Origin of the sequence: Enterobacillus tribolii, assembly GCF_003363015.1 — a bacterium.
GTDB classification, from domain to species: Bacteria; Pseudomonadota; Gammaproteobacteria; order Enterobacterales; family Enterobacteriaceae; genus Enterobacillus; species Enterobacillus tribolii.
Genome location: NZ_QRAP01000003.1, coordinates 1 through 56,301, shown reverse-complemented (window position 1 = coordinate 56,301; position 56,301 = coordinate 1). Strand labels below are relative to the sequence as shown.

Annotated in this window: 55 protein-coding genes (1 of these 55 only partly in view); 33 read left to right on the top strand and 22 right to left on the bottom strand. The window is 57.2% G+C overall.

The features are described from left to right. Window positions 1-1,714: the 5' portion of an IgaA/UmoB family intracellular growth attenuator gene (locus C8D90_RS07690; RefSeq protein ID WP_115457864.1), read on the bottom strand. 410 nt of this gene lie to the left of the window's left edge; 1,714 of the gene's 2,124 nt are visible here — the first part of the coding sequence; the start codon lies at window positions 1,712-1,714; its stop codon lies off the left edge, out of view. A gap of 164 nt (window positions 1,715-1,878) precedes the next feature. Further along, the gene (locus C8D90_RS21960) at window positions 1,879-2,139 is read right to left on the bottom strand and encodes a hypothetical protein (protein WP_147291341.1); all 261 of its coding nucleotides are present in this window, start codon (window positions 2,137-2,139) and stop codon (window positions 1,879-1,881) included. 74 nt (window positions 2,140-2,213) lie between these two features. Here C8D90_RS21960 and nudE point away from each other — a divergent pair, with 74 nt between their 5' ends. Then, window positions 2,214-2,765 carry an ADP compounds hydrolase NudE gene (gene nudE / locus C8D90_RS07685; RefSeq protein WP_115457863.1) on the top strand — a complete coding sequence of 184 codons (552 nt, stop codon included), beginning with the start codon at window positions 2,214-2,216 and terminating at the stop codon, window positions 2,763-2,765. Window positions 2,766-2,866: 101 nt separating this feature from the next. On the opposite strand, the gene mrcA is transcribed toward nudE, so the two are convergent. Then, entirely contained in the window at window positions 2,867-5,434 is a 2,568-nt protein-coding gene (mrcA, locus tag C8D90_RS07680) for a peptidoglycan glycosyltransferase/peptidoglycan DD-transpeptidase MrcA (RefSeq protein ID WP_115457862.1), read from the bottom strand. Window positions 5,435-5,555: 121 nt separating this feature from the next. Between mrcA and pilM the strand changes: the two genes are divergently transcribed. The 12 genes from pilM (at window position 5,556) to trpS (ending at window position 15,608) form a co-directional block, all read left to right on the top strand. Continuing rightward, window positions 5,556-6,380: a type IV pilus biogenesis protein PilM gene (gene pilM / locus C8D90_RS07675; protein ID WP_162844379.1), complete on the top strand. Its 825-nt coding sequence runs from the start codon at window positions 5,556-5,558 to the stop codon at window positions 6,378-6,380. Continuing rightward, window positions 6,371-6,919: a PilN domain-containing protein gene (locus C8D90_RS07670; RefSeq protein WP_115457860.1), complete on the top strand. Its 549-nt coding sequence runs from the start codon at window positions 6,371-6,373 to the stop codon at window positions 6,917-6,919. Before pilM ends, C8D90_RS07670 begins: the two co-directional genes overlap by 10 nt. Continuing rightward, on the top strand, window positions 6,916-7,410 hold the full coding sequence (locus C8D90_RS07665) for a hypothetical protein (protein WP_115457859.1): 495 nt from the start codon (window positions 6,916-6,918) through the stop codon (window positions 7,408-7,410). The genes C8D90_RS07670 and C8D90_RS07665 overlap by 4 nt, the downstream gene beginning before the upstream one ends. Beyond that, a complete protein-coding gene (locus tag C8D90_RS21955) occupies window positions 7,410-7,739 on the top strand; it encodes a hypothetical protein (RefSeq protein ID WP_147291340.1) in 330 nt (109 codons plus the stop codon). Before C8D90_RS07665 ends, C8D90_RS21955 begins: the two co-directional genes overlap by 1 nt. A 61-nt stretch (window positions 7,740-7,800) precedes the next feature. After that, complete coding sequence (gene pilQ, locus C8D90_RS07660) at window positions 7,801-9,087, top strand: type IV pilus secretin PilQ (protein WP_115457858.1); 1,287 nt, start codon at window positions 7,801-7,803, stop codon at window positions 9,085-9,087. 335 nt (window positions 9,088-9,422) lie between these two features. Then, on the top strand, window positions 9,423-9,941 hold the full coding sequence (gene aroK, locus C8D90_RS07655; RefSeq protein ID WP_115457857.1) for a shikimate kinase AroK: 519 nt from the start codon (window positions 9,423-9,425) through the stop codon (window positions 9,939-9,941). 43 nt (window positions 9,942-9,984) lie between these two features. Then, entirely contained in the window at window positions 9,985-11,070 is a 1,086-nt protein-coding gene (gene aroB, locus C8D90_RS07650) for a 3-dehydroquinate synthase (RefSeq protein ID WP_115457856.1), read from the top strand. A 159-nt stretch (window positions 11,071-11,229) separates the two neighbouring features. Then, window positions 11,230-12,297, top strand: coding sequence for a cell division protein DamX (gene damX, locus C8D90_RS07645; protein WP_115458179.1), 1,068 nt, complete (start codon window positions 11,230-11,232; stop codon window positions 12,295-12,297). A gap of 84 nt (window positions 12,298-12,381) precedes the next feature. Further along, a complete protein-coding gene (gene dam, locus C8D90_RS07640) occupies window positions 12,382-13,197 on the top strand; it encodes an adenine-specific DNA-methyltransferase (protein ID WP_115457855.1) in 816 nt (271 codons plus the stop codon). 35 nt (window positions 13,198-13,232) lie between these two features. After that, the gene (rpe, locus tag C8D90_RS07635; protein WP_115457854.1) at window positions 13,233-13,910 is read left to right on the top strand and encodes a ribulose-phosphate 3-epimerase; all 678 of its coding nucleotides are present in this window, start codon (window positions 13,233-13,235) and stop codon (window positions 13,908-13,910) included. After that, complete coding sequence (locus tag C8D90_RS07630; RefSeq protein ID WP_115457853.1) at window positions 13,903-14,601, top strand: phosphoglycolate phosphatase; 699 nt, start codon at window positions 13,903-13,905, stop codon at window positions 14,599-14,601. Before rpe ends, C8D90_RS07630 begins: the two co-directional genes overlap by 8 nt. Window positions 14,602-14,603: 2 nt before the next feature. Continuing rightward, window positions 14,604-15,608: a tryptophan--tRNA ligase gene (gene trpS, locus C8D90_RS07625; protein ID WP_115457852.1), complete on the top strand. Its 1,005-nt coding sequence runs from the start codon at window positions 14,604-14,606 to the stop codon at window positions 15,606-15,608. Between the two features lie 86 nt (window positions 15,609-15,694). Here trpS and C8D90_RS07620 read toward each other — a convergent pair whose 3' ends face one another. Beyond that, window positions 15,695-16,579 carry a LysR substrate-binding domain-containing protein gene (locus tag C8D90_RS07620; protein ID WP_115457851.1) on the bottom strand — a complete coding sequence of 295 codons (885 nt, stop codon included), beginning with the start codon at window positions 16,577-16,579 and terminating at the stop codon, window positions 15,695-15,697. 107 nt (window positions 16,580-16,686) lie between these two features. Here C8D90_RS07620 and C8D90_RS07615 point away from each other — a divergent pair, with 107 nt between their 5' ends. Next, window positions 16,687-18,207 (top strand): UbiD family decarboxylase, encoded by a 1,521-nt coding sequence (locus C8D90_RS07615; protein ID WP_115457850.1) that lies wholly within the window; start codon window positions 16,687-16,689, stop codon window positions 18,205-18,207. Window positions 18,208-18,211: 4 nt separating this feature from the next. Here C8D90_RS07615 and C8D90_RS07610 read toward each other — a convergent pair whose 3' ends face one another. The 6 genes from C8D90_RS07610 to nirB all read right to left on the bottom strand — a co-directional run bounded on the left by C8D90_RS07610 (window position 18,212) and on the right by nirB (window position 26,672). Further along, window positions 18,212-19,927, bottom strand: coding sequence for a ShlB/FhaC/HecB family hemolysin secretion/activation protein (locus tag C8D90_RS07610; RefSeq protein ID WP_115457849.1), 1,716 nt, complete (start codon window positions 19,925-19,927; stop codon window positions 18,212-18,214). 103 nt (window positions 19,928-20,030) lie between these two features. Further along, window positions 20,031-21,242: a collagen-like triple helix repeat-containing protein gene (locus tag C8D90_RS07605; RefSeq protein ID WP_115457848.1), complete on the bottom strand. Its 1,212-nt coding sequence runs from the start codon at window positions 21,240-21,242 to the stop codon at window positions 20,031-20,033. A 222-nt stretch (window positions 21,243-21,464) separates the two neighbouring features. Further along, on the bottom strand, window positions 21,465-22,856 hold the full coding sequence (cysG, locus tag C8D90_RS07600) for a siroheme synthase CysG (RefSeq protein WP_115457847.1): 1,392 nt from the start codon (window positions 22,854-22,856) through the stop codon (window positions 21,465-21,467). Window positions 22,857-22,884: 28 nt separating this feature from the next. Beyond that, window positions 22,885-23,688 (bottom strand): nitrite transporter NirC, encoded by an 804-nt coding sequence (gene nirC, locus C8D90_RS07595; RefSeq protein WP_115457846.1) that lies wholly within the window; start codon window positions 23,686-23,688, stop codon window positions 22,885-22,887. An 87-nt stretch (window positions 23,689-23,775) separates the two neighbouring features. Beyond that, a complete protein-coding gene (gene nirD, locus C8D90_RS07590) occupies window positions 23,776-24,123 on the bottom strand; it encodes a nitrite reductase small subunit NirD (RefSeq protein WP_115457845.1) in 348 nt (115 codons plus the stop codon). Next, window positions 24,120-26,672 carry a nitrite reductase large subunit NirB gene (nirB, locus tag C8D90_RS07585; protein ID WP_115457844.1) on the bottom strand — a complete coding sequence of 851 codons (2,553 nt, stop codon included), beginning with the start codon at window positions 26,670-26,672 and terminating at the stop codon, window positions 24,120-24,122. Before nirB ends, nirD begins: the two co-directional genes overlap by 4 nt. Before the next feature lie 361 nt (window positions 26,673-27,033). Between nirB and C8D90_RS07580 the strand changes: the two genes are divergently transcribed. Then, complete coding sequence (locus C8D90_RS07580; RefSeq protein WP_115457843.1) at window positions 27,034-27,378, top strand: hypothetical protein; 345 nt, start codon at window positions 27,034-27,036, stop codon at window positions 27,376-27,378. Window positions 27,379-27,396: 18 nt separating this feature from the next. Here the strand turns inward: C8D90_RS07580 and C8D90_RS07575 are convergent, their stop codons facing one another. Then, entirely contained in the window at window positions 27,397-28,191 is a 795-nt protein-coding gene (locus tag C8D90_RS07575) for a DUF4225 domain-containing protein (protein ID WP_115457842.1), read from the bottom strand. A 238-nt stretch (window positions 28,192-28,429) separates the two neighbouring features. Between C8D90_RS07575 and C8D90_RS07570 the strand changes: the two genes are divergently transcribed. Beyond that, window positions 28,430-29,713 (top strand): cytosine deaminase, encoded by a 1,284-nt coding sequence (locus C8D90_RS07570; RefSeq protein WP_115457841.1) that lies wholly within the window; start codon window positions 28,430-28,432, stop codon window positions 29,711-29,713. A 297-nt stretch (window positions 29,714-30,010) separates the two neighbouring features. Here C8D90_RS07570 and tsgA read toward each other — a convergent pair whose 3' ends face one another. Further along, window positions 30,011-31,204, bottom strand: a complete 1,194-nt coding sequence (tsgA, locus tag C8D90_RS07565; RefSeq protein ID WP_115457840.1) for an MFS transporter TsgA — start codon at window positions 31,202-31,204, stop codon at window positions 30,011-30,013. Between the two features lie 166 nt (window positions 31,205-31,370). After that, window positions 31,371-32,342 carry a LacI family DNA-binding transcriptional regulator gene (locus C8D90_RS07560; protein WP_115457839.1) on the bottom strand — a complete coding sequence of 324 codons (972 nt, stop codon included), beginning with the start codon at window positions 32,340-32,342 and terminating at the stop codon, window positions 31,371-31,373. Window positions 32,343-32,840: 498 nt separating this feature from the next. Here C8D90_RS07560 and ppiA point away from each other — a divergent pair, with 498 nt between their 5' ends. Further along, window positions 32,841-33,401 (top strand): peptidylprolyl isomerase A, encoded by a 561-nt coding sequence (gene ppiA / locus C8D90_RS07555; protein WP_115457838.1) that lies wholly within the window; start codon window positions 32,841-32,843, stop codon window positions 33,399-33,401. A gap of 46 nt (window positions 33,402-33,447) precedes the next feature. Here the strand turns inward: ppiA and C8D90_RS07550 are convergent, their stop codons facing one another. Continuing rightward, window positions 33,448-34,023: an aminodeoxychorismate synthase component II gene (locus C8D90_RS07550; protein WP_115457837.1), complete on the bottom strand. Its 576-nt coding sequence runs from the start codon at window positions 34,021-34,023 to the stop codon at window positions 33,448-33,450. A gap of 76 nt (window positions 34,024-34,099) precedes the next feature. Then, on the bottom strand, window positions 34,100-35,626 hold the full coding sequence (locus tag C8D90_RS07545) for a helicase HerA-like C-terminal domain-containing protein (RefSeq protein ID WP_115457836.1): 1,527 nt from the start codon (window positions 35,624-35,626) through the stop codon (window positions 34,100-34,102). Window positions 35,627-35,845: 219 nt separating this feature from the next. On the opposite strand from C8D90_RS07545, the gene argD reads away from it, so the two are divergent. Next, window positions 35,846-37,060 carry a bifunctional acetylornithine/succinyldiaminopimelate transaminase gene (gene argD, locus C8D90_RS07540; protein WP_115457835.1) on the top strand — a complete coding sequence of 405 codons (1,215 nt, stop codon included), beginning with the start codon at window positions 35,846-35,848 and terminating at the stop codon, window positions 37,058-37,060. Window positions 37,061-37,140: 80 nt separating this feature from the next. On the opposite strand, the gene C8D90_RS07535 is transcribed toward argD, so the two are convergent. Together C8D90_RS07535 and crp are read right to left on the bottom strand one after the other, a co-directional pair. Continuing rightward, window positions 37,141-39,213, bottom strand: coding sequence for a YccS/YhfK family putative transporter (locus C8D90_RS07535; protein WP_115457834.1), 2,073 nt, complete (start codon window positions 39,211-39,213; stop codon window positions 37,141-37,143). A gap of 44 nt (window positions 39,214-39,257) precedes the next feature. Beyond that, window positions 39,258-39,890 (bottom strand): cAMP-activated global transcriptional regulator CRP, encoded by a 633-nt coding sequence (gene crp, locus C8D90_RS07530; protein WP_000242758.1) that lies wholly within the window; start codon window positions 39,888-39,890, stop codon window positions 39,258-39,260. A gap of 328 nt (window positions 39,891-40,218) precedes the next feature. Here crp and C8D90_RS07525 point away from each other — a divergent pair, with 328 nt between their 5' ends. Next, on the top strand, window positions 40,219-40,626 hold the full coding sequence (locus C8D90_RS07525; protein WP_115457833.1) for an OsmC family protein: 408 nt from the start codon (window positions 40,219-40,221) through the stop codon (window positions 40,624-40,626). A gap of 40 nt (window positions 40,627-40,666) precedes the next feature. Here the strand turns inward: C8D90_RS07525 and C8D90_RS07520 are convergent, their stop codons facing one another. From C8D90_RS07520 to C8D90_RS07510, 3 genes are read right to left on the bottom strand one after another with little or no spacing between them, the layout of a single operon-like run. Then, window positions 40,667-41,536, bottom strand: coding sequence for a phosphoribulokinase (locus tag C8D90_RS07520; protein WP_115457832.1), 870 nt, complete (start codon window positions 41,534-41,536; stop codon window positions 40,667-40,669). Between the two features lie 53 nt (window positions 41,537-41,589). Next, complete coding sequence (locus tag C8D90_RS07515; protein WP_115457831.1) at window positions 41,590-41,832, bottom strand: YheU family protein; 243 nt, start codon at window positions 41,830-41,832, stop codon at window positions 41,590-41,592. Beyond that, a complete protein-coding gene (locus C8D90_RS07510) occupies window positions 41,829-42,809 on the bottom strand; it encodes a hydrolase (protein ID WP_115458178.1) in 981 nt (326 codons plus the stop codon). Before C8D90_RS07510 ends, C8D90_RS07515 begins: the two co-directional genes overlap by 4 nt. A 97-nt stretch (window positions 42,810-42,906) precedes the next feature. Here C8D90_RS07510 and C8D90_RS07505 point away from each other — a divergent pair, with 97 nt between their 5' ends. Then, window positions 42,907-43,512, top strand: a complete 606-nt coding sequence (locus tag C8D90_RS07505; RefSeq protein WP_115457830.1) for a LysE family translocator — start codon at window positions 42,907-42,909, stop codon at window positions 43,510-43,512. A 39-nt stretch (window positions 43,513-43,551) separates the two neighbouring features. Here C8D90_RS07505 and C8D90_RS07500 read toward each other — a convergent pair whose 3' ends face one another. Further along, window positions 43,552-45,474: an ABC transporter ATP-binding protein gene (locus tag C8D90_RS07500; RefSeq protein WP_115457829.1), complete on the bottom strand. Its 1,923-nt coding sequence runs from the start codon at window positions 45,472-45,474 to the stop codon at window positions 43,552-43,554. Between the two features lie 204 nt (window positions 45,475-45,678). On the opposite strand from C8D90_RS07500, the gene kefG reads away from it, so the two are divergent. The 4 genes from kefG (at window position 45,679) to slyD (ending at window position 49,031) form a co-directional block, all read left to right on the top strand. Further along, complete coding sequence (gene kefG, locus C8D90_RS07495) at window positions 45,679-46,230, top strand: glutathione-regulated potassium-efflux system ancillary protein KefG (protein WP_115457828.1); 552 nt, start codon at window positions 45,679-45,681, stop codon at window positions 46,228-46,230. Next, window positions 46,227-48,053 (top strand): glutathione-regulated potassium-efflux system protein KefB, encoded by a 1,827-nt coding sequence (kefB, locus tag C8D90_RS07490; RefSeq protein ID WP_115457827.1) that lies wholly within the window; start codon window positions 46,227-46,229, stop codon window positions 48,051-48,053. Before kefG ends, kefB begins: the two co-directional genes overlap by 4 nt. A gap of 10 nt (window positions 48,054-48,063) precedes the next feature. Beyond that, on the top strand, window positions 48,064-48,258 hold the full coding sequence (locus tag C8D90_RS07485; RefSeq protein ID WP_115458177.1) for a YheV family putative zinc ribbon protein: 195 nt from the start codon (window positions 48,064-48,066) through the stop codon (window positions 48,256-48,258). Window positions 48,259-48,386: 128 nt separating this feature from the next. Beyond that, window positions 48,387-49,031 (top strand): peptidylprolyl isomerase, encoded by a 645-nt coding sequence (gene slyD, locus C8D90_RS07480; RefSeq protein ID WP_115457826.1) that lies wholly within the window; start codon window positions 48,387-48,389, stop codon window positions 49,029-49,031. Window positions 49,032-49,095: 64 nt separating this feature from the next. Here slyD and C8D90_RS07475 read toward each other — a convergent pair whose 3' ends face one another. After that, the gene (locus C8D90_RS07475; RefSeq protein WP_115457825.1) at window positions 49,096-49,329 is read right to left on the bottom strand and encodes a protein SlyX; all 234 of its coding nucleotides are present in this window, start codon (window positions 49,327-49,329) and stop codon (window positions 49,096-49,098) included. A gap of 268 nt (window positions 49,330-49,597) precedes the next feature. On the opposite strand from C8D90_RS07475, the gene fkpA reads away from it, so the two are divergent. From fkpA to C8D90_RS07430, 9 genes are all read left to right on the top strand, one after another. Next, a complete protein-coding gene (fkpA, locus tag C8D90_RS07470; protein ID WP_115457824.1) occupies window positions 49,598-50,425 on the top strand; it encodes an FKBP-type peptidyl-prolyl cis-trans isomerase in 828 nt (275 codons plus the stop codon). Window positions 50,426-50,742: 317 nt separating this feature from the next. Further along, a complete protein-coding gene (locus tag C8D90_RS07465; RefSeq protein ID WP_115457823.1) occupies window positions 50,743-51,462 on the top strand; it encodes a helix-turn-helix transcriptional regulator in 720 nt (239 codons plus the stop codon). Beyond that, complete coding sequence (gene tusD / locus C8D90_RS07460; RefSeq protein ID WP_115457822.1) at window positions 51,462-51,851, top strand: sulfurtransferase complex subunit TusD; 390 nt, start codon at window positions 51,462-51,464, stop codon at window positions 51,849-51,851. The genes C8D90_RS07465 and tusD overlap by 1 nt, the downstream gene beginning before the upstream one ends. 9 nt (window positions 51,852-51,860) lie before the next feature. Next, window positions 51,861-52,220, top strand: coding sequence for a sulfurtransferase complex subunit TusC (gene tusC / locus C8D90_RS07455; RefSeq protein ID WP_115457821.1), 360 nt, complete (start codon window positions 51,861-51,863; stop codon window positions 52,218-52,220). Between the two features lie 15 nt (window positions 52,221-52,235). Next, window positions 52,236-52,517, top strand: coding sequence for a sulfurtransferase complex subunit TusB (tusB, locus tag C8D90_RS07450; RefSeq protein WP_115457820.1), 282 nt, complete (start codon window positions 52,236-52,238; stop codon window positions 52,515-52,517). Window positions 52,518-52,668: 151 nt separating this feature from the next. Beyond that, window positions 52,669-53,043: a 30S ribosomal protein S12 gene (rpsL, locus tag C8D90_RS07445; RefSeq protein WP_115457819.1), complete on the top strand. Its 375-nt coding sequence runs from the start codon at window positions 52,669-52,671 to the stop codon at window positions 53,041-53,043. Between the two features lie 96 nt (window positions 53,044-53,139). Continuing rightward, entirely contained in the window at window positions 53,140-53,610 is a 471-nt protein-coding gene (rpsG, locus tag C8D90_RS07440) for a 30S ribosomal protein S7 (protein ID WP_115457818.1), read from the top strand. A gap of 93 nt (window positions 53,611-53,703) precedes the next feature. Continuing rightward, the gene (gene fusA, locus C8D90_RS07435; protein WP_115457817.1) at window positions 53,704-55,812 is read left to right on the top strand and encodes an elongation factor G; all 2,109 of its coding nucleotides are present in this window, start codon (window positions 53,704-53,706) and stop codon (window positions 55,810-55,812) included. Between the two features lie 73 nt (window positions 55,813-55,885). Next, on the top strand, window positions 55,886-56,301 hold a 416-nt coding region (locus C8D90_RS07430; RefSeq protein ID WP_139109697.1), incomplete at its 3' end, for a GTP-binding protein.

Below are 56,301 nucleotides of genomic sequence, written 5' to 3'. Positions count from 1 at the left end.
GCGGCGTTACGGCCAGTGACTGCGCGGCCTGACGGGTTTCCCGGTAATAGAACGAAGACACGGCGCTGTTAACGATGTCTGAAAGCTGCTGGGCGCTGGCGGGGCGCAGCAAAACGTTGACCCCGTCGAGTTTCCCGCTTTCGGCTTTTTTCACCAGCGTATCCCATGACGTGCTGTTGCCCAGGTTAAGCAGGGCATTCTTCAGCCGGCCGCATTCCGCCTGCTGCTGACCGCACAAATCCTCGGCACGCAGCACGATGTCGCCGAAGTCGTCTAATAACAGCATGCCTGATTTCTGGATGGCGCTGGCTAACTGGGGGTTAACCTTCTGTTCGGTGCCGCTGCCAGGATTCATCTGGCGGTTAACGCTTGCCAGCAGGGCGCTGGCGTTGTCGATGACGTCGGATGACGGCACGGCCAGTGGGGCGGCGGTGTTCCAGTAGATTTCGGAACAGTCGAACGGCATGAACGGATAACTTTTGCCTTCCTGATACACGGCCGGAACACGGCACATGCCTGAGCCCTGAATGTCCAGGGTGTCCCCCACCCGCAACGGCAGGGCGGAAAGGGTTTTCACGTCCGTCACGCTGAGGTCATGGGTGCCGTGTATCCATGCGGCACTGAGCTTGAAGGGGATGCTCAGCGGCAGGGTGGTCAGCAACAGGGTCAGAATCAACGTCGCGCCGCAGGCCAGAACCGCGTTATGGCCCCAGCGTTGCAGGGGAAAATGCTTCACTTCGTCATGCAGGGAGAGGAAACGGCCCTGACGCACCACGTGACGGTTGAGATACATTTCAATGTCTGTGTTCTGGCCCAGGTCGTGCTGTATGTAATTCTGCCAGTGCGCGGGATAAATCAGATCAATGGTTCCCAGCGAGACGTTATTGATCTTACCAACGTTAGAGTCGCCGAACAGCCCCCAGCGTTTGGGAATGCCCCGCAGGCAGTGCACTTCTTTCAGCGTTTGCTCCGCGGGCGCGCTGTACAGCCGCCAGACGCCCCAGATGACAAGCCCGGCGGCAAGCGCCAGCAGCCAGGGAACCAACGCCTCCGGCGAGAACAGGCTGAGATAGAGCAGAAGCATGGCGGCGACGAGTATGACAGATTCCCTGATGCCGGTCCGCTGAGTCAGCTGATGCTCAAGATAGGTTTCTTTGCGCACGCCGGTCAGCTCAATTTGCTCGCTTTCCGCCGGGCGGATCGAGGCCTGGGCGGAGTCGTCGCTGAAGCGCGGCATTTCTTCGCGGGTATACTCCGTCAGGGAGTGCCCGTTGATGGAGATCACCAGCGGTATGCTGTGGGTTTTGATCACTTCCAGACGGTTTTCGTCTGCAATGAACTGCTCCCAAAACGGCGGCAGGTGAATTTCCAGATTATCAAGGTAATAGCGACGGTAGTTAGGATCGTCAACGCTCAGCCCATAGCGGGTGATGGTGTGCGTCAGCGGATAGACGCGGTCGCCCTGCGGACTGAGCCGATGGTAAAGTGGTGAAAGCTGCGTACCTGCCGCACGGGAAGTCGCCTGAGGTGACAGGCTTTCCAGATAGCGTTCGATGGCATACAGCTCATCCGCGCTGAGTTTGCGCTGTTTAGCTTTCCTGAAAGGAAACGATGATGTCAGCAATGCAGATCTTTTCATGCTAATCCAATAAAGGCATCCAACAGCGAGCAAACAGGGGATCAAGATGATTAATGCAATGACCGATGCACTCATGCCAACCCCGTCAGGTAATATCATAGTGACCGCTGGTTTCACCATTTGCTATCCCTATGCAAGGTGACATTATACTGAGGAATCAGGTTACTAATATAACTATATGTTATAAAAACGGTTTGCTTCTAACGCAGAGAACTTTTTTATTTGAAACTGACTAGAGGTTAAAAGCCTTCTTCATAAGAAAGTATCAGCATTGTCCGATTTTTTACCTGGCGAATGGGCACTTTTCTGCATAGGGTTATTAAGGCTGCCCGCCGAAGCGGGCTGCGGGCGGGCGAGTTCTTTTTATTGTTATGCTTATTTTTTATGTCATTACCGGCGGGTACTGAATGGTAAAAATAATGCAACAATTGTTGCGATTTTACCGGAATCTCAAGCACAATGGCGGTCATGATAACGTGATCAATGTCTAAAAAAGACATGTACGATACCGCGTTATACCAGGCGTAGTTTGAACTGTTACAAAAAACGCAGGGTATTTTTAGCCGAGACAACCATGGATAAATTACAGCAAAAACCAAAAATCCTCAGAGTGGCCACCATCGCGCGTTCACGTTTGTTCAATGTTGAAACGGTGGATCTTGAGTTCAGTAACGGCGTACACCGCCAGTATGAGCGCATGCGTCCGTCGGATCGCGAAGCCGTGATGATCGTCCCCGTGTTGGGCGATGACCTGCTGCTTATCCGGGAATATGCGGTAGGGCTTGAAGAGTATGAACTGGGGTTCCCCAAGGGGTTGATTGATCCCGGCGAGCAGGTTTTTCAGGCGGCTAACCGTGAACTGATGGAAGAGGCGGGTTATGGCGGCGAGCGTTTCAGTTTTTTGCGCAAGCTGACGATGGCGCCCTCTTATTTCTCCAGCAAGATGAATATCGTGCTGGCGGAAGGTTTATATCCCAAGCGGCTGGAAGGGGATGAGCCGGAGGAGATGCCGGTGGTACGCTGGCCGGTGGCGCGCATGATGGAACTGCTGGAAGAGCCGGATTTCTGCGAAGCGCGTAACGTCAGCGCTTTGTTTTTAGCGCGGGATTTTCTGGCGCAGCGTTGAAGCACGCCGTAAACGCGTTTGCGTGGCTGAAAAAATAAGTCAGTAAAATAACAAGGGGCCGTTTCGGCCCCTTGGTGTTTCTGCTTTTCGCTTACGGCGGTTTAGAACAATTCGTGGGTCTGACCGTTATCAATGATAGTCGTTCCGCTGTCCTGCACTGCGTAGTCCGTCGGCTGCGTGCCGCTGATGAAATATTCCGACCGGCTGCGGCCGCTGCCGGTAGAAAGCTTACCGCTCTGCATGTCGATTTTGACGCTGACAATGCCCGGCGGCGGCGGCATACGCTGCTCCGGAATGCCTTCCAGCGCGGTTTTCATGAAATCATCCCACGCCGGCTGGGCGCTCTTGGCTCCGCCTTCACCGCCGGAAATCTGATCCTTGATGGCGCCGGATGCGGTTGAACGCCCCAGATCGCGACGGTGATCATCGAAGCCGATCCACACCGTGGTGACAGTGCCCGGACCGTATCCGGAGAACCAGGCGTCTTTAGAGCTGTTGGTCGTCCCGGTTTTGCCGCCGATGTCGCGACGTTTCAGGTCGCGGCCGGCGCGCCAGCCGGTGCCCATCCAGCCACCACCGGGTTCGCCGAAGATGTTGCTGTTAAGCGCATCGTACATCAGGAACGCCAGCGGCGAGCTGATGACGTGAGGGGCGTACTGCTGGTCGCCATCGCGGCTCATCTGGCCCGGCGTGACTTCCTGCAACTGCGGCATCGGAACGGATACCGGCGTCGTGCCGTCATGGGAAACCGCAACGTTTTCCATATTATCTTCGCTCAGTACGGCGGAGCGGGCGGTTTGGCCGTAAATCACCGGCAGGTTGCAGTTGGTGCAGACAACGCGCGGTTTGGCTTCGAATACCGGGTTATCGTTGTCATCTACGATTTTGGTGATGAAGTACGGGTCAACCAGGTAACCGCCGTTGGAGAAGACGGAATAACCGCGCACCATCTGCAGCGGCGTAAACGACGCAGCGCCCAGCGCCAGCGCTTCCGTATGCGCGATGTTGCTTGCCGGGAAGCCGAAGCGCAGCAGGTATTCAGCGGCGTAATCCACGCCCATGGCGCGCATGGCGCGTACCATCACCACGTTCTTCGACTCGCCCAGCCCCTGACGCAGACGGATCGGTCCGGCGTAGGTCGGCGGTGAGTTTTTGGGCCGCCAGTCGGTGCTGGCGCCCGGGTCCCAGCGGGAAACCGGCAGGTCGTTAAGGATGGTGGCGAGCGTCAGCCCTTTATCCATCGCGGCGGTGTACAGGAAAGGTTTGATGTTGGAACCGACCTGACGCAGCGACTGGGTTACGCGGTTAAACTTGCTCTGATTGAAATCAAAGCCGCCTACCAATGCTTTCACCGCCCCGTCCTGGGGATTGATGGACACCAGCGCGGAGTTAACGTCCGGCACCTGGGAAAGCCACCACTGCTGCTTGTTGTCCTGGCGCACCCAGATTTGCTGGCCGGCCTGGAGGACATCGCTGACCCGCCTCGGCGTCGGCCCTTGTTGGGTGTCGCTGCGGTAAGGACGGGCCCAGCGCACGGTGGTGAATGGCAGAATGACTTCGCTGCCGTCCGCCAGCATGACCGTGGCTTCGGTATTACCGGAGGCCATGACCACCGCCGGCAGCAGGGGGCCGTACGTTGGCAGGTTTTTTATCGAATCGATGATTTGCTTCTGGTTCCAGGCCGGTTGCCCGACTTTCCACAACACGTTGGAAGGGCCGCGGTAGCCGTGACGCATATCGTAGGCAATCACGTTGTTGCGAACGGCTTCCTGGGCGGCCTGCTGCAGACGTTTAGTGATGGTGGTGTAAACCTTGTAACCATCCGTATAGGCGTTGTCACCATAGCGTTTGATCATCTCCAGGCGCACCATTTCAGCAAGATACGGTGAGGAGAAATCGATTTCCGGGCCGTGATAGCTGGCGTTGATCTTTTCGCTGCGGGCCTGATCGTACTGCGCTTTGGTGATGTAGTGCTGATCAAGCATACGCGCTAATACCACGTTACGGCGCGCCAGGGCGCGATCGTACGAATAAAGCGGGTTAAATGTTGAAGGCGCTTTCGGCAGGCCGGCGATCATGGCCATTTCGCTGAGATCCAGCTGATCGATGGTTTTGCCGAAATAGACCTGTGCCGCGGCGCCGACGCCGTAAGCACGGTAGCCGAGGTAAATTTTGTTGAGATACAGCTCCAGAATTTCATCTTTCGACAGCATCTGTTCGATGCGGATCGCGAGAAAGACCTCTTTAATTTTTCGCATCAGCGTTCTTTCCGGGCTGAGGAAAAAGTTCCTGGCTAACTGTTGGGTAATCGTACTGGCACCCTGAGAGGCGTGTCCGGTAAACATGGCAACAGAAGCGGCGCGGAAAATCCCCACCGGGTCAACACCGTGATGCTCATAGAAACGACTGTCTTCCGTGGCGATGAACGCCTTGACCATCGTTTGTGGAATCTGATCCAGCGGTAACGGGATACGACGCTTCTCGCCAAACTGGGCGATAAGCTCTCCATCTGCGCTGTAAACCTGCATTGGCGTCTGCAGTCGGACGTCTTTCAGCGTGGCAACGTCGGGTAATTGCGGCTCAACGTATTTGTACAAACCAAATACCAAAGCCGCTCCCAGCAGAATGCAACACACTGCAAGAACGATAAAATACTTTACGAACTTCACCTGAGATATCCCATTACTTGTCCATTGGGCAGTTTCTAAACAACCGCGCAGTAGTATAAAGGCAAGCCTGCAACGTTGATACGTTCTTTTATCAACTTCACGAATAATGGAGGATGCGGGCATGTTTTCTCAGCGCTGGCAAACCGGGGTAGACATCAGTCCCGGCGGGATGTGTGCGGTTGCTTTGTCACGCCGCCGGGACGGCTGGCAACTGAAACGCTGGTGGCAATTATCCCCGCCGGCGGATCTGTTTTGCGACGGGCGGCTGCAACGGCCGCGCCAGTTGGGTGAGTGGCTGCGTGACTGGCGGCGGGAGCTGCCCGCCAATGCCCGTATCCGCCTGGGGTTGCCGCCGGCGCAGGTGATGCAGCGGTATCTGCCCCGCCCGGACCGGCAACTTTCTCCGGCCGTGCGTCAGGAAGCGCTCCGGATTGCGGTAGAGAAGCAGTTTCATCTCTCCTGCAAAGAGATGGCCTACGACTACGCTCCGGCGGCGCGTGATGGTGACGGCGTAGTGGTAACCGCCGCCCGGCGCCGCGACTTACAGGGATGGCTGGACGCGATGAGTGTCGCTGGCCTGACGCCGGATGCTGTGGATATCACGCCCTGCGCATTGCGCCGCGTGGCGGCGTTGTGCGGCACGCCGCCGGATAAACTGTTGCTGTACCGCACATCTCAGACGCTGCTGTGGGTTTCCCCACGGCCGCAGCCGCTGGCGTACGGTTGCGTGGCGGCAGGTGATGACGACGTTTCGCAGGCGGTATGCGCCGCCCTTCAGGCGGGATTTACCGGCGACGGCTATCTGTTAAGCGGCGCTGCGGCGCCGGCGGAATGGTCACCGTTTGGTTTCCTGCGCCAGCTTCAGCCGCCGCTGCCCCGGCAACCGCAGGATTTCACCCTGGCTCTGGGGCTGGCGTTGCATCCGGGGGCTGAGGCATGGATTTAGTCATTAACCTGCTTCCCTGGCGTGATGGCTATGCCGTTGCGCGCCGGCGTCAGGTGGCGGGCGTGCTGGCGTTTAGCCTGCTGTTGTCTGCTGCGGGTCTCGGGCTGATGTGGCGCAACGGCCTGCAGACGGAAACCGGGTTACGGCTGAAGCAGGAAAGTCAGACGCGGACGCTGGAAGCGCTGCGCCGGGAAAAACAAACGCGCCAGCAGACCGTGGCGCAGATGAAAGCGCGCATTGACGCTGAGCGGCGCGGTGAAGCGTTCGCACAAAAGAACCGCCGTAACGGGGCGTTATTGCGTCTGCTGAGCCGTCATATTCCGGCCGGGCTTTGGCTGACCCAACTGGAAAGCGGAGGTGACGGCTTTGTTTTACAGGGAAAAGGGACGGGCGCGTCTGACCTGTTTCAGTTCGTTCAAACGCTCAACCCCGCCGGAGCGAATAGCGTGCCTGCCGAAACCACGCTGACGGAGCTGACCCGGGATGAAAACGGCGATGTGGCGTTTACTTTGCGCGGCGTCTGGGAGCATACCTCATGAAGGCTTGGTGGCTGGCGTTTGGTCTGTGGGCGGCCGGTCTGCGCGGGCCGCGTTTCCCGCTGTTGCTGGCCGGTTCGGCGGTAGTGCCGGCAGTGGCGCTTCTGCTTTTGGGCAAGCTGCTGCTGTCCGCCCCGCTTGAGGAACGGCGGGAGACCATTGATCGTCAACGGAATGCATTGACGCAGCTCGGGGAAGAAAATCGTCGTCTGGAAGCCATGCTGGCGCAGTTGCGGCGGGAGACTCCGGCGCCGGGAAACGGCCCGCCTTCCTGTCAGGCGCTGCCCGGCTCGTTGGCATCCGGGCAGGTTAAATCCTGGCGCCGGGAAAATGCTTCCCCGGCGCAGTGGAGTGTCTCTCTGTCGCTGGCTTACCCAGAGCTGACGGCGCTGCTCACACGGCTGGAACCGTGCCCGTGGCTGATTCAGTTATTGCGGATCACCCGTATGGAACAGGGCGTAGAGGCGGAAATCCGTCTCGGAGAGGCGGCCTGATGAGAAAGATCCGAAATGCGTTGTTTGTGCCGGCGTGGCTCGTATCGGCATCATTTTCCGTACTTGCCTCAGGGGTGGAACGCGATCCTTTCCATTTACCGCCAACGTCAGTTGCCGGAGTTCCGGAAGAGAGCCGCTATGCAGGCTTCATCAGCGATGGGCGCTGCTGGGTTCAGTGGCGTATCGATGCATCCGGGTACTGGCGAAAAACTGTGCCGGACTATTGCGCTGCTGATCTCACCTTCCCTCCGTTCACCACAGCGTTTACGCCGCAGTGGTGTTCAGGAGAAAAACACAGCGGGCTTCTTCCGTTTGCCTGCCCGCCATGAATACGGGGCCGTAAATCATCATAACCCTTCTCATTTCCCGGACGTTTTAAGGACGAAAAGCATGCCGTGGCGCATCATATTCTGTTGGTTGATTTTAGGTCTGTTTCCGTTTTGCTCTGCGTTTGCTGCGGGAAAAGCGAGGGATGCGTCGCTGCCGGTGACCCTGGTTTTCCATGAGGCGCCGTTGTCCGGCGTTTTACAGGCTTTGGCCGATTTCCGGCGGCTGAACCTGATGGTCAGCGATGAGGTTCAGGGAAAAACAACGCTGCGGTTGGTTGGAGTACCCTGGGAACAGGCGTTACAGGCGATTGCCCGGCAACATGATTTGGCCGTGGAGCGACAAAACGGCATTTTGTTCGTGCAGTCCGCCGCACGGGTTGATTCCCGCCGCGCCGCACGGCGGCAACCCGCTGCGTCCGGCGTACTGAAACAATTGCGCGTCATGTTGCAACAGGCGGAAGCGGAAGAGGTTGCTAAAAGCCTGTTGCAGCAAAAGGGTGGGTTACTGAGCGAGCGCGGCAGCGTATCTGCGGATGGCCGCACCAACATGCTGCTGGTCAGCGATGAACCGCGCCAGTTGGCGGCGATTGAAGCGTGGCTTAAAGAGGTGGATCAAACCGTGCCGCAGGTGCAGTTACGGGCGCATATCATCACGATCAACCGTGAGAGTTTGCGTGAACTCGGCGTGCGCTGGGGCGTCAGGCCTGATGATGACGGCAGTTCGGACGGACGGTTTCGCGTTAATCAGTTTAGTATGGGAATTCCGCTGGACGGCAAATCGCTGAGCGGTGGGTTTCAGATCGCGCGCATCGGCGGAAATATTCTGGAACTGGAGTTAGCCGCGCTGGAGCAGCAGGATAAGGTCGAAATTATCGCCAGTCCGCATCTGATGACGGAAAACCTGCAAACAGCCAGCATCAAGCAAGGCACGGAAATTCCCTATGAGGTTTCCAGCGGCGCCAGCGGAGCAACCGCCATTGAGTTCAAAGAAGCCGTGCTGGGGATGGAAGTCACACCCAGGGTGGTCGGCAGCGACCGCATTACGCTGGCATTGCAAATCAGCCAGAACATGCCGGGAAGAACGCTGAAACAGCAGGAGGGCGAGGTGCTGGCGATCGATAAACAGGAAATACGCACCCGGGTGACGGTGCGCAATGGCGAGACCGTGGTGCTCGGCGGTATTTTTCAGCAGCAAAAAGAACGTGGGAACAGCGCTGTGCCGGGGTTGGGGCGACTCCCCGGGTTAGGCGCGCTGTTTCGTGACGAGCGAAACAGACAGCAGCGCCGGGAGCTGGTGATTTTTATCACGCCCGAGCTGGTGCAAGCCCGGAAAGTTCCTTCATCCTGAGGCTTGCCGGCCCTCTTATTACTTTTTATGACCTGTTCCCCGGAACAATTTATCGGCGTGAATGGTTTCCGCGTTTGACGCTGCGAGAGATTTAGCATACAAGGGTTAGCAAATCAGGTAGCAGTCCATTCATCCCCGGAAAGGCATTTGCCTTGCTCCGGACATCCTGGCGTATTGCGCGAATTTATTCGGTTGCCAAACTACCTGGAGTGTTGAGATAATTTTTAGTCTAATCTCGCACTATCGCTCAATGAGGTTTTAGTTTCGGTCCCGCTGCTGATGTGATTGGCGGGGCGGGTTATCATTAACGTATTATCTTGGTAGTACCGGAAAACATGGCAGAGAAACGCAATATCTTTTTGGTTGGGCCGATGGGCGCCGGCAAAAGTACTATTGGCCGTCAATTGGCTCAGCAGCTCAACATGGAGTTTTACGACTCCGATCAGGAGATTGAGCGTCGTACTGGCGCTGATGTGAGTTGGGTATTCGACGTAGAAGGCGAGGAAGGTTTCCGCGATCGCGAAGAAAAGGTCATCAACGAACTGACGGAAAAGCAGGGGATCGTGTTGGCGACCGGCGGCGGATCGGTAAAATCACGGGAAACCCGTAACCGTTTGTCTGCCCGCGGCGTGGTTGTGTATCTGGAAACGACCATTGAAAAACAGCTGGCGCGCACTCAGCGTGATAAAAAACGCCCGCTGCTGCAGGTCGATACCCCGCGCGACGTGCTGGAATCCCTGGCGTTGGAACGCAACCCGCTGTATGAGGAAATTGCGGACGTCACGATTCGCACCGACGAACAAAGCGCGAAAGTGGTTGCCAACCAAATCATCCATTTGCTGGAAACGAACTGATTTCCGGCGTTTTCATCATCAGAATGAAGGTCTCAAACGAAACATGGAAAGGATTACTGTAACACTGGGGGAGCGCAGCTACCCGATTACGATAGCCGCCGGTTTGTTTGAGAGCCCGGTTTCTTTTCTGCCGCTGCGTGCCGGCGAGCAGGTTATGGTCGTCACGAATACCACGCTGGCCGGTCTGTATCTGGATAAGATCAAAAATACCCTGGAGCAGGGCGGCATGCGGGTAGACACCGTGGTGTTGCCTGACGGCGAGCAATACAAAACCCTGGCGGTGATGGACCAGGTATTCACCGCGCTGCTGCACAAACCGCACGGGCGGGATACGACCCTGGTGGCGCTGGGCGGCGGGGTGATTGGCGACCTGACTGGGTTCGCCGCGGCGTGTTATCAGCGCGGCGTGCGTTTCATTCAGGTGCCGACGACGCTGTTATCGCAGGTGGATTCCTCCGTGGGAGGAAAAACGGCGGTTAATCACCCGCTGGGTAAAAACATGATCGGGGCGTTTTATCAGCCCGCCTCGGTGGTTATCGATCTGGACTGCCTGCAAACGCTGCCGGCGCGCGAGCTGGCTTCGGGGCTGGCGGAAGTTATCAAATACGGCATTATCCTCGACGCTGAATTTTTCAGCTGGCTGGAAGCGCACGTGGATGAGCTGCTGCGTCTGGACCCGGCGGCGATGGCGTACTGCATCCGCCGCTGCTGTGAGATCAAGGCGGATGTCGTCGCCGCAGATGAACATGAACACGGGCAGCGCGCCCTGCTGAATCTGGGCCATACTTACGGGCATGCCATTGAAGCCGAAATGGGCTATGGCAACTGGCTGCACGGGGAAGCTGTCGCTGCGGGTATGATGATGGCAGTGGAAACCGCGCGCCTGCTGGGGCAATTCAGCGAGAGCGACGCCGGGCGGGTGAAAGCGCTGCTGTTGCGCGCCGGGCTGCCGGTGAAAGGGCCGGCGGAAATGGCGCCGGAAGCTTACCTGCCGCACATGATGCGTGATAAAAAGGTACTGGCTGGTGAGCTGCGGCTGGTGCTGCCGCTGGCGATTGGTCGCTCGGAGGTTCGCTCAGGCGTATCTCATGATAAGGTATTAGCGGCAATTGCGGCGTGCCGTGATTAACACGTCGTGATTAAATAGTCTGCCGGGACAGGCCGTTAGCCTGAAAACTTTCCCCGTTGTGCCTGCGGGCCGCAGAGCGGAAAGGCGATATATTGATTGTGCCGCTGGTGGATATACCAACCGGCCTTACCTCGTGTTCGGAGGGTTAAGATGGATAAGATGGAAGACGAAGATTTTTCTGCCGATGACGATCTGAGACCTGATGCCAGTGACCGTCGCGCTTCCCGTTCGCGCAAATCGCGCCGTCCTTCCGTGTCTGTACCGAAAGTCACGGTTTCCCGTCAGCACCTGATTATGGGTATCGGGATTCTGGTTTTGCTGTTGATCATTATCAGCATCGGTTCAGCGCTGAAATCCCCCGATCAGAATTCTCAGCCGCAACAGGCGTCCGGCGATAACCGGAACATCAACCTTTCCGGATCATCTTCGTTGTCCGGCAACGCCAGCGCGCCCAGCGCCACCACGGACACCAACGACGGCAGCGGGGTGAACAACTCCGGGCTGAACGGCGGCCAACCGCAAAGCCTGTCCGGTTCTCCGATCTCCAGTACGCCGACTCAGGCGCCGCCTATGCAGCAGCCGGAGAATCAGCAGCGTGTCGATCTGCCCGGCAACCTGTCTGATGCGCTTTCACCGCCGCAGGCGCAGAACGGTATGAATAATCTGACGCAGTCAACCCTGCCGACCGGCCCGGCAACGCTGGCCGGGCGTACGCAGGGCACGGTGCCTGCGGCAACGACGGGGCAGACTACCCGTCCGGTGCAGACGCAGACTACGCGTCCGACCGCGACAACGCATAATAAAACGCCGGCCAAGACCGGCAGTGAAAAAAACACCTCAACGGGCAAGACTCACACAGCAACGACAACGCGTCCTGCCGCAACGGCGAGCGCGAGTACGCCGGCGCGCAACACGGCGTCAAAACCCGGCCGGGCAGTCGCTGGCTCTGCGGCATCGTATAAAAGCGCGCCGGGCAGCCATTATACGCTGCAACTGAGCAGCGCTTCGCGTTCAGATACGTTGAATGCGTTCGCTAAGCAGCAAAATCTGCCGAATTACCTGGTGTATGAAACCACCCGGGACGGCAAGCCCTGGTATGTGTTGGTCAGCGGGATTTACGCCAGCCCGGCAGAGGCGAAAAAGGCGGTTTCCACCCTGCCGGCGGGGGTTCAGGCAAAGCAGCCATGGGCTAAACCGCTGAGCCAGGTACAAAAAGAAATCAAATAAAATTAACGTTAACAGTTTGCTGATGTGCTGTCTGAACAGCGTGCAATCCGCCGACCTGAATTGGATGAGTAGCTGGTTGACAGCATGAAAAAGAAAAACCGCGCATTTTTGAAGTGGGCAGGCGGTAAATACCCATTGATTGAGGACATCAGGCAGCATTTGCCAGCAGGGAAGCGGTTAATTGAGCCTTTTGTCGGGGCCGGTTCGGTATTTCTGAACACGGACTATGACGAGTATCTGCTGGCTGACATAAATGAGGATCTGATTAACCTTTACAAGATTGTCAAGTCGGAAACAGAGGCATTCGTTAAGGATGCCCGCGACATGTTCAGCGGTGAGTTCAATCAGTCCGATATTTACTATCAACTGCGCAGCGAGTTCAACGAGTGCACCAACGCACATCGTCGGGCGGTGTTGTTTCTCTACCTGAACCGGCATTGTTATAACGGATTATGCCGTTATAACTCAAAGGGGGCTTTCAACGTTCCCTTCGGGCGTTACAAGAAGCCGTATTTCCCTGAAACCGAGCTGTATCTGTTTGCTGAGAAAGCTAAAAAAGCGACGTTCGTCTGTGAGCATTATTCGAAAACTATCACTGACGCGGAGCCGGGCAGCGTGATCTACTGCGATCCCCCCTATGCGCCTCTGTCGCTGACGGCGAACTTTACGGCCTACCACACCAATAGTTTCACGATGGACGATCAGGCTCGCCTGGCGGAGCTGGCCTATGAGGTCTCCTCCAGCAAGAAGGTGCCGGTGCTGATTTCCAACCATGACACCGAGCTGACGCAGCAGTGGTATCACCGGGCCAAGCAGGTCAGGGTTAAGGCCCGCCGCACGATAAGCCGCGATACCAATGGCCGCAGCAAGGTGGATGAGCTGCTGGCGCTGTATAGCTGACGCGCCGCATAAATACCAAGCGTATGGAGAAGCGGATGAGACAGTATTTGATCGCCCCGTCTATTTTATCGGCAGATTTCGCGCGGTTGGGCGAAGATGTCGCGAAGGTGCTGGAAGCCGGCGGGGACGTGGTTCATTTCGACGTAATGGATAACCATTACGTTCCTAACCTGACCATCGGTCCGATGGTGTGCAAAGCGCTGCGCGATTACGGCATCACTGCGCCTATCGACGTACATCTGATGGTGAAACCGGTCGATCGCATCGTGCCGGATTTTGCCGAGGCCGGCGCCAGCATCATCTCTTTTCATCCTGAAGCGTCGGAGCACGTCGATCGTACGCTGCAACTGATTAAATCCCACGGCTGCAAGGCCGGGCTGGTGTTCAACCCGGCGACGTCGCTGAGCTATCTTGAGTACGTCATGGATAAAGTGGACGTGATTCTGCTGATGTCCGTGAACCCCGGTTTTGGCGGGCAGTCCTTTATTCCGGGAACGTTGGATAAGCTGCGTCAGGTACGTAAGCTGATTGACGCCAGCGGCCGTGATATCCGCCTTGAAGTGGACGGCGGCGTGAAAACGGACAACATCGGCGCCATTGCGGCGGCCGGTGCGGATATGTTCGTTGCCGGTTCGGCCGTTTTCGGGCAGCCGGACTATAAGGCCGTTATCGACAAGATGCGTGATGAAATCGCCAGAGCATGCCATGAGTAATCCGGACGGGATACGCGCCATCGCCTTCGACCTGGACGGCACGCTGGTAGACAGCGCGCCGGGTCTGGCGGCGGCGATGGATAAAGCGATGAAGGAACAGGGTTTTCCCGAACCCGGCGAGGAGCGGGTGAAACTCTGGATCGGCAACGGGGCGGATATGCTGGTGAAGCGGGCGCTGGCCTGGGCCAACGTCGAACCCGCGGAAAGCCTGTGCCAGCGCGTGCGCGCCGGCTTCGATTTTTATTACGCCAACAGCGCGGAAACCGGCAGTCGTTTGTATCCGCAGGTGAGGGAAACCCTGACCGCGCTTTACCACGGCGGCTTTCCGCTGGCGTTAGTGACCAACAAGCCCACGCCGTTCGTGCGCCCGATGTTGTCGGCGCTGGATATCGACGTCTTCTTTGCTGAAGTTATCGGCGGTGATGACGTGACGATGCGCAAGCCGCACCCGGCGCCGCTCTACCTGGTTATGGCGAAGCTGGGGCTGTATGCGCAGGAGCTGCTGTTCGTGGGAGACTCACGCAATGACATCCAGGCCGCCAGGTCTGCGGGGTGCCGTTCGGTGGGGATGACCTACGGGTACAACTACGGCGAACCGATCGCCCACAGCGAGCCGGACCGCGTGCTGCCGGGCTTTTCCGATTTACTGCCCTTGCTGGGGCTGCCACCACTTAATCATCAGGAACTGTAACTATGAGCAAGCCTATCGTTTTCAGCGGCGCGCAGCCGTCTGGCGAACTGACCATCGGTAATTACATGGGGGCGCTGCGTCAGTGGGTGCAGATGCAGGATGAGTACGATTGCGTTTACTGCATCGTCGACCAGCATGCGATCACCGTGCGTCAGGACCCGCAGCAGCTGCGCAAAGCCACGCTGGACACGCTGGCGCTGTACCTGGCCTGCGGCATCGACCCGCAGAAGAGCACCATTTTCGTACAGTCGCACGTTCCGGCGCATGCTCAGCTGGGATGGGCGCTGAACTGCTACACCTATTTCGGCGAACTGAGCCGCATGACCCAGTTCAAAGATAAATCCGCCCGCTATGAAGAAAACATTAACGCCGGTCTGTTTGATTATCCGGTGCTGATGGCGGCGGACATCCTGCTGTACCAGACCAACCTGGTGCCGGTAGGTGAAGATCAGAAACAGCATCTGGAGCTGAGCCGCGACGTCGCCGGTCGTTTCAATGCGCTGTACGGCGATGTGTTCAAGGTGCCGGAGCCGTTTATTCCCAAATCCGGCGCGCGCGTGATGTCGCTGCTGGAGCCGACCAAGAAGATGTCGAAGTCGGACGATAACCGCAATAACGTGATCGGCCTGCTGGAAGATCCCAAGTCGGTAGTGAAGAAGATCAAACGTGCGGTGACGGACTCCGATGAGCCGCCTGTTGTGCGCTACGACCTGCAGAACAAGGCCGGGGTTTCCAACCTGCTGGATATTCTGGCAGGCGTGACCGGCAAGGCGATTGCGGATCTGGAGAAAGAGTTTGAAGGCCAGATGTATGGTCACCTGAAAGGCGCCGTCGCTGATGCGGTTTCCGGCATGCTGGAAGAGTTGCAGGAGCGTTATCACCGCTATCGCAATGATGAGGCGTTTTTGCGCCAGGTGATGAAGGATGGCGCGGAGAAAGCGTCTGCCCGCGCCAATGCGACGCTGGAGCGGGTGCATGAAGCGATCGGGTTTGTCGGCAAACCGTAAAATCTGATTGGGCCGGATCCCGGCTTTTTCCGCACATCCGGGCAGGGGAAACGCTGCCCGGATGCGTTTTATTTCCGCAGGGGCGCTTATGTCGCTTCGGGCGTCATCGCAAGCAGCTTCTTGACGGCGGCTGACTTTTCAAACCTGCGGTATACCACGCTTAATTCACTTTCCGGGTTACTCTCCACGGCTAAGAAGCGTACGCCCGGCAGGTTGATCACCGTGGCTGAGTTCGGCACCAACCCCACGCCCAGATTCGCGGCGACCAGGCTTACCAGCGTCGCCACGTCTTTAACCCGCTGTCCGGTTTGTGGCGAGAAGCCTGATTTCCGGCAAAGCTCCCTTACGACGTGTTCCAGCCCGATGCCTTCCGGATCGGTCATGACCAGCCAACGTTCCTGCGCCAGCGCCGTCAGGGCAACCGGCGTTTTGCCGGCCAGAGGATGCTGTTCGTTAATCGCCAGCGTTAAGGCTTCACGCAGAAACAAACGGCTTTCCAGCTCCTGAGGAAGCGGCCCGTGCGGAGCGCGGATAATTGCCAGATCCAATGACTGGTTTTTGAGGCCGTTCAGCAGGTCGTTTACCGAAGCGGGTTGCAGGCTGAGGTTCACGTCGGGGTAGCGCTGATGGAACGTATGCAGCAGAGCCGGAAGCGTCGGGTCGAACATGGCGCTGGATACATGGCCGATGGCGATGGCGCCCTGTTCGCCGCGCGCGGTGCGCCGGGCTTCCTGTACCGCATCTTCGGCGGCCTGCAGGGCCAGCCGGGCTTTGTGCAGGAAAGCGTCGCCCGCCTGCGTTAACGTCAGGCGGCGGTGAGCGCGCAGAAACAGCATCACACCCAGACGCTCTTCCAGCGCCCGGATTTGCTGGCTCAGCGCCGGTTGGGCGATACCGAGCGTTTCGGCGGCCCGTCCCATGTGGAGCTGCTCCGCCAGCGTGACGAAGTAGCGCAGATGCCGGAAATCCATAATTTGTTCCTGCTGATGTCGATAATAAAAACTTATCAATAAGGCGTTAATCATGCAATTGATCGGCGCTCTTGGCAGGCGCAAGATGGAAAAAAAGCGAGGTTTCTATGTATTCTGATTCGACGCATTCCAATCATGACGAAAAACTGACGACGGCTGATGACGTCAACGATCTGCGCAGCGCTATCGCGTTGCTGAAGCAACATCCGGGGCAGTATCTGGAGACGGATCGCCCGGTAGACCCTAATGCGGAGCTGGCGGGCGTCTACCGCTACATCGGCGCGGGCGGGACGGTGAAGCGCCCGACCCGGCTCGGCCCGGCGATGATGTTCAACAGCATCAAGGGGTATCCCGGCTCACGCGTGCTGGTCGGCGTGCATGCCAGCCGTGAACGCGCGGCGCTGCTGCTTGGCTGCCAGCCGCATGAGCTGGCCTTTCACATGGCGCGTGCAGTAAAGCAGCCGCTGGAGCCGGTGGACGTGCCGGCTGAACAGGCGCCGTGCCAGGAGCAGGTATTTTTAGCCAGCGATCCGGCGTTTGATCTGCGTAAGCTGCTGCCGGCGCCGACTAACACGCCGCTGGATGCCGGGCCGTTCTTCTGCCTGGGACTGGTGCTGGCAAGCGATCCGCAGGAGGCGCTGACCGACGTTACCATCCATCGCCTGTGCGTTCAGGGCCGGGATGAGCTCTCGATGTTTCTCGCCACCGGGCGGCATATCGAAGTGTTCCGCCAGAAAGCGGAGGCTGCCGGTAAACCGCTGCCGGTCACCATCAACATGGGGCTTGATCCGGCGATTTACATCGGCGCGTGCTTTGAAGCGCCGACTACGCCGTTCGGCTATAACGAGTTGTCGGTTGCCGGAGCGCTGCGCGGGCGGCCGGTGGAACTGGTGCCGGGCGTGGCGGTGCCGGAGCGGGCGATTGCCCGTGCGGAAATCGTCATTGAGGGGGAACTGTTACCCAACGTGCGGGTAAAAGAGGATCAGAACACCCATAGCGGCCATGCCATGCCTGAGTTCCCCGGCTATTGCGGTGACGCCAATCCGTCCCTGCCGGTCATTAAGGTGAAGGCGGTGACCATGCGCCGTCAGGCTATTCTGCAAACCCTGGTTGGGCCGGGGGAAGAACACACCACGCTGGCCGGTATTCCGACCGAAGCCAGTATTTATAACGCGGTTGAGGCGGCGCTGCCCGGCTTTCTGCAAAACGTCTATGCCCATACCGCCGGCGGCGGCAAGTTTCTGGCGGTGCTGCAGGTGAAAAAACGCAGCGCCAATGATGAAGGGCGTCAGGGACAGGCGGCGCTCATTGCGCTGGCGACTTATTCCGAGCTGAAAAACGTGATTGTGGTGGACGAAGACGTCGATCCCTTCGACAGCAACGACGTTCTGTGGGCGATGACCACGCGCTATCAGGGCGACGTCAGCACGACATTCCTGCCCGGTATCCGCGGGCATCAGTTGGACCCGTCACAGATGCCGGATTACAGCCCCTCGATTCGTGAACGCGGGATTTCCTGTAAAACCATCTTTGACTGTACGGTGCCTTGGGCGCTGAAAGATCGCTTTGAACGGGCACCTTTTATGGATGTCGATCCGCGCCCGTTCGCGCCCTCGTTATTTGAGTGAACCGCTAAGAACCGGCACCGAAGTTGTAGCTGAAGGTCGCGCTGAAGCGCCAGTCCCGCTGGCTGCTGTCGCTGGGGAGATCGCCGATGGGGCGCGCGCCTTCAACGGAGAGCGTGTAGTGGCGGTTGTCGCCGAAGGTGACGCCGACGGCGTATGAGGAGAGGTTCTGATGCGGCAGCCCCGGCCGGTTAAAGCCGGTGTGGGCGGCGTCCATCAGCACGTAGGGCTGAATGGTTTTCAGCCAGGGGCCGAACTCATGATTATACAGGTAGCGCATCTCCACCTGACCTCCTGCCCCGTAGTCGCCTGTGGCCTCGCCGTCCTGATATCCGCGCCCGAAACGCTGGGCGCCGAAGCTGGCGCGTTCGGCTTCGGGTAGGTCATTATCCGACCAGTCACCTTCCACGGCGGTGCTCAGCCGCCATTTCTTGTCGAACAGATAGGCGGCGTCGCCGTTGAATTTCCAGCGAGTGAAGTTCAGGTCTGCTGCTTCGCCGGTGTTTTTGGCGCCGAAGGCGTCAATCCCCTGGCGTACGCTGAAACGGGCATTCCAGTAGGCCTGCTCGAATTCGTGATAGCCATTGAGGCCCAGCTCTGCCGCCGGGTAACGTGCGTGCTGGTTAATGCCGGGCAGGCTGAGCTCTTGTTCTGACGTTTTTGCCCGCAGCCGGTAATCGTTGCGTTTGTCGAGATAGTCCAGGCCGCCGCTGAGGGTCCATTGGTCTTTGCGCGTCAATACCATGGGATAGCTGAACGTGACGCCGCCGTTGTACTGCGTCTGCTTTTCCCGCGTGTCGATATTGATACCGCCGGGCAGGGTCAGCAGCGTGGTGTAGTCCCGCGGATCCTGCTGGTAATAGCTGCCTTTCAACTGCATCAACAGGCCGTCATCATTCAGGTATTGCTGATAGTTGAGGCCGAAGTAGCTTTTCCGGGTGTTTTTATCCAGCGGCACCAGGGCGGCAATGCCTAACTGTTCGCCGTAGCCGGTCAGCCCACTCAGCGTGGCGTTGACGATGCCCAAGCTCGCGCCCTTGCGGGTATCGAATGAGGTAATGACGTTCCAGTTGCGTGTGCGCTGTGCGTTGACGTCCATCTGTGCGGCGCCGTAAATGTTGCCGGGATTATTGGCCGAAGCGGTCACCCTGGTGTCCGGAGTACGGCTCATCAGCAGGGTATAGCGGTCAAAAGTGTCCTGCGTCAGCGGTTTTTCCGCCATGATACGCTGCGATAGCTTGGTCAGCCAGCGCCCGACGGCCTGATTTTCACTATGGATGCGGGTATTGGCGACGTAGCCTTCGACCAGACCGATTTTCAGGGTTCCCTGCTGAAAATTATCCGCCGGCAGGTAGGCGTAAGAAAGCACGTAGCCGTCGTCGTGATAGCGGCGGGTAAGGCTGTCCGTCGCGGCGATCAACGTCTTCAGCGTCACTTTCTTGCCGACGTAGGGCGCGAAAGGGGCTGCCAGAACGTCCAGAGGGTAGCGGGAGCCGCCGATAAACTGAAGGTGTTCAACTGAAATCAGGGTATCCGGCGTCAGCGCGGGGGCCTTCCGGGTTTGTGTAATGGTGGCGGGCTGTGGCGCCTGAACCGGCGGTTTGGGGACTTCCTGCGCCAACCTGGCCGGGTTGTTGGGGTCAATCAACGCGGGAAACATTTCCGCCAGGCTTCTTCCCGCCGCGACGCCGAACAAAATAGCGATGCAGGTGTTTATTCTCATCGAATATTCCTTCTGCGCACAGTGATGCCCGTTCGCCGGCGCATAGCCCGGTAAGGCGATATGCGCCGGCGATCCGATCTAACGTCGGATCATGCTGAGTTGGCTATTTCTTCTGGGTCAGCCCCAGACCGGACGTCAGCCCGCCAACCGTACCGCCCACGCCGGACAACAGCCCGTTTCCGCCGTTGCTGCCGGAGGTGGTCGTGGCGCCGTTGGTCGAAACACCGGCATTGACGCCGCCGGTCAGGCCGCCGAGCGTGGTTGATACGCTGGTCAGCAGGCCGCCGGAGGTATTACCGTTTGCCGGCACTACCAGTCCACCGGTTGCCTGTACGGCCTGGCCCACGCCGGTCAGCGTCTGGCCTGCGCCAGCCAACGCCGGGGTTGTGGTCGTGACATGCGTTCCCGTATTCGCCACCGCGCCGCCAACGGTGTTAAGCAGACCGTTGACCGGGGCGCCCAGGCCGGTAGCGCCGCCTACGGTCTGGGTGACACCCTGCACCTGCGCCACGACCGGCGTAACCACACCGGTGGCGGCGGTTGTCAGGCCGGAAGCCGCGCCGGTTTGCAGGTTTTGCGCCAGCCCGTTGCCGGTAGTGGTGACGACGTTACCTACGCTCGTGACCAGATTGCCCGCGGTGCCGGTGACGCCGCCCAGCGGGGTGTTATTGCCGATGCCCGACACCGTGCCGCCCAGGCCGGATACGCCGGTGCCGACGTTCGCTACGGCTTTGGGAACGCCGGCGGCCGTTACGCCGATGGCGTTAGGGTTACTGCCTAACTGGCCGACGCCGTTTTGAATGCCGGTGCCTACGGAGCTGACGGCGTTGCCGGCGCTGTCAACCACGGTCACGACGCCCGACCCGACGACGGGGAGGCTGCCGACCGGCGTCTGGGTTGCGATGCTGCTGATTTGGTTGCCTACGCCATCCACGGCGCTGCCCGCGTGATTCAGAATTGTGCCGGTGGCCAGCGTGCCTGAGCCGCTACCGCCCCCGTTTCCGCCGGAGCCGTTCCCTCCGCCGCCCGAACCAGAGCCATTACCACCGGAACCACCGCCGTTACCGCCCGAGCCGGAACCATTGCCGCCTGAGCCAGAACCACCACCGGAACCGCTGCTGCCCGACCCCGAGCCGCCGCCGGAGCCGTTATCTCCACCGCCTCCGGAACCATTACCATTGCTGGATGATCCTGCGGTGTTATTTTTCGCGAAGTTATGGGATCCGCCGCCGCCGCCACTGCAGGCCGCGAGCGACAGAGCAAGTAAGACAGCCACCCCAATAGTGCTGAGGCGGCCAACGTTGATAGGGCGCATAGGGTGACCCTCCACAGATATAAACGCCATGTTGGCGTATATAAAGTGTACGAATTGGTTCAATGTTCTGCCAGTGCCGGCATATCTTTATTTTATTTTGCCAAGTGGATCGGTAAAGACGTTATTCTTTGTGCAGGTATCAGGCAGGAAGGCCGCGCCGGAAAAGGCCGGTTACCGGATAAATAACGCCGGTGAGCAGCGTTATTTATCCTCAGGAAAAGGTTAGCTTTGTTTCTCAGTGTCCGGGGCGGAAAACCAGTTGAGTCTGTCGCGCAGCGCAACAACACGCCCTACGATAATCAGGGTCGGGCTTTCAACCTGCTGCGCCAACCGGGCAAGTTCATCCAGCCTGCCGCTGACGACGCGTTGGCGGGTCGATGTTCCGTTTTCCACCAGCGCGACGGGCATGTCGGCGGCCATGCCGTGCTGGATCAGGCTGTTTTGTATCTCTTCCGCCTGCGACAGCCCCATATAAAACACCAGCGTTTGCTGTTCCGCTGCCATGTTGGCCCAGTCGATCGAACCGTCTTTACGGGCATGGCCGGTGACCAGGCGTACGCTGCGGGCATGATCGCGGTGAGTCAGCGGAATTCCGGCATAGGCGGAGCAGCCAGAGGCTGCGGTGATGCCGGGGACGACGGTGAAGGCGATGCTGTCGTCCGCCAGGGCTTCCAGCTCTTCGCCGCCGCGGCCGAAAATGAAGGGATCGCCGCCTTTCAGGCGTACCACGCGCCGGCCGCGCCGCGCGTGATCGAGCAAAATCTGGTTGATTTCTTCCTGTGGTACACAGTGATAACCGGCCCGTTTACCGACGAAAATGCGCTCGGCGTCGCGGCGCACCAGATTCATGATGTCATCGGACACCAGACGGTCGTACACCACCACGTCGGCCTGCTGGATCTGCTGCAATCCCTTGAGGGTAAGCAGGCCGGCGTCGCCGGGGCCGGCGCCGACCAGCACGACTTCGCCGCGCTGCTCCAGCGGAGAATTGAACAACTCTTCGGTGTAACGCAGCGTCAGGGCCTGATCCTGGTTCGCCAGCGCCTGAGCCAGACGATCGTGGACGAACAATTTTTCCCAGAAACGGCGACGCAGGGTGATGTGGTTAAAGTGCTGTTTCACCCGCTGGCGCAGGTTGCCGGCAAACAGCGCCAGCTGGCCGAGGTGCAGCGGCAGCAGGGACTCCAGCTTCTCGCGCAGTAAGCGCGCCAGCACCGGGGCTTTGCCGCCGGAGGAAACCGCAACCATCAGCGGCGAACGGTCGATAATCGACGGCATGATAAAGCTGGCGTGCGCCGGGCTGTCCACCACGTTGCAGAAAATCTGCCTGGCGGTAGCCGCCTGATAGACCTCTTCGTTGACCGCGGCGTCATCGGTGGCGGCAATCACCAGCCAGGCGCCTTCCAGCAACGCCGGGGAGAATGCGCACTCTGCCAGCGTCAGGCGTTTGTCGTCAGCCCACAGGCGGAACTGGGGGGTGAATTCAGGGGCGTTTACCGTCAGATCGGCACCGGCGTCCAGCAGCAGGCGCGCCTTGCGCTCGGCGACTTCGCCGCCGCCCACTAACAGGCATGCGCGTTGGCGCAGTTGACAGAAGATCGGTAAATAGTCCATCTGAATTCCTCAAAGCAGGGGGTTAGGGTCAGGCGTTTTGACGCTGTGCCGCCAGCGCTTCCGCCGCCGGACGTTGCGACCGGGGGGTAGCATACCAGTAACCCAGTCCCATAAACACGGAGCCGGAGAGGGTATTTCCCAGCGTGACCCACAGCAGGTTATGGCCGATACCGCTCAGGGTGAAAGCCTCACTGTGATGGCCGAACCAGGAAAGGGCGAACAACGTCATGTTAGCAACGGAGTGCTCGTAACCGGAAGCGATAAACGCCAGCAGGCACCACCAGATCGCCAGAAATTTCGCCGTTCCTTCGGTGCGCAGCGCCATCCAGATCGCCAGGCAGACCAGCCAGTTGCACAGGGCGCCCTTGAAGAATAAAACCCCGGCCGGGGCGCTGGTTTTCGCCAGGGCGGCGCTGTGTACCAGGCTGCTGTCCACCGGCAGCAGGCTGCCGCCGCCGTAGTAGTAGAGCAGGGCGACGAAGACCGATCCCAGCAAATTCCCCAGCCAGGTCTGCGGCAGGATGCTCCACATCTGGCCGTGGGAAATCGTACCTGCCTTGACGCCCAGCGTCAGGAACATGGTGTGGCCGGTGAACAGTTCCGAACCGGCGATGATCACCAGCGTCAGGGCGATACCGAACGTCGCGCCCATCACCAGCGGGCGTAACGCCGGTTCAATCATATTGCCGAGAGTGAAGATCAGGATGATCCCCAGCCCGACATAAGCTCCGGCCATTGCTGAGCTGATCCAGAACCCCAGAGGATTATCGCGGTTCAGGCGGGTAATACGGGCCGCATTGGCGGCGCATTTGTTAATGGTGTCGGTAAACATGAATATTCCCATGGTTAAAGTAAGAAATTCGGTAAATATCGGACATAAAAAGCCCCGGCAGGGCCGGGGCGGTAGCATGTTCGAAAATTAATACGCTGCGGATTTCGGCAGGGCGTCGACCTGCACCATGCCGTCAGCCACCCGCGCGCTGAAATGTGCTACCGAGCGGGTTTCATCTTCCATGCAGCGGCCGTCAGCCAAACGGAAACGCTGTTTTTTCAGTGGGCTGGCTACCCACAGTTCTCCCTGATGTTCAGCGATGAGGCCGCGTGACAGCACGCTGGCTGAGGCGAACGGATCGATGTTGCAGATGGCGAAGACCTGCTCGTCGTTATATGGGCGAAATACTGCCACCTGATAATTTTCCACCAGGGCGCAGACGCCGGTGCCCGGCGTGATGTCGTTCAGGGCGCAAACGGTGACCCACTGGCTCATGCGGCACTCTCCTCGGTATTAATCAGGGTAACGGCGATGCGTTCTTCCGGACGGGCCGGGCGATGTTGTTCACGCTCGGCGACGACCTGAACACTGGGGTCACGCTGGCTGCTGTTGATAAAATGGCTGAAACGGACCTGCGCCTGCGGGGTGTTTACGGTTTCGCGCCATTCGCAGACGACGGCTGCGCGCAGACGGGCGACTTCCTGCTCCAACTGGTCGTTGAGGCCGAGTTTGTCGTCGGCGATGACGGCGCGCAGGTAGTCGATACCGCCTTCCAGGCCTTCGAGCCAGACGGAGGTGCGTTGCAGTTTGTCGGCGGTGCGGATGTAGAACATCATGAAGCGATCCAGATAACGCACCAGGGTATCGCGATCGAGATCGGCGGCCAGCAGATCCGCGTGGCGCGGTTTCATGCCGCCGTTACCACAGACGTACAGGTTCCAGCCGTTCTCGGTGGCGATGATGCCGACGTCTTTCCCCTGCGCTTCGGCGCATTCACGGGTGCAGCCGGAAACGCCGAACTTCATTTTGTGCGGGGTACGGATGCCTTTGTAACGATTTTCCAGTTCTACCCCCAGCCCGACGCTGTCGCCGACGCCGTAGCGGCACCAGGTGCTGCCGACGCAGGTTTTCGCCATGCGCAGCGCCTTGGCGTAGGCATGACCGGTTTCAAATCCGGCGTCCAGCAACTTTTGCCAGATGGCCGGCAGGTCGTCTTTCTGCGCGCCGAACATCCCGATACGCTGGGAACCGGTGATTTTGGTGTACAGGTTATACTCGCGCGCGATTTTACCGATGGCGACCAGCCCTTCCGGCGTGATTTCACCGCCGGCGGAGCGGGGGATCACCGAATAGGTGCCGTCTTTCTGCATATTGGCGAGGAACGTGTCATTGGTGTCCTGCAACGGTGCCAGTTCTGGCTGGAGTACGTATTCGTTCCAGCAGGAGGCCAGCAGCGAGCCGACGGTGGGTTTACAGACTTCGCAGCCGTAGCCTTTACCGTATTTCGCCAGCAGTTCGGCGAAGGTTTTAATGCCTTCCACGCGGATCAGGTGATACAGCTCCTGGCGGGAATAGGCGAAGTGCTCGCACAGGTGGTTGTTGACTTCGATCCCTTGCTTGCTCAGTTCGGCGTTCAGCACCTGCGTAACCAGCGGGATACAACCGCCGCAGCCGGTGCCGGCGCGGGTGGCCGTTTTGATGGCGGCGACAGTGTGGCAGCCGTTCTGCACTGCTTTGATGATGTCTCCTTTGCTGACGTCGAAGCAGGAGCAGATTTGCGCGCTTTCCGGCAGGGAATCCACGCCCAGCACCGGTTTGCCTTTGCTGGCGTGAGGCGGCAGGATCAGCATGTCCGGATGTTCGGGCAGTTCGATGCCGTTGAGCGTCAGTTGCAGCAGATTGCCGTAGTCGCTGGTGTCGCCCACCAGCACCGCGCCGAGCAAATAGCGGTTGTCGGCGCTGACGATGATGCGTTTATACACTTCGCTGCTTTCATCGAGATAGACGTAGCTGCGCGCGCCCGGCGTACGGCCGTGCGCGTCGCCGATACCGCCGACGTCTACGCCCAGCAGCTTCAGCTTGGCGCTCATATCTGCGCCCTGGAAGCAGTTTTCGTTGCCCAGCAGATGATCGGCGGTGACTTGCGCCATTTTGTAGCCGGGCGCGACCAGCCCAAAGGTGCGCTCCTGCCAGGAAGCGCATTCGCCGATGGCGTAGACGTCCGGATCGGAGGTCTGGCAGTAATCGTTGATGGCGATGCCGCCGCGTGGGGCGGTTGCCAGCCCGCACTGTTGCGCCAGTTTGTCCTGGGCGCGGATGCCGGTGGAAAAGACGACGAAGTCCGCCTCCAGCTCGCTGCCGTCGGCAAAGCGCAGGGTTTTACGCGCTTCATGTCCGGCGTGGACGATTTCCTGCGTGTTTTTGCCGGTGTGGACGCGTACGCCCATGCGTTCGATCTTTTCGCGCAACTGCTGGCCGCCTATCGGGTCCAGCTGTTCGGCCATCAGTACCGGCGCGAATTCGATCACGTGGGTTTCAATGCCCAGATTTTTCAGTGCGCCGGCGGCTTCCAGCCCCAGCAGACCGCCGCCGATCACGACGCCGCGTTTGCTGCGACGGGCGCAGGCTTCAATGGCGTTGAGATCTTCGATGGTGCGGTAAACGAAACAGTCCTGCCCTTCACTGCCCTTGATTGGCGGGATCCAGGGATAAGAACCGGTCGCCATCACCAGTTTGTCGTAATAAACGGTGCGTCCGGTGTTGGAGTGAATGACTTTTTCAGCGCGGTTGATGGTGATGGCGCGTTCGCCTACCAGAACGTTGATCTGGTGTTTTTGATAAAATCCTTCGCGCACCAGGGAAAGTTCTTCGGCCGTATGATGAGAAAAATAGGAGGAGAGATGGACGCGATCGTAAGCAACACGCGGTTCTTCACAGAACACGGTGATCTCATAGTCACCCGGTCCGGCTTTTTCCGTTAGCTCTTCGATGAAGCGGTGGCCGACCATGCCGTTGCCGATGATAGCGAGTCGTATTTTGCTCATTTTTGCCTCAGATTCTGAAATTCTTTGCCTAAAATAATCCCCCTTTACAGGCGTTTCTTGATTTAAATCAATTTGTGTTCCATATACTCATAATGTGTTATCTGTATGATTTTATAGCAATTTTGTTAAGTCCCGGTTTTTAATCACTTTTTGCTGAATCGTGTAAAGCTGGGCGGGAGAAGTGAAAAACAGTTTGAATTATTGGAAAGGCGGATTGGGAGGGGGGAGGGCAGTGTAAGAGGGAATCTGCTCTTTGGCTGGCTTTAGGTTTTTCCTCAGCCTATTTTTGGGATTGCTACCTTTGTGCTGATTTCATACACTCAATTGGTGTGTAATTTGATTAAAAGAAAAGGAATTTTATATGTCCTCCATGGAAACTGATGATGCAAAAATGGAAGAGATTCTTTTAAAAAATGGGTTTAGTCCGGAAAATATTGCACATATGAAGAAGATAATAGAGCGGGGACAAATTCCTGATGAGACTTTGTATAAGTTAACTTTAGAGTTAAAAGACAGATTTATTCGGGGGTGCTTTATTTCCTTTCTTTGTTCTTTGCCGTTTTTTTATTATTTAATAACGGGTTCGCTGATATCAATAACTTCATCATTCATAGTTACATTATTTTCATTAGCTGTTATTTTTTATATAGGACCAATAAATCTTACATGGAAAGCGTATAGCTTTATCAAAAAGCTAAAAGAATAGGGATTTCCCCTGTTAGTATCAGTGGGTATCCTCATTCATAATGCCAGATATGATCCTTATTTTATTTCCAGAGCTGATGAATTTTAGCGTTAATGCGGCTCGTGACATGTTATTTACTTGACGATAAAAATCACTTGAGATGTATCTATATAAGCGCCGTGCATCTGGCTTACGTGTTAATTTAAATATGCCATAAAGAGAAGTTCCCATATCAACTGAATGATAGGCAATTAAGCCAACTTTTTTGTCGAACCCGAAAAACGCTGCGGTTCCCATATAGCCGTTCTTCATAAACCCTATGGCCTCACGGTCTCCCATAAGTTTAGATATATTTTCTGTAGCTATATCCGCTCCACTAAAAATGACATGAGTGCCAGCTAGTTTGCCGATGGTTGTTGTTGCTTTATAAAGAATGCCAGCACCGGAAACTACTTGCGCTCCCCCGAGAACAATATTTATCGCCTCTATTGTATAACCTATTTCCTTTTGATGCCTCTCCATTCTGACGGTTAAAAATACTTTCGCTTTTTCTAAAGAAAGCATCGTTCCTTGCTTTTCGAGGTTGAAGCATTCTTCATTGATATTACTGATGGCGGACTTACATTCCAGGTCATTCTTTGCTTTACGAATGGTATCTAAATTTTCATTTATAAAATCTATTAGTTCCTGCTTGAATCTATGCTTTATTATAGGGTCCTTTAAATGACGGAAAGCAACAATGTCAGCCGTTCTTATCAACCGATACCTGGCCGCCTGAGCTATTGCCAGATAGTAGTCATTGCTGCGTTGCCGGGAGTTAAAGCTTATATCCATGTCACTTGCTCATTCTTTGAAAATTTGGCTAACCATGCAGTTAACGTCCTGTCATTTACCATAGCATCTGCCTGCATATCCTTAAAACATATTCGGTGTTATTTTGAAAAAAACCGGAATAGTCGATATATTCCGTTCAACTGATTTTCTGTACCTATTGAAATTGTGAGATAATTAACTGAAAAAATATGTCATGCTGAACGATACAATATCGTCAATATTAACCGGGAGATCTGTCATGCCACAGAAAGTATTCAGCGCCGTGATCAATGCCCGCCTGCCTGGACAGGATGGGCTGTGGCGGATTCGGATTCATGAAGGCAACATCAGCGGGCTGGAACGGCAACAGACCGCAGAAAGAGCAGACGATGGCGAGTTGGATGCGGAGCAAGGGCTGGCTCTGCCGCCGTTCATCGAACCGCATATCCATCTGGACACTACCCAGACCGCAGGCCAGCCGCACTGGAATCAGTCGGGTACGCTGTTCGAAGGCATTGAACGCTGGGCAGAGCGCAAGGCGTTGCTGACCCACGACGATGTAAAGGCGCGTGCCTGGCAAACGCTGAAATGGCAGATCGCCAATGGTATCCAGCATGTACGTACCCACGTAGACGTTTCCGACGCCACGCTGACGGCGCTACGGGCGATGCTGGAGGTTAAACAGGAAGTAGCGCAATGGATAGACCTTCAAATCGTCGCTTTCCCGCAGGAAGGCATACTCTCGTATCCCAACGGCGAAGCATTGCTGGAAGAAGCGCTGCGCCTGGGAGCCGACGTAGTAGGCGCGATCCCTCATTTCGAATTTACCCGAGAATACGGCGTAGAGTCGCTGCACAAGGCATTTGCGCTGGCACAGAAGTATGACCGCCTGGTAGACGTTCACTGCGACGAAATTGATGATGAACAATCACGCTTTGTGGAGACGGTCGCGGCGCTGGCATTGCGGGAAAACATGGGCGCGCGCGTAACCGCCAGCCACACGACGGCGATGCACTCTTACAACGGCGCCTACACCTCCCGCCTGTTCCGCCTGCTGAAAATGTCCGGCATCAACTTCGTCGCCAACCCGCTGGTGAACATTCACTTGCAGGGCCGCTTCGACACCTATCCCAAGCGACGCGGCATCACGCGGGTGAAAGAGATGCTGGAGGCTGAAATCAACGTCTGCTTCGGCCACGATGACGTCTTCGACCCCTGGTACCCGCTGGGCACGGCCAACATGCTCCAGGTCCTGCACATGGGTTTGCACGTATGCCAACTGATGGGCTATGGCCAAATCGACGCCGGCCTGAAACTCATCACCGACAACAGCGCGCAGACTCTGGCATTGACGGATTACGGAATCAAACGAGGCAACAGCGCCAACCTGATCATCCTGCCGGCTGAAAACGGCTTCGACGCCGTCCGTCGCCAAACGCCGGTACGTTACTCCTTACGCAACGGAAACCTCATCGCCGAAACCCAACCATCCCAAACCACAATCCACCTACGTCAGGACGAAAACGTAAACTACAAACAATAACGAACAAACAACACAACAGCCTCCGGCCTCATTGCCCGCCGACGAAGCCATCGGGTCAGCACGAGCCGCAGGGATGCGGCGAGAGGCCCGGGGGGAGGGACTCCTTCCCGGGCCGGTGCGTCAGGACCCGATGGACGAAGGAGGTAACCGGCGCAGCCGGCGGGAAATGCGGCCCGCACCCGAGGCGCGGGAGTGCAGAGGGTGGCCGCCAAGCCACCCTTTGCCCGGACGCCCGCAGAGGAACATCATGGAGCAACGGAGCTACCGGCGTACGGAACCCCTCCTACCCTAACAGATCTACCCCTCTCCCTTCCCCCCATGATGCCTCCGATGCCTCGTCACAAACCCCAACAAAAAACACATCAAAAACACCACCCCATACAACCCATTCGCCGTCATCAACGCCGCATGCGCGCCGCTTTTCGCCACGATCGGCCCGGTAACGACAAACGTCAGCATCGTCCCCACTGTCCCGCAGGTCAGAATAAAATTCACCAGCTTGGGCGAAGACACCCTGGTTTGCAGCGATCCCAGCGTAATCAACGTGGTATAAATCGCGCTGCTGACAAAGCCCAGCGCCAGAATGCAATAACTGAGATGCGCGGCATTATCCGTATTCACGAACAAATACATCATCAGCGCTGATAACGCGGCCAGCACAGTGACAATCCGTTGCAGATCAAAAAAGCGCAGCACCACGCTGAACACCCACATGCCGATCATATAGGCGGTCCAGAAGTTGCTGACCAACGTACCTGCCTGCTCAATGTTCATACCGAAACGCTTACCGGCATACTCCGGCACCCACTGTATGAATCCGAGCTGGCCGAGGATATAACACAGCGCAGCCACCGACAGAAACAGCACGCCGATGCCCCACTTTTCTTTAACCGGCGCGTCGCCACCGGCCGCCACGGCCTTTTTCCCCAGCAGCGGGAACTCAGACATCAGCGTCAGAACGAAAATCGCCAGGTATAACGCGCCGATGCAAACGTAAACCCAGTACCAGGCAATGCTGCGCGCCAGCAAAATACCGGCGACGACAGGGAAAACCATCCCCGCCATGCTGAAAAAGGAGTCGGTAAACAACAGGCGTGAGCCGCGCTGACGCCCGTGATAGAGATGGGTAATCAGAAACGTACCGATCGACATAGTGATGCCGCTGACCACGCCCAGTACAAACATGCACAGGGAAAACAGGGCCAGGCTGCGGCTGAGCATCAACCCGGCCAGCGCCAGCACCATCAGCACGAAGCCGAAAATCAGCTGGCGCTTCAGGGGGATGATCTCCATCAGCCAGGCGTTCAGAAAAATAGAGACCAGAATGCCGGTGTTAAGAAAGGTGAAGGTATTACTCATGCTGGAAACCGGCAGGTTGAAATACGCTGCAATGTTTCCCATCACCATCCCGGTGACGATAACCAGCGCGCCGGTCAGCGCGTAGGAGAAGAAACTGATCCATGTCAGGCGGATGCGGTTGATGTTAGTCATGGCGTGGCCTGTGTCAGTATTTGTGTTACTTATGAAAGAATGATTGGTATTCGCATAGCGCGGCGAATCCTAGCATAACTGACACGGCTTTTTGTGATTATTCTCTCATCATGATGTAACTTTTATGACCTTCTTGCATAAGAAGGGTGAGGTTGAGCAGGTTTGATTATACGGACCGCACGGAATCCCGCTCAATCAATCGCGGTGCGAAGGTTTCCCGCGGCGCATCAGGGGTGAGCAGCAGACGGGTCGCGAAGCGCGCCATGTCGGTGATGGGAAAATGGATGCTGGTCAGCGCCGGACGCACGAAGGCCGCCCGCTCTCCGCTGTCGTAACAGATGACTGAAATATCCTGCGGGATGCTCAGGCGGTGTTCGGAAATTGCCAGCAGGGCGCCGAGCGCCATTTCTTCATTACAGCAGTACAGCGCGCCGGGGCGGTGTTGGCGTAACAGGAGATCCGCCTGTTGGTAACCGCTTTGCAGGTCGTAATCCCCTTCCATGCAGGCGACCGGCTCGATGCCCGCCTCCTGCATGGCGTCCAGAAAACCCTGGCGGCGGATACGGCTGGAGACGCGGCTTTTGGGGCCGCTGATGCAGGCGATTTGGCGGTGACCGCGCGCCAGCAGCGTTTGCGCCGCCAGCTGGCTGGCCTGATAGTGATCAAAGCTGATGCAGCGATCCTCCAGGCCGGATATTTGCCGATCAAGAACCACGAACTGACGTCCGTCCTGAGCCAGGCGGCAAAGTTTTTCGTCGCTCAGGGCGCGCACGTGCAGAATGGCGCCGTCGCAGCGCAGGTTGTAGAGCCGTTGAATGGCCTGCCATTCGTTGTCCGCGCTGTCGCGCCCCTGCGTGACCAGAAGCTGTTTGCCTGACGCTTCCGCTTCGCTTTGCACGCTGTCCATCAGGGCGCCGAAGAAGCCGCCGCCATAAGAGGGGGTAACCAGCCCGAGCATCTGACTCTGATTGGAGGCCAGCGCTCTGGCGGCGGGGTTCGGGCTGTAACCCATCTCGGCGATGGCGGCTTCCACTTTGCTGCGGGTGGCGGCTTTCACTTTGCTGTCGCCGTTGACGACGCGGGAAACCGTGGCACGGGAAACCCCGGCGAATGCGGCAACATCTTCCAGTGTGATCATGTTGGCTCCTTTGGTTTTCCCGTATGGCGTCCCGGTAACGATCTCCCGCCCGAGGGGGGAGAAAGTTCCAGTATAGGGATTGTTATGAGCCGAAGAGAATCATAATCCGTCAAAATAAGGCAAATAATCACGCTTTTGACTAGCTGCATCCTCCGGCAGGCCGGCCTTTTTGGCGCCTTATTTTGTATTCTTTATACTAAGTTGTTTTTTATAGAAAATTTGTTGGCTATAGGCTTAAACTTATGCTGAGAGCGCTCTCAGTATCGATTCAACCTGATAATTTTGTGACTGACGCCAATAGACGTTCCAGCATGTTTCACCGTTGATAAATTAGAAGTGTGATTGGATTGGCAGAAATGTCCGGAGGGCAGGGGCGAAGACGGTTAATCTTTCAGATATGTCCCAAGGTTAGGTAAATGTGAGTAAATTGGTGGCGTTCACGGGGAAGCCTATTTAGAATCAACGTGCTGTTTGTGTTGTTATTTGAGGATTGTGTCCATGTTCAAAAGAATGTTTGTCACCCTGGTTGCGTTATGTTCGCTGACGGTTCTGGCTCCATCCGCGATGGCGGCGAAGGTATTAATGTCGACGTCTGCCGGCAATATTGAAATTGAGCTGGATAGTCAGAAGGCGCCGGGAACGGTGAAAAACTTTCTCGACTACGTTAATGGTGGATTTTATAACAACACGGTGTTTCATCGCGTGATCCCTGGCTTTATGATTCAGGGCGGTGGTTTTACCGCCGACATGCAGCAGAAGCAGACTAATGCGCCGATCAAAAATGAGGCCGACAACGGTTTGCGCAACCTGCGCGGCACCATCTCCATGGCGCGCACCGCCGAGAAAGACAGCGCGACCAGCCAGTTCTTTATTAACGTTGCCGACAACGCCTTCCTGGATCACGGTCAACGTGACTTTGGTTATGCGGTGTTCGGGAAAGTGGTGAAAGGCATGGATGTGGTAGACAAGATTTCTCAGGTACGTACCGAAAACGTCGGGCCTTATCAGAACGTACCCGCCAAGCCGATCGTGATTACGGCGGTGAAGGTTCTGCCATAAGGCGAAAAGAATACTGCAAACCCCTGCTGCGGCAGGGGTTTTCGTTTCAGCGGGTGAGGAAGTTACGCAGCAACTGATGCCCCTGCTCGCTGAGAATACTCTCCGGATGAAACTGTACGCCCTCCACCGCCAGCGTGCGGTGACGAACCCCCATAATTTCATCCGGCTTTCCGTCCCGCTCGCTCCAGGCTGTTATCTCCAGGCAATCCGGTAACGTTTCCCGTTCCAGAATCAACGAGTGGTAGCGGGTGACGGTCAATGGCTCATTTAATCCCCGAAAGACGCCTTTTCCCGTATGGCGGATGGCGGACGTTTTTCCGTGCATCACCTCGCGGGCGCGGATGACCCGTGCGCCGAAAATCTGCCCCAATGCCTGATGGCCGAGGCAAACGCCGAGGATGGGAATGACGCCGGCAAAACGGCGGATAGCGGCCAGCGAAACGCCGGCGTCGTCGGGCGTACAGGGGCCGGGGGAAATCACCAGATGGTCCGGGCGTAACGCCGCAATACCTTCCACGGTGATTTCGTCGTTACGCCGGACGTCGACCTGCGCGCCCAGTTCGCAGAAATATTGGCAGAGGTTGTAGGTGAAGGAGTCGTAGTTGTCGATCAGTAATAGCATGGAAGGCGTTTGGCCGTGGTGAAACGAAGATGCCCCATATGATAAATCATATGGGGCATGCGGGGCAGGGTGAGATTTACTTGCGCCCGCCCAGAATGGAACCCAGGACGCCGCGCAGGATCTGGCGGCCGAGCTGGTTGCCTACCTGGCGCGCCATGGTCTTGGCGGCCGTCTGGACAATACCGTCTTTTTTGCCGCCGCGCGGGCCGGTGGTGCCGAACAGGATTGAGTTCAGACTGTCCATCAGGCCGCCGCTGCTGGCCTGAGCTTCAGGCTGTTGCAGGCTGCCGGCGCTGGCCTCATCGCTGCCGCTGTCTACCGTGGTGAATCCTTTGCCGTTCAGGATTTCATAGGCGGACTCCCGGTCGATCATTTCGTCATAGCGACCGTACAACGGGGAGTGGTTGAGGGCATGGTTCAGCTCGTCGGCGGTCATCGGCCCCATGCGCGACTCCGGCGCTATCACCATCGCACGCTCTACGATGGTAGGACGGCCTTTTTCATCGAGGAATGAAATCAAGGCTTCACCCACGCCCAACTCGCCAATCACCTGCTCGGTATTGAAGCCGGGGTTGGCGCGCAGGGTCTGTGCAGCAGCCTTAACCGCTTTTTGATCGCGCGGGGTGAAGGCACGCAGCGCGTGCTGTACGCGGTTGCCCAACTGCCCCAGCACGCTGTCCGGAATATCCAGCGGGTTTTGGGTCACGAAATAGATACCGACGCCTTTGGAACGGATCAGGCGAACCACCTGCTCGATCTTGGTCAGCAGTGCGGCGGGCGCGTCGGTGAACAGCAGATGCGCTTCGTCGAAGAAGAACACCATCTTCGGTTTTTCCGGATCGCCGACTTCCGGCAGGCGTTCGAACAACTCCGCCAGCAGCCAGAGCAGGAATACGGAGTACAGCTTGGGCTGATTAATCAGCTTGTCCGCCATCAGCAGGTTGATGACGCCCTGGCCGTTAGCGTCCTGACGCATCAGGTCGTTGATATCCAGCATCGGCTCGCCGAAAAAGAATTCCGCGCCCTGTTGTTCCAGCGTCAGCAGGCCGCGCTGAATGGCGCCGATAGACGCAGATGAGATGTTGCCGTATTTGGTCGTGAACTGTTTGGCGTTGTCGCCGACAAACTGCACCATGGCGCGCAGGTCTTTCATGTCCAGCAGCAGCAGGTTGCTGTCGTCGGCGATTTTAAACACGATTTGCAGAATGCCGGACTGGATGTCGTTCAGATCCAGCAGGCGCGAAAGCAGCAGGGGGCCGAGATCGGAGATGGTGGCGCGGATCGGGTGCCCTTTCTCACCGAAGACGTCCCAGGGAATGACCGGGCTGGCCTGCGGCTGCCAGTCGTCAACGCCGATGGCGCTCAGGCGTTGTTGCAGCTTCTCGCTCGCCGTACCCGCCGCACCGATCCCGGACAGATCGCCTTTGACGTCGGCAAGAAATACGGGCACGCCGATGCGGGAAAATTGCTCGGCGATGCGTTGCAGGGTGACGGTTTTTCCCGTTCCGGTGGCGCCGGTTATCAATCCATGACGGTTAGCCAGAGCGGGCAGCAGGTGCAGGGTGGTTTGTTGATTTTTAGCAATGGTCAACGGAGCACTCATATCAGATCCTTACGTGGAAAACGGTATTCACCGGCGTGGGAAAAGTATAAGCGCCGCCGCGCCTTCTCTCAATGCGAATGATCCTGATGCTCACTAGGAATTTTGACCGCGCGGGCGTAATTAGGAGTTGCTTAAATTGATTTATTATGCATATTTTATGACTATATTTTCATTTTTTGTTTGGCCGGATGGCGGCCCGGATTGAAGGCGGAACAGGTTATGGCGGAACGGCAGGTGGAAAGAAACGTTTTTGACAAGGTTATGTTGCCCATTTATGCCCCGGCGGATTTTGTGCCGGTACGCGGCAAAGGCAGCCGGGTGTGGGATCAACAGGGTAAGGATTACATCGACTTTGCCGGCGGTATTGCGGTAACGGCGCTGGGGCATTGTCATCCTGCGCTGGTGGCTGCTCTGCATGAGCAGGGCGAAAAGCTCTGGCATACCAGCAATATCTTTACCAACGAACCTGCGTTGCGATTGGCACAGAAGCTGATTGCCGCGACGTTTGCCGAGCGCGTGTTTTTCGCCAACTCCGGCGCCGAGGCTAACGAGGCGGCGTTTAAGCTGGCACGCCACTATGCGGTGACCCGTCACAGCCCTTATAAAACCAAAATCATCGCATTCAATCAGGCTTTCCACGGTCGTACGTTTTTTACGGTTTCCGTCGGCGGGCAGCCGAAATACTCAGACGGGTTCGGCCCTAAACCGGCAGACATCGTGCATGTGCCGTTCAACGACCTGGCGGCGGTGGAGGCGGTGATGGACGATCACACCTGCGCCGTGGTGCTGGAGCCGGTACAGGGCGAGGGCGGCGTAACGCCGGCGACGGAGAGCTTCCTGCGCGGGGTCCGCGAACTGTGCGATCGGCACAACGCCCTGCTGGTATTCGATGAAGTACAAAGCGGCATGGGCCGTACTGGTACGTTGTTTACCTACATGCACTATGGCGTGGTGCCGGACATCCTGACCACGGCGAAAGCGCTGGGCGGTGGTTTCCCCATCAGCGCGATGCTGACAACGGACGAAATCGCGTCCGTGATGCACGTCGGCACGCATGGCACTACCTACGGCGGTAACCCGCTGGCCTGCGCGGTGGCGGAGGCGGCGCTGGATATCATCAATACGCCGCAGGTGCTGGCCGGAATTGGCGAGCGTCATACTTTGTTCAGCGAGTCGCTGGCGAAAATCAATCAAAAGTACAATCTGTTCACCCAGGTACGCGGGATGGGGCTGCTGCTGGGCGCGGAATTAAGCCCGGAATATCACGGCAAAGCGCGCGATATCCTCTATGCCGCGGCGACTAACGGCCTGATGATGCTCAACGCCGGCCCAAACATTCTGCGCTTTGCGCCATCGCTGGTGATTGAGTTTGATGAAATCAAAGAAGGCTTCAGCCGCTTGGAAAACGCGATCGAAAGTGTCGTGAAGCAATAGTACGGAAGCCTCTGGCCTCAGCCCCCTGGCCCGATGGGCGGCTGAGGGATTTGGCGCAGATGACATGAAGCTCCGGCGTCTCAATCCCTTAGCCGCCTCTTCACCCACAGCCCATGATGCGGCCTCTGCTTCCACGCGATGGACGAAATCGTCAGCATCGCCCGTAAGTGCGTGAGAATCCGCCGCAGATGCCCTTCCATCTGAGTGATCGGCATTCCCGGCAATAACTCCGGCACCTGAAAAAAACCTGACTCATTATTCCCCGGCCCATCATGTTCCAGTCGTTGCTGACACATCTGTAAACCGATCTCGCACGATTGCAGATAGTCCCGCGCCAGATTCTCCGTCAGCATGTAATGGTCGCGCGCCAGGATCGTCATGGCGTTAAGGTGCTCCACGATGAACTGGCTATGGGTGATCCACAGCCGCATATCCGCCAGATAACGGGAGTCGAATCCCGGTTCCTGCATCGCCTGGTTGAGCGAGGAAAGCAGGGCGTTATGCATCTGGTTAACCTTCATGCGCGCATAGGCGAGGGCGGTTTGATCCGGATTGACGGACAGAAGCAAACGCATTGCATCCTGATACGACTCCAGCGTCTGGTGGGCGTTTTTGCGCAGCAGGCCGCTCTGCCATTGCGGCCACAGCCAGATCGTCGCCGCGAAGGCGAGAATACAGCCAATCAATGTGTCAATCAGGCGCGGGAGCAACAGGTCCATGCCGTTGATCGCCATGAGCTGCAGGGTGAATACCGCGGTGATGGTAAAACCGATCACCGACAGGCCGTAGTTCTTGCGCACCACCAGATAGGACGCCAGCGTAATCACCAGCATGCAGCCCAGCGTGATGTTCAGCGGCAGGTGCAGATTGAGCATGCCGGCGGCGAGAATCAGCCCGGCGAATGTGCCGAGGGCGCGGTGCTGAATCCGCACCCGCGTGGCGTTGTAGCCGTTCTGGAACACCAGCATCGCGGTCATCAGTATCCAGTAAGGCTTGGGCAAATGAAACAGCAGGCCGATGCCGCTGCCTGCCGCCAGCGTTAGCCCCAGCCGGGCGGCGTTACGCAGTGCAATGGATTTGAATGACAGGTAGGCCGCCAGCGCCGGCCAGAAGGGCAGGCGGTTTTGGGTGTACATCAGGTTGCGCTGATAAAGCGGCACCCGGCGCGTCAGGAGCTGTGCGATGCGGGTGAAGTGGTACAGGAAGAAGTGCCCGACCGGGTTGTCCGGGTGCTGGGCCGCCAGCTTCTCCAGCGCGCTCAGCTCGGCGTCCATGCTGAAGGGCGGAGTATTGCGGTGATAAAGGATATTGTCGGCGATGGTGTACAGATGCTGCGCCATCGACTGCGCGTTGCGGCGCACGATCGCCTCCGCGTGGCTTTGCTGCACCAGCTTCTGTACTTCCTCCGGCTGATGCAGGCTGACGGTAATATGCTCCTGCAAATCGAGCGCGACCTGAAACAGGCGCAGCAACAGCTTGTACTCTTCGTTATGGAGCAGCGACAGCATATGCATCTGCTGATAGAGCTGCGAGATCATATCCATCACTTTCTGCTGCCGTTCCAGCAGCGGCGGCAGCGCGGTGTCGGGGTCGATATGCTGGGTCAGCAGGGTGTATTTGGCGTCCATATAGTCGCCGAGCTGGCGGTAAAGCAGGCTCAGGCTTTCGCGGATGGGCTGCCCTTTCCACAATTTGAACCAGAACCAGGTAAACGCGCCGTACCAGGCGGTGCCGATAAGAAACAGCAGCGGCGCATATTCGATAGGACGCAGGCCGGCCATGCTCAGGCTGAAGATGGCGGCGATCAGCGCCGCGGGCAACAAACGGGCGTGCAGCGGGCTGATTTCACCGTTAACGCCGAACAGCAACGCCAGTCCGAGCATGATGAACGGCAGCGGGATTTGCCACAGCAGCAGTTGCTGCACCAGAAAGCTGCTCAGGGCGAACAGGATGCTGCCGACCACCAGGCGTTTGGTAAAGCGTTTGTGCGGGGTATCCAGACCGGCGATGTTGCAGCAGGCCGGCACCAGAGAGAACATGAGCCCGAGCTGGAGATCGCCGATCAGCAGACCGAAACAAACAGGAATGCACAGCACCAACGTCTGGCGCAGGGCGTAGTTAACTTCGGGATGGTAGATCAGCCGCCGCCACATAGTGACTCATGACCGGCGCGGATGAGCCGCGCCGGCGGAACGGCTTAGCGGGTGCCGTAAACGACGATCGTCTTACCGTGGGCGGAGATCAGGTTCTGATCCTCCAGCATCTTCAGGATACGACCAACGGTTTCACGGGAGCAGCCGACGATCTGACCGATTTCCTGACGGGTGATTTTGATCTGCATTCCGTCCGGGTGAGTCATTGCATCGGGTTGTTTGGCCAGGTTCAGCAGCGTTTGCGCGATCCGGCCGGTAACGTCGAGGAAGGCGAGGTTACCCACTTTTTCTGAGGTGACCTGCAGGCGACGCGCCATCTGTGAAGAGAGACGCATCAGGATATCGGGGTTGACCTGAATAAGCTGGCGGAATTTCTTGTATGAAATCTCAGCCACCTCACAGGCGGTTTTTGCTCGAACCCACGCGCTGCGTTCCTGACCTTCCTCAAATAAGCCTAATTCCCCGATGAAATCCCCTTGGTTAAGGTAAGAAAGGATCATTTCTTTGCCTTCCTCATCCTTAATCAACACGGCCACGGAGCCTTTGACGATGTAATAAAGCGTCTCAGCTTTTTCGCCCTGGTGAATCAAGGTGCTCTTGGAGGGATATTTATGGATATGGCAATGAGACAGGAACCATTCAAGGGTCGGGTCTGTTTGCGGTTTGCCGAGAACCATTCGCTGTTATCCTCTGTTGTTATCGCGGCCCAAATTACGAGGGCTACCGATTTCCCTGTAAAGTGAGTAAAAAAACTCAAGGGCATAGCTTTTTGTTGCCTACGGTACCGCAGGTTTGTTGGTCAATGTATTATGGGTAAACAATCACCCACAGTAATTGATCTACTCCCTGCTTCGTTGGAAAAAGATCCGTTTAGTCACTGTTTGTAGCACAGCTTTGGCCGGGTGTCTTGTGTTGTCTCGCTTCAGCAACCTTTTGGCCGGCCAATTGCGTGTTTTGCAGGGAAAGCGTACCCTTTGGGAATTCAACGTTTGCGGAGAAAAAACTATGCAGGCTCGGGTTAAGTGGGTGGAAGGACTGACGTTTCTTGGTGAATCCGCGTCAGGGCATCAGGTTTTGATGGACGGTAACGCCGGTGACAAGGCGCCAAGCCCGATGGAGATGGTTTTGATGGCTGCGGGCAGTTGCAGCGCGATTGACGTGGTGTCCATTTTGCAGAAAGGGCGCTTGGACGTACGCGATTGTGAAGTAAAACTGACCTCTGAGCGTCGTGAAGAAGCGCCGCGGTTGTTTACCCATATTAATCTGCATTTTGTGGTAACCGGCCGGGATCTGACGGATAAGGCGGTAGAGCGTGCGGTCAGCCTGTCGGCGGAGAAATATTGCTCGGTGGCGCTGATGCTGGGTAAGTCAGTGAATATCACCCACAGCTTTGAAGTGGTAACGGTAGCATAATGCCGGAGGCCGGCGGCGCTTGCGCCGGCCTTGTCACCGGTTACCCGATCTTTTTCCCTTCCATCAGGCACTGGACCAGCGGCGTCATGATCAGCTCCATCGCCAACCCCATTTTTCCGCCCGGAACGACCAGCGTGTTGATGTGCGAGATAAACGACCCTTGCAGCATCGCCAGCAGGTAGGGGTAGTCGATGTTGTCCAGCCCGCGGAAATGAATCACGACGAAGCTTTCGTCGTGCGAAGGAATGGCCTTGGCGGCAAACGGGTTGGAGGTGTCCACCGTCGGCACGCGCTGAAAGTTGATATGGGTGCGGGAAAACTGCGGCGTGAGGTAGGTGATGTAGTCTTCCATCGAGCGGACCACCGAGTCCATTACCGCTTCGCGCGAGTGGCCGCGCTCGCCGGTGTCGCGCACCAGTTTCTGAATCCACTCCAGGTTGACGATCGGCACCACGCCGACCAACAGGTCTACGTGTTTCGCCACGTTATGCTGGGGGGTGACCACGCCGCCGTGCAGCCCTTCATAAAACAGCACGTCCGTCGGCTCCGGCAGCGGCTGCCAGGGGGTGAACGTACCGGGAACCTGATTGTAAGGCACCGCTTCGTCATAGGTGTGCAGGTATTTTCTCGAGCGTCCGCGCCCGTGTTCGCCGTATTCCTGAAACGTCTGCTCCAGAAACGTGAAATCGTTGGCTTCAGGGCCGAAATAGCTGATGTGGCGGCCCTGATCGCGCGCCTTGCGGATGGCCGCGTCCATTTCCGGGCGGGTATAGCGGTGAAAACTGTCACCTTCCAGTTCGGCAGCATGCAGGTTAAGCTGCTGAAATATCTTGCGGAATGCCATGCTGGTCGTGGTGGTGCCTGCGCCGCTTGAGCCGGTGACGGCGATAATCGGATGTTTGGCTGACATGATTTACCCCGAATATGCTTCAGTATCGCCCGCGATGCGCGGGCCTGATGTCATTATTGTTGTTCTTCTTCGTAAGGCGTTGCCTGAAACTGCGTGCGCGGCATGATGTTGACGGTTTCGTGTAACTCAGACCAAACCAGCACCACCTCGCCGCTTTTCAGCTGACGGCGCACGTCATCAACTTTCTGCGTCAGCGTCTTTTCCTGTTCGCCGTAGTCGGTGCCTTCCCGCAAAACGAACGACTCAATCAGGTTTTCCAGCGTATCTTCAGCCAGTTGTTCCCAGGGAATAATCATGACTTCTGCTCCAGGTACGGCGCCAACCAGGCGGGGATACGCTGTTCGAGCCACATCTGCGGCTGCTTCAGGCTGCCGCCGACGAACCCGACGTGCCCGCCGAATTCGGTCAGTTGATATTCAATGTTAGACGGTAAACTGCCCGGCTGCGGAATAACGTCGGGCGTCATGAACGGATCGTCTTTGGCGTGAATGATCAGCGTCGGCACTTTGATTTGCGGCAGCAGCGGCATGGCGCTGCAACGGCGGTAATAGTCAACGGCGTCGCTGAAGCCGTGCAGGCGCGAGGTGATGGCGTCGTCGAACTCGCGCAGGCGGCGGATGCGGTTCAGGGCCGGCAGATCCAGCGGCAGCGTGCCGGGGTAGCGCCGTAGCTTGCGCGCCGCGTTTTGCTTCAGCAAATTCAGCAAATAGCGTTGGTAAATGCGTGATACGCCCTGTTCCAGACGATCCGAGCAGGGTTCCAGCATCAGCGGCGCAGAAACGATAACCGCCGCCTCCAGCGGTGCGGCGTCGCCTTCCTGCCCGAGATAACAGGCCAGCATGTTGCCGCCCAGCGAAACGCCCACAGCAGCGGTGGGTTGGCTGCCGTGGGTTTCACGCAGCCAGTGAAGAAAGAAACGGGCGTCTTCGGTTTCACCGGAATGATAAATACGCTGCATTTTGTTGGGCTCGCCGCTGCAGCCGCGAAAATGCATCACGACGCCAAGCCAGCCCTGCTGGCGCCAGGCATTCAGCAGACCGTGGGCGTAGGGGCTGTAAAAGTTACCCTCCAGGCCATGAAATAACACCACGCGCGGTTTGTGGCGCGCCGCTTCCGGCGGTTCGCTCCAGGCGAGATCGACGAAATCACCGTCTGGCAGGGTCAATCGCTGCCAATGCGGCTCCAGCATAACCTTGCGACGCACCAGGCGCGGCAGGATCGTTTGCACGTGGGGATTGCTCGCCCCCGGCATCGGGAAAAATTGCGCGTTCATCAGGTGATTAAAATTCATGTTGTTGGGTCTTGTGCGATCAATATCACACTGATAGCGTCAAGACACTATAAACATTCATTTCAGGGTTTGTCTGGGCATGGAACTGGGGCTGTTTTTTTCAATGCTGGGGTTTTTGTGGGTCGCGGCAATTACGCCCGGCCCGAATAACATGTTATTGACGTCTTCGGGGGCTAACTTCGGATTCACGCGTTCCGTGCCGCTGATGTTCGGTATTATGCTGGGCATGCAGTCGCTGCTGTTGCTGGTGGCGTTCGGCGTTGGCGGGCTGCTGGTGGTTTATCCGTCGTTGCATACGACCCTGAAAGTGCTGGGAAGCGCTTATTTGCTGTATATCGCCTGGAAGATTGCGACGTCCAGCTATGAGCGGCTTGATCCGGCCGCCGTTAAGGTCGGCAAGCCGGTGTATTGGTATCAGGGGTGGTTGCTGCAATTCCTGAACCCCAAGGCCTGGCTGATGGGGCTGGGGGCGATAACCAGCTTTAGCCTGGCCGGCGAGCGTTACAACTATTCGGTGCTGGCGATTAGCGTCGGTATGTTTTTGGTGAATCTGGTGGCGGGGATTGTCTGGCTGGGGTTTGGTACGCTGATCGGGCGCCTGTTGCGCAGCCGCCGCGCCTGGTTCACGTTCAATATTTCGATGGGATTGCTGACCGCGGCCTGCGTATTGCTGATCTGGCATTAAGGAAACGCTGCGGGCGCCAGACGGGCGCCCGCATGATCATCAGCCCTCTTCGAAGGCTTTCGTCATCTGCTCCAACTGCTCCTGCGCATCCAGCCACGTCATTTCCGCCGCTTCCAGCGCCGTCTTGGTTTGCGTCTGCTGTTGCAGGCATTGCGTGAGTTCTGCTTTGCGGTCGGTGTCGTACAGGCCGCTGTCCGAGAGCTTTTCTTCCAGCGCGGCGAGCTGAGCGCCCAGCTTTTCCATCTGCTGTTCCATCTGAGCGATAAGCTTGCGGACCGGCTGGGTCTGGCTGCGGAAGTCGGCTTCCCGGCGTTTTTGGTCTTTGCGCGATTGCGCGTTATTCACCGTGCCTTCGGCGCTCTTCGGCGCGCTTTCCTGCTGATTTTCCTGACGTTGCAGATCGATCATCCATTGCTGGTAGTCCTCCAGATCGCCGTTGAACGGCTCAACCTGGCCGTCGTGGACCAGGTAAAGATCGTCGGTGGTGGAGCGCAACAAATGCCGGTCGTGGGAAACGACGACCAGCGCGCCTTCGAAGTCGATAAGCGCTTCGGTCAGCGCCTGGCGCATGTCCAGATCCAGGTGGTTGGTCGGTTCGTCGAGCAGCAGCAGGTTGGGGCGCTGCCAGACGATCAACGCCAGCACCAGACGGGCTTTTTCGCCACCGGAGAAACGTTGGGTCGCTTCGCTGACTTTATCGCCGTGGAAGCCGAAACCGCCCAGGTAGTCGCGCAGTTGCTGCTCGGTTTCGCGCTCCGCCAGGCGGGTGAGGTGCTGCAACGGGGATTCATCCGCACGCAGGTATTCCAGCTGATGCTGGGCGAAATAGCCCAGCTTCACGCCCTTCGCCAGCGCGACCTCTCCGTGCTGCGGCGTTAACTCGCCGGCCAGCAGTTTGATCAACGTCGATTTCCCGGCGCCGTTACGGCCCAGAAGGCCGATGCGCGAGCCGGGCACCAGATTGAGCTTGATTGAGTTGAGCACGGTACGCTCGCCGTAGCCGGCGCTGACTTTTTCCATGCGCAGCAGCGGATTGGGCAGGCTTTCCGGCAGGCGGAAGCTGAAGCGGAACGGGTTGTCCACGTGCGCCGGGGCGATCAGCTCCATGCGCTCCAGCATTTTTATCCGGCTCTGGGCCTGTTTGGCCTTGGTCGCCTTGGCGCGGAAGCGGTCAATGTAGTGCTGGAGATGGGCGACTTTGGCCTGCTGGCTTTCGTACAGCGCTTGCTGCTGCGACAGCTTGGTGGCGCGCTGCAGCTCGAACGACGAGTAATTGCCGGTGTATTCGAACAACTGCTCCTGCTCGATATGCAGAATTTTGTCCACGATGGGATCGAGGAAGTCCCGGTCATGGGAGATCAGGATCAACGTGCCCTGATAAGACTTCAGCCAGCGCTCCAGCCAGATCACCGCATCAAGATCGAGGTGGTTGGTTGGTTCGTCGAGCAGCAGCAGGTCTGAGCGGCACAGCAGCGCCTGGGCCAGGTTGAGGCGCATGCGCCATCCGCCGGAGAAGGATTTTACCGGCTCCTGTAACTGGCTTTGGCTGAAGCCCAAACCATGTAACAGGCTGGCGGCGCGCGGGCGGATGGTCCAGGCCTGAATGGCGTCCAGCTTGCCGTGCAGCAGGGCGATGGCGTTGCCGTCGTTGCGGGCGTTGGCGTCCGCCAGATCGGTTTCCAACTGGCGGAACTCCCGATCGCCGTCCAGCACGTATTCCAGCGCGGGGATATCCAGCGCAGGCGTTTCCTGGTTTACCCAGGCCAGCGACCAGTTGCCGGGAAATGTCACGTTGCCGGCGTCCGCGCTGATTTCACCCTTCAGCAGCGACAGCAGGGTTGATTTCCCGCAGCCGTTTTTACCGACCAGGCCGACTTTTTGGCCCGGATTAATGGTCGCGCTGGCGTTATCCAGCAGGACGCGGGTTCCGCGGCGAATTTGTAACGATGAGAAAACAATCATAAAGCGTCGTCTACTGAGAGTGTGTTAAAATATCTTTGCTTTTAAGTAAATTAATCTTGGTAACGTGTTTTCTTTAGCAACATTACCTTTGGCTATATAACCATAACCGTCACGGCCGCCCGTTATCATGTCGGGCATCCGGCCTTACCGCGCCGCATGGTAGCGGAAAAACTTTCTGATGACGATGTTTTGGGAGGGGAATCGATGTCGCAGCCACCGCGGGTTTTGCTGCTGTATGCCCATCCGGAGTCACAGGACTCGGTTGCTAACCGGGTTTTGCTGCAACCGGCGCAGCAACTTGAACATGTTACCGTGCACGATTTGTATCAGCACTATCCCGATTTTTTTATTGATATCCACCATGAGCAGAAACTGCTGCGCGAACATCAGGTGATTGTCTTTCAGCATCCGCTGTATACCTACAGCTGCCCGGCGTTGCTCAAAGAGTGGCTGGACCGGGTACTGACGCGCGGTTTTTCCAGCGGCGTCGGCGGCAATGCGCTGCGCGGCAAATACTGGCGTTCGGTGGTGACCACCGGCGAGCCGGAGGGCGCTTATCAGGTCAGCGGCTATAACCATCACACCCTGGAGGAGCTGATGCGTCCTTTCGAACTGACGGCAGGCATGTGCCACATGCACTGGATGACGCCGATGGTGGTGTACTGGGCGAGGCGGCTGAAGCCGGATGTGTTGCAGTCGCACGCGAAAGCGTACGGTCAGTGGTTGGCGGCGCCGCTCGGCGGGGGACGACGATGAGCGAAGAGAGTTCTTTATTGCCGGCGATCCTGCTGTTTTTGTTTGCGGCAGTGGTCGCGGTTCCGATCGCGCGCCGGCTGGGTATCGGCACCGTGCTGGGTTTTTTGATCGCCGGAATTGCCATCGGCCCGTGGGGGCTGGGCTTCATCCGTGATGTGGATGAGATTTTGCACTTTGCCGAGCTGGGGGTGGTGTTCCTGCTGTTTATCATCGGACTGGAGCTGAACCCTGCCAAGCTGTGGGCGCTGCGGCGTTCTATTTTCGGCGCGGGGGCCGGGCAGGTGATTTTGTCGGCGCTGGCGCTGGGCGGGTTGCTTTGCCTGACGGGGTTTGCCTGGCAGGCGGCGGTGATCGGCGGTATCGGGTTGGCGATGTCCTCGACGGCGATGGCGCTGCAACTGATGCGCGAAAAAGGCATGAACCGCAATGAAGGCGGGCAGCTCGGCTTCTCCGTGCTGCTGTTTCAGGACATGGCGGTGATCCCTGCGCTGGCGTTGATTCCGGTGCTGGCCGGTTCCAGCAACGATAATACCGACTGGGGATACGTCGCGCTGAAGGTCGGCGCGCTGGCGGGCATGTTGATCGGCGGCCGTTTTTTGCTGCGCCCGCTGTTCCGCTATATCGCGGCTACCGGGGTGAAGGAGATTTTTACCGCAACGGCCTTGCTGGTCGTGCTCGGCGCGGCGATGTTTATGGATGCGCTGGGGTTTTCGATGGCGTTGGGAACGTTTATCGCCGGCGTACTGCTGGCCGAAAGTGAGTTTCAGCACGAGCTGGAAATTGCCATCGAACCGTTTAAGGGGCTGCTGCTCGGGCTGTTTTTCATCTCCGTCGGCATGGCGCTGAATCTCGGCGTGCTGTACACCCATCTGGGGGAAGTGCTGCTCGGCGTGCTGTTGCTGGTGCTGATTAAGGCGCTGGTGTTGTATGTGCTGGCGCGGATTTCCGGCATCCGCAGTTCGGTGCGGCTGCAGTTCGCCGCGGTGCTGAGCCAGGGCGGGGAGTTCGCCTTCGTGCTGTTTTCCGCGGCGATGACGCAGAAACTGCTGAGCGATGCCCAGGCGGCGCAGCTGCTGGTGATTGTGACTCTGTCGATGGTTACGACGCCGCTGCTGATGCAGATCGTCGATAAAATTCTGGAAAAACGCTACAACCTCAGCGAGGAAAATGACGAAGCGCCTTATGTTGAAGACGACGATCCGCAGGTAATCATCGTGGGATTCGGGCGTTTCGGCCAGGTGATCGGGCGTTTGCTGATGGCGAACAAAATGCGCATCACCGTGCTGGAGCGGGATGTCAGCGCGGTGAGCATGATGCGCCGTTATGGCTACAAGGTGTATTACGGCGACGCCACCGATCTGGAACTGCTGCGCGCCGCCGGCGCGGAGAAGGCGCGTGCTATCGTGGTGACCTGCAATGAGCCGGAAGACACCATGGCCGTGGTGCATTTGTGCCAGCATCATTTCCCTCATCTGCGTATTCTGGCGCGCGCCCGTGGCCGCGTGGAGGCGCATGAGCTGCTGATGGCCGGCGTGAATCAGTTCACCCGCGAGACGTTTTCCAGCGCGCTGGAACTGGGGCGTAAGGCGCTGATTGAACTGGGTATGCATCCGCATCAGGCGCACCGGGCGCAGCAGCATTTTCGCCGGCTGGATATGCGCATGCTCAGGGAACTGATGCCGCAGCATCACGGCGACGTGGCCCAGGTATCGCGCGTGAAAGAAGCGCGGCGCGAACTGGAGGATATCTTTCAGCGCGAAATGCAGCATGAACGTAAACAGCTTCACAGCTGGGATGAGGAAGAGGATGGCCTTGAGCCGTAATAATAAAATGATGAAGAAAAAATTTATCGCCGGGGCTGTCTGCCCCGCATGCAAGGTGCAGGACACGCTGGTGGTGTGGCGCGAGAATAATATTGAACGGGCGGAATGCGTTAAGTGCGGTCATCAACTGGCGCAGCCTGAAGCGGATGTGAGCGGGTACGTGGATGATAATAAGCAAATGATCGGTATTTTTCGCCCTGATTAAGTATCAACGGTGGCGTTTAAGCGTACTATTTTTTATCCTGTCGCATACAATGGCGCGGATTCGGCTTTACCCTCATGATTAAGGGTATACAATTCGTGCCAAATTAGTTTCCAACGGTAGGAGATATCATGAAAGTAGCAAAAGACCTGGTAGTCAGCTTGGCTTACCAGGTACGTACAGAAGACGGTGTTTTAGTTGATGAGTCTCCGGTGAGCGCACCGTTGGACTATCTGCACGGACATGGTTCTCTGATCGCTGGCCTGGAGAAGGCGCTGGAAGGGCACGACGTGGGCGACCGCTTCGACGTGCACGTTGGCGCAAATGATGCGTATGGCAGCTATGACGACAATCTGGTGCAGCGCGTACCGAAAGACGTCTTTATGGGCGTTGACGAGCTGCAGGTCGGCATGCGTTTCCTGGCGGAAACCGATCAGGGTCCGGTGCCGGTAGAAATCACCGAAGTCGGCGACGATCACGTGGTGGTTGACGGTAACCACATGCTGGCCGGCCAGAACCTGAACTTCAACGTTGAAGTCGTGGCTGTCCGCGAAGCGACCGCTGAAGAGCTGGAGCACGGCCATGTACACGGCGAGCATGACCATGAGCACGGTCACGGCGGATGCTGTGGCGGTCACGGCCATGACCACGATCACGGCGATGGTTGCTGTGGCGGCCATGGTCACGACCACGATCATGAGCACGGTCATGGCGGCGGCGGTTGCTGCGGCGGTCAGGGCAAAGGTAAAGGCAACGGCGGTTGCGGTTGTCACTGATACCCGGCGTATAACAAAAAAGCGGCTGATTAAGCCGCTTTTTTGTTGCCTGGAATCCGCCGCATCAATAATGCGGCGGCGGAACCTCTTCCGACTGCGACGCGACCATGGAAGGCTGCGACGCGCGCAGTTTGTCGATGAGCAGGCGCATATGCTCGCGCATTTTGTTCATTTCCCACTGCTGCTGGATGATGGTCTGATTCAGCTCTTCAATAGTGAGTTCCTGAAAGGCCAGACGGCTTTCGAGCAGTTCCAGCCGGGCTTCAAACGCCGCCGGGTCCCAGTCTGATGATTGCATATGAAGCTCCAGATAACCGCGTGATGTGCGGTGAAATCATAACGTGCAGGCATAATGCCCAATAGTGTTTATTTTACCCGTAAATGAGCGGGAATACCCGTCATGATTGACTACACTGAATTGAATGCGTGGATGAAACTTTTTCCTTGCAGCAAAGTCAGATGGTGGTCATTCTGGTGCGCGTAGTGGTTGTTTTGAGCTATAGTAGCCACCCTAATCTTAGATCAGCGTTATTTAAGGCCATCCGCCTTAAAGTTTGGAGAAATGGATGAAATCGTTATTTAAAGTCACCGTGCTTGCAGCCACTATGGCGATGGCCCTGAACGCTCAGGTTTTCGCTGAAGAGAACGCAGGAAAAGCCGCAGCCGCCCCCGCACCGGCGGTGAGCGCAGAGAAAAAATTCGACACTGATGACCAGCAGGCGGCCTATGCATTAGGCGCTTCACTGGGTCGTTACATGGAAAACTCCCTGAAAGAGCAGGAAAAGCTGGGTATCAAGCTGGATAAGACCCAGCTGATCGCCGGCGTTCAGGATGCGTTTGCCGATAAGAGCAAACTGACCGATCAGGAAATCGAGCAGACTCTGCAGGGTTTTGAAGCCCGCGTGAAGGCTTCTGCTCAGGCGAAGATGGAGCAGGATGCCAAGGCGAGCGAAGAAGCCGGTAAAAAATACCGTGACAGCTTTGCAAAAGAGAAAGACGTTAAGACCACGAAATCCGGCCTGATGTATCAGGTTGAGAAAGAAGGGACTGGCGAAGCGCCGAAAGATACCGACACCGTAACGGTAAACTACAAAGGTACGCTGACCGACGGCTCTGAGTTCGACAACTCTTACAGCCGCGGCGAGCCGCTGTCATTCCGTCTTGACGGGGTCATCCCGGGCTGGACCGAAGGCCTGAAGCACGTTAAGAAAGGCGGCAAGATCAAGCTGGTCATTCCGCCGGATCTGGCCTACGGCAAAACCGGCGTTCCGGGGATCCCGGCTAACTCTACGCTGGTGTTTGACGTTGAGCTGCTGGACGTAAAACCCACGCCGAAGAACGAAACCGAAGCGAACAAACCGGCGGAAAAACCCGCTGAGAAATCAGGTAAATAATTTATCTGGTTTACGCGCTGAAAGCCGTGGCAGCAATGCCGCGGCTTTTCTTTTTCTCGATCCGCCGACGGAGAGGGATTGCGAAAAAACTTCCCCCATCCGCCTCAAAGAGTTAAAAATAGCTGCTTATCGGTAAGCGTCGTCCCGGTTTCGTTCGCAAACGGGGTTGCGGCACGGGGCTTTCCGGGCGGTTTCCGGTTTTTAGCCTGCCCCCGGCATTCGCGGGCGGGGCCTGTGCTTGCGTTTACGTTAAATCATAAAGTATTCAAAGTGACCGGAGATGATGTCGAGGGGTTCAACCGCGAGGGTTGTTTGCAATGTCCAATGTGCTTTTGTCTGGTGACGCCAGCGAGCTGGAACTGCTGGATGAGCGTCCGTTCAGCCAGTCAGATTATGAAATTCTGAAATCTTATGAAGCCGTGGTGGACGGCCTGGCGATGCTCATCGGATCGCATTGCGAGATCGTATTGCATTCCCTGGAAGATCTGAAATGCTCAGCCGTGCGCATTGCCAACGGGGAACACACCGGGCGGCAGATCGGCTCTCCTATCACCGATCTGGCCCTGCGCATGTTGCATGACATGGCCGGGGAGGACAGCAGCGTTTCCAAAGCCTATTTCACCCGCGCCAAGAGCGGCGTGCTGATGAAGTCGGTCACTATCGCCATCCGCAACAAAGAGCAGCGGGTGATCGGGTTGCTGTGTATCAACATGAACCTGGACGTGCCTTTTTCCCAGATTGTGGAAACCTTCATCCCGAAAGAGCCGCAGGAAGTTTCTTCTTCGGTCAACTTCGCGTCGTCGGTGGATGACCTGGTCGCGCAAACGCTGGAGTTCACCATTGAAGAAGTGAATGCCGACCGTACGGTGTCTAACAACGCCAAAAATCGCCAGATCGTGTTGAACCTGTATGAGAAGGGCATTTTCGATATCAAGGATGCCATCAACCAGGTGGCCGATCGGCTGAATATCTCCAAACATACGGTCTATCTCTATATCCGCCAGTTTAAAAGCGGCGACATTCAGGGCGATCGCTGATGCTGCGGTATGCGCTGTTCGTGACCGGCCCGGCGTATGGCACGCAGGCGGCCAGCAGCGCCTGGCAGTTCGCCCGTGCGTTGATTGAGGCAGGGCACCGGCTGGAGAGCGTATTTTTTTATCGTGAGGGCGTGAGCAACGCCAATCAGCTGACTGCGCCCGCCAGCGATGAATGCGATCTGGTCCGGGCATGGCAGCAGCTTGCGCAGGAACATGAGGTCACGCTTAATGTCTGCGTTGCCGCCGCCCTGCGGCGCGGCGTGGTGTCGGAAGACGAAGCGCGCCAGCTCGGCCTGCCGGCGGCCAACCTGCAACCCGGGTTCACGCTGAGCGGCCTGGGCGCTCTGGCGGAAGCGGCGCTGCGCTGCGATCGTATTATGCAGTTCTGAGAGGATAGAATGCGACGTCTCGCCTTTGTTTTTACCTCCCCTCCGCACACAACCAGCGCCGGGCGCGAAGGGCTGGACGCGCTGCTGGCGGCGTCCGCCTTCAGCGAAGACGTCCGGGTGTTTTTCGTCGGCGACGGCGTATTTCAGTTACTGCGCGATCAGAAACCGGCGCAGATACTGGCGCGCGATTATGTGGCGACGTTCGGCGTTATGCCGCTCTACGACATCGAACACGTGTACTTATGCGGTGAGTCCCTGCATGAGCGCGGACTGCAGGATGTGACGGCATGGGCGACGGCCTGCTCGGTGCTGCCGGCTGCGCAAATGAGGGCGGAGCTGGCGCAGTGCGACGTCGTGCTGACATTTTGAGAGGCGAGGTATAACGTGCTTCATACCCTGAACAAATCCCCCGTTGCGGCCGATCTGACTACGCTTTGCCTGTTTATGGGCGACGGCGATGACCTGGTGCTGTTGCAGGACGGCGTGCTGTGCGCGGTGAACGGCGCCCGCCCGCTTGACGTCTTACCCGCGGCGCAGGTATACGCCCTGGCGGCAGATGTTGAGGCGCGCGGTTTGAGCGCGCATATTTCCCCCGCAATCAGGCTGCTTGACTATACTGAATTCGTTACGTTGAGCGAAAAACATACGCAGCAGATGGCCTGGTAAAATGCGCGTCAGCACGCAGTGACTTGTATATTTCTTGACACCTTCACGGGTCGGCAATAAAATTCTGCGTCCTTATACTTTGCCAATGGTGGGTATAAGGCGATTTATCACATGTTTACGAAGCTAAAGCAAAGCAAAACCAGGAGCTATAATGGCAACAATTAACCAGCTGGTACGCAAACCGCGCGCCATGAAGGTTGCTAAGAGCAACGTTCCGGCGCTGGAAGCCTGCCCGCAGAAACGTGGCGTATGTACTCGCGTATATACCACCACGCCGAAAAAACCGAACTCAGCGCTGCGTAAAGTATGCCGTGTGCGTTTGACTAACGGTTACGAAGTGAGTTCTTACATTGGTGGCGAAGGCCACAACCTGCAGGAGCACTCCGTGATCCTGATCCGTGGCGGTCGTGTTAAGGACCTGCCGGGTGTGCGTTACCACACCGTTCGTGGCGCGCTGGACTGCTCAGGTGTTAAAGACCGTAAGCAGGCTCGCTCCAAGTATGGCGTGAAGAAGCCGAAGGCTTAATGGTTCTCCGTTAAGTAAGGCCAAACGTTTTAACTTTAATGTCAAACTAAACTCGTAGAGTTTTGGACAATCCTGAATTAACAACGGAGTATTTCCATGCCACGTCGTCGCGTCATTGGTCAGCGTAAAATTCTGCCGGATCCGAAGTTCGGATCAGAACTGCTGGCTAAATTTGTAAATATCCTGATGGTAGACGGTAAGAAGTCTACCGCAGAAAGCATTGTTTATACCGCGCTGGAGACCCTGGCTCAGCGTTCCGGTAAAAGCGAACTGGAAGCCTTTGAAGTAGCCCTGGACAACGTCCGTCCGACCGTCGAAGTTAAGTCTCGCCGTGTTGGTGGTTCTACTTATCAGGTTCCGGTTGAAGTTCGTCCGGTCCGTCGTAATGCGCTGGCAATGCGTTGGATCGTTGAAGCCGCTCGTAAACGCGGTGATAAATCCATGGCTCTGCGCCTGGCGAATGAACTGTCTGATGCTGCGGAAAACAAAGGTACCGCAGTGAAGAAACGCGAAGATGTTCATCGCATGGCAGAGGCCAACAAGGCGTTCGCACACTACCGTTGGTAATCCCTTCGTAGTGTTAGTAACCAGGCGGACGCTTCAGGTAAGTCGTCCGCTGTGGGTAACTTAACTTGAACGTCCTAGGAATAGAGGAATCAAATGGCTCGCACAACACCCATTGCACGCTACCGTAATATCGGTATCAGTGCTCACATCGACGCCGGTAAGACCACGACTACCGAACGTATTCTGTTCTACACCGGTGTAAACCATAAACTCGGTGAGGTTCATGACGGCGCAGCAACCATGGACTGGATGGAGCAGGAACAGGAACGTGGTATTACCATTACCTCTGCTGCCACCACTGCATTTTGGTCAGGTATGGCCAAACAGTTTGAACCGCACCGTATCAACATCATTGATACCCCGGGGCACGTTGACTTCACTATCGAAGTAGAACGTTCTATGCGTGTTCTGGACGGCGCGGTAATGGTCTACTGTGCTGTTGGTGGTGTTCAGCCGCAGTCTGAAACCGTATGGCGCCAGGCGAACAAGTATCGCGTACCGCGTATCGCGTTCGTTAACAAAATGGACCGTATGGGTGCGAACTTCCTGAAAGTAGTTGGCCAGATCAAAACCCGTCTGGGCGCGAACCCGGTTCCGCTGCAGTTGGCGATTGGTGCTGAAGAAGCGTTCACCGGCGTTGTTGACCTGGTGAAAATGAAAGCCATCAACTGGAACGATGCTGACCAGGGCGTATCCTTCACCTATGAAGATATCCCGGCCGACATGCAGGAGCTGGCTGAAGAGTGGCACCAGAATCTGATCGAATCCGCAGCTGAAGCGTCTGAAGAGCTGATGGAGAAATACCTGGGCGGCGAAGAGCTGACCGAGGAAGAGATCAAGAAAGCGCTGCGTCAGCGTGTGCTGAACAACGAAATCATCCTGGTAACCTGTGGTTCTGCGTTCAAGAACAAGGGCGTACAGGCAATGCTGGATGCGGTAATCGAATACCTGCCGGCACCGACTGACGTTCCGGCGATCAACGGTATGCTGGACGACGGTAAAGATACCCCGGCTGAGCGTCATCCCAGCGATGATGAGCCGTTTGCGGCACTGGCGTTTAAAATCGCTACTGACCCGTTCGTGGGTAACCTGACGTTCTTCCGCGTGTACTCCGGCGTAGTTAATTCCGGCGACACCGTACTGAACTCCGTGAAGTCGGCGCGTGAGCGTTTCGGCCGTATCGTTCAGATGCATGCTAACAAGCGTGAAGAGATCAAAGAAGTTCGTGCGGGCGACATCGCTGCGGCTATCGGCCTGAAAGACGTGACCACCGGGGATACCCTGTGCGATCCGAACGCGCCGATCATCCTGGAGCGTATGGAGTTCCCTGAGCCGGTTATCTCTATCGCCGTTGAACCGAAAACCAAAGCGGACCAGGAAAAAATGGGTGTCGCTCTGGGCCGTCTGGCGAAGGAAGACCCGTCATTCCGCGTATGGACTGACGAAGAAACCAACCAGACCATCATCGCTGGTATGGGTGAATTGCACCTCGATATCATCGTTGACCGTATGAAGCGTGAATTCAACGTTGAAGCTAACGTGGGTAAACCGCAGGTTGCTTACCGTGAAACCATCCGTGACAGCGTCAAGGATATTCAGGGTAAACACGCCAAACAGTCCGGTGGTCGTGGTCAGTACGGTGACGTTGTCATCGACATGTACCCGCTGGAGCCGGGTGGTAAAGGCTACGAATTTATCAACGACATTAAAGGCGGCGTGATTCCGGGTGAATACATTCCGGCCGTTGATAAAGGTATCCAGGAACAGCTGAAGTCTGGTCCGCTGGCCGGTTATCCGGTAGTGGATATCGGTGTGCGTCTGCATTACGGTTCTTACCATGATGTTGACTCCTCCGAACTGGCGTTTAAACTGGCCGCGTCTATCGCCTTTAAAGATGGCTTTAAGAAAGCGAAGCCGGTTCTGCTTGAGCCTATCATGAAGGTTGAAGTTGAAACCCCGGAAGACTACATGGGTGATGTTATCGGTGACCTGAACCGTCGTCGCGGCATTATTGAAGGTATGGACGATACGCCTACCGGCAAAACTGTTCGCGCTCAGGTTCCGCTGTCTGAAATGTTCGGTTATGCTACCGACCTGCGTTCTCAGACCCAGGGCCGTGCTTCTTACTCCATGGAGTTCCTGAAGTATGCTGAAGCGCCGAATAACGTCGCTCAGGCCGTAATTGAAGCCCGTGGTAAATAAGCTTTCGGGTTTTTAACACAATGATCCCGTGCTCTCTCCAGCGGGGGAGAGCACATTAGTAAGGAATATAGCCGTGTCTAAAGAAAAATTTGAACGTACAAAACCGCACGTTAACGTTGGTACCATCGGCCACGTTGACCACGGTAAAACTACCCTGACCGCAGCCATCACTACCGTTCTGGCAAAAACCTACGGTGGTAACGCTCGTGCATTCGATCAGATCGATAACGCGCCGGAAGAAAAAGCACGTGGTATCACCATCAACACTTCTCACGTTGAATACGATACCCCGACCCGTCACTACGCTCACGTAGACTGCCCGGGCCACGCCGACTACGTTAAAAACATGATCACCGGTGCTGCCCAGATGGACGGCGCGATCCTGGTTGTTGCAGCGACTGACGGCCCGATGCCGCAGACCCGTGAGCACATCCTGCTGGGTCGTCAGGTAGGCGTTCCGTACATCATCGTGTTCCTGAACAAGTGCGA

Excerpts from the sequence above, each read along its gene's own strand:
- C8D90_RS21960 (WP_147291341.1), bottom strand. The coding sequence starts at position 2,139 with ATGTCTTTTTTAGACATTGATCACGTTATCATGACCGCCATTGTGCTT.
- nudE (WP_115457863.1), top strand. The coding sequence starts at position 2,214 with ATGGATAAATTACAGCAAAAACCAAAAATCCTCAGAGTGGCCACCATC.
- pilM (WP_162844379.1), top strand. The coding sequence starts at position 5,556 with ATGTTTTCTCAGCGCTGGCAAACCGGGGTAGACATCAGTCCCGGCGGG.
- C8D90_RS07670 (WP_115457860.1), top strand. The coding sequence starts at position 6,371 with ATGGATTTAGTCATTAACCTGCTTCCCTGGCGTGATGGCTATGCCGTT.
- C8D90_RS07665 (WP_115457859.1), top strand. The coding sequence starts at position 6,916 with ATGAAGGCTTGGTGGCTGGCGTTTGGTCTGTGGGCGGCCGGTCTGCGC.
- C8D90_RS21955 (WP_147291340.1), top strand. The coding sequence starts at position 7,410 with ATGAGAAAGATCCGAAATGCGTTGTTTGTGCCGGCGTGGCTCGTATCG.
- pilQ (WP_115457858.1), top strand. The coding sequence starts at position 7,801 with ATGCCGTGGCGCATCATATTCTGTTGGTTGATTTTAGGTCTGTTTCCG.
- aroK (WP_115457857.1), top strand. The coding sequence starts at position 9,423 with ATGGCAGAGAAACGCAATATCTTTTTGGTTGGGCCGATGGGCGCCGGC.
- aroB (WP_115457856.1), top strand. The coding sequence starts at position 9,985 with ATGGAAAGGATTACTGTAACACTGGGGGAGCGCAGCTACCCGATTACG.
- damX (WP_115458179.1), top strand. The coding sequence starts at position 11,230 with ATGGAAGACGAAGATTTTTCTGCCGATGACGATCTGAGACCTGATGCC.
- dam (WP_115457855.1), top strand. The coding sequence starts at position 12,382 with ATGAAAAAGAAAAACCGCGCATTTTTGAAGTGGGCAGGCGGTAAATAC.
- rpe (WP_115457854.1), top strand. The coding sequence starts at position 13,233 with ATGAGACAGTATTTGATCGCCCCGTCTATTTTATCGGCAGATTTCGCG.
- C8D90_RS07630 (WP_115457853.1), top strand. The coding sequence starts at position 13,903 with ATGAGTAATCCGGACGGGATACGCGCCATCGCCTTCGACCTGGACGGC.
- trpS (WP_115457852.1), top strand. The coding sequence starts at position 14,604 with ATGAGCAAGCCTATCGTTTTCAGCGGCGCGCAGCCGTCTGGCGAACTG.
- C8D90_RS07620 (WP_115457851.1), bottom strand. The coding sequence starts at position 16,579 with ATGGATTTCCGGCATCTGCGCTACTTCGTCACGCTGGCGGAGCAGCTC.
- C8D90_RS07615 (WP_115457850.1), top strand. The coding sequence starts at position 16,687 with ATGTATTCTGATTCGACGCATTCCAATCATGACGAAAAACTGACGACG.
- C8D90_RS07610 (WP_115457849.1), bottom strand. The coding sequence starts at position 19,927 with ATGAGAATAAACACCTGCATCGCTATTTTGTTCGGCGTCGCGGCGGGA.
- C8D90_RS07605 (WP_115457848.1), bottom strand. The coding sequence starts at position 21,242 with ATGCGCCCTATCAACGTTGGCCGCCTCAGCACTATTGGGGTGGCTGTC.
- cysG (WP_115457847.1), bottom strand. The coding sequence starts at position 22,856 with ATGGACTATTTACCGATCTTCTGTCAACTGCGCCAACGCGCATGCCTG.
- nirC (WP_115457846.1), bottom strand. The coding sequence starts at position 23,688 with ATGTTTACCGACACCATTAACAAATGCGCCGCCAATGCGGCCCGTATT.
- nirD (WP_115457845.1), bottom strand. The coding sequence starts at position 24,123 with ATGAGCCAGTGGGTCACCGTTTGCGCCCTGAACGACATCACGCCGGGC.
- nirB (WP_115457844.1), bottom strand. The coding sequence starts at position 26,672 with ATGAGCAAAATACGACTCGCTATCATCGGCAACGGCATGGTCGGCCAC.
- C8D90_RS07580 (WP_115457843.1), top strand. The coding sequence starts at position 27,034 with ATGTCCTCCATGGAAACTGATGATGCAAAAATGGAAGAGATTCTTTTA.
- C8D90_RS07575 (WP_115457842.1), bottom strand. The coding sequence starts at position 28,191 with ATGGATATAAGCTTTAACTCCCGGCAACGCAGCAATGACTACTATCTG.
- C8D90_RS07570 (WP_115457841.1), top strand. The coding sequence starts at position 28,430 with ATGCCACAGAAAGTATTCAGCGCCGTGATCAATGCCCGCCTGCCTGGA.
- tsgA (WP_115457840.1), bottom strand. The coding sequence starts at position 31,204 with ATGACTAACATCAACCGCATCCGCCTGACATGGATCAGTTTCTTCTCC.
- C8D90_RS07560 (WP_115457839.1), bottom strand. The coding sequence starts at position 32,342 with ATGATCACACTGGAAGATGTTGCCGCATTCGCCGGGGTTTCCCGTGCC.
- ppiA (WP_115457838.1), top strand. The coding sequence starts at position 32,841 with ATGTTCAAAAGAATGTTTGTCACCCTGGTTGCGTTATGTTCGCTGACG.
- C8D90_RS07550 (WP_115457837.1), bottom strand. The coding sequence starts at position 34,023 with ATGCTATTACTGATCGACAACTACGACTCCTTCACCTACAACCTCTGC.
- C8D90_RS07545 (WP_115457836.1), bottom strand. The coding sequence starts at position 35,626 with ATGAGTGCTCCGTTGACCATTGCTAAAAATCAACAAACCACCCTGCAC.
- argD (WP_115457835.1), top strand. The coding sequence starts at position 35,846 with ATGGCGGAACGGCAGGTGGAAAGAAACGTTTTTGACAAGGTTATGTTG.
- C8D90_RS07535 (WP_115457834.1), bottom strand. The coding sequence starts at position 39,213 with ATGTGGCGGCGGCTGATCTACCATCCCGAAGTTAACTACGCCCTGCGC.
- crp (WP_000242758.1), bottom strand. The coding sequence starts at position 39,890 with ATGGTTCTCGGCAAACCGCAAACAGACCCGACCCTTGAATGGTTCCTG.
- C8D90_RS07525 (WP_115457833.1), top strand. The coding sequence starts at position 40,219 with ATGCAGGCTCGGGTTAAGTGGGTGGAAGGACTGACGTTTCTTGGTGAA.
- C8D90_RS07520 (WP_115457832.1), bottom strand. The coding sequence starts at position 41,536 with ATGTCAGCCAAACATCCGATTATCGCCGTCACCGGCTCAAGCGGCGCA.
- C8D90_RS07515 (WP_115457831.1), bottom strand. The coding sequence starts at position 41,832 with ATGATTATTCCCTGGGAACAACTGGCTGAAGATACGCTGGAAAACCTG.
- C8D90_RS07510 (WP_115458178.1), bottom strand. The coding sequence starts at position 42,809 with ATGAACGCGCAATTTTTCCCGATGCCGGGGGCGAGCAATCCCCACGTG.
- C8D90_RS07505 (WP_115457830.1), top strand. The coding sequence starts at position 42,907 with ATGGAACTGGGGCTGTTTTTTTCAATGCTGGGGTTTTTGTGGGTCGCG.
- C8D90_RS07500 (WP_115457829.1), bottom strand. The coding sequence starts at position 45,474 with ATGATTGTTTTCTCATCGTTACAAATTCGCCGCGGAACCCGCGTCCTG.
- kefG (WP_115457828.1), top strand. The coding sequence starts at position 45,679 with ATGTCGCAGCCACCGCGGGTTTTGCTGCTGTATGCCCATCCGGAGTCA.
- kefB (WP_115457827.1), top strand. The coding sequence starts at position 46,227 with ATGAGCGAAGAGAGTTCTTTATTGCCGGCGATCCTGCTGTTTTTGTTT.
- C8D90_RS07485 (WP_115458177.1), top strand. The coding sequence starts at position 48,064 with ATGAAGAAAAAATTTATCGCCGGGGCTGTCTGCCCCGCATGCAAGGTG.
- slyD (WP_115457826.1), top strand. The coding sequence starts at position 48,387 with ATGAAAGTAGCAAAAGACCTGGTAGTCAGCTTGGCTTACCAGGTACGT.
- C8D90_RS07475 (WP_115457825.1), bottom strand. The coding sequence starts at position 49,329 with ATGCAATCATCAGACTGGGACCCGGCGGCGTTTGAAGCCCGGCTGGAA.
- fkpA (WP_115457824.1), top strand. The coding sequence starts at position 49,598 with ATGAAATCGTTATTTAAAGTCACCGTGCTTGCAGCCACTATGGCGATG.
- C8D90_RS07465 (WP_115457823.1), top strand. The coding sequence starts at position 50,743 with ATGTCCAATGTGCTTTTGTCTGGTGACGCCAGCGAGCTGGAACTGCTG.
- tusD (WP_115457822.1), top strand. The coding sequence starts at position 51,462 with ATGCTGCGGTATGCGCTGTTCGTGACCGGCCCGGCGTATGGCACGCAG.
- tusC (WP_115457821.1), top strand. The coding sequence starts at position 51,861 with ATGCGACGTCTCGCCTTTGTTTTTACCTCCCCTCCGCACACAACCAGC.
- rpsL (WP_115457819.1), top strand. The coding sequence starts at position 52,669 with ATGGCAACAATTAACCAGCTGGTACGCAAACCGCGCGCCATGAAGGTT.
- rpsG (WP_115457818.1), top strand. The coding sequence starts at position 53,140 with ATGCCACGTCGTCGCGTCATTGGTCAGCGTAAAATTCTGCCGGATCCG.
- fusA (WP_115457817.1), top strand. The coding sequence starts at position 53,704 with ATGGCTCGCACAACACCCATTGCACGCTACCGTAATATCGGTATCAGT.